A 57,671-nucleotide genomic window follows, 5' to 3' on the forward strand; every position below is an offset into this window, starting at 1 on the left:
AATAGCTGAGTGGGAGAGAAGACGATGACTTACCAATTATTGAAAGGGAGTGAACGCGGAAATATCGCTGACGCAGCGTACCGCGAGCGCTGTAATGTTAATGAAAGCGTTAGGGTAATGCTGGTACTGCGTTTTACTATGCCAGAGGATGAGTATTATACCGAACTGCACGATAGCATCGATCCGCAATTTGGCGGCATCAACGCTAACAAGCCGCTGTCGCGTGCCAGTTATGCCAGGAAATTTGGCGCGGATGATGCTGATATGGAGCACGTTCGCGCATTTTCTCGGCATTATCGGCTATCTATCGAGCGTGAACATCCTGCCAGCCGTACCGTCTTCTTAACGGGTACCGCAGTGCAAATGGAGCAGGCATGGTGGCTATTTATCATGGGAACCAGACGCTGGAAGTGTTCGGTCTGGCAGTGAATGTCCAGTGCCGCTCTATCCGGCCAGGTTTAGATAAAGGTGAAATGCCCTGGATCTTTCTGATTGATAAAAAGCGCATACGAGATGCACAACGGTTCCTGTCGCGTTTTCTCTACTAACTCGCGGTACAGCGGCATGACGATCTCAATGCTCTCAGGTTTGATAAAATCCTGTGCGATGACTTGAAGCATAAAATAGCTCTTCCTCTCTGTGAGTCCTGCTGATTAAACGGTTCCGGTTAGCCGCGCTGCTGTTTTTCACTCTGATCTGCGCCGTTTCCCTGTCGGTAGGCCAGCGATACCATCAGCGATTGCACCAAACACAGCGTGGCAGACTGTGAACGGAATGCATCAACCTGCGCTTCTTTCACCACAAAACAAACGTCGCTGAGCGTTGCCAGCGGACTGATTTGGCTGTCGGTAATCACAATTTGTCGCGCACCCGCTTTCGCCGCCATCTCGCTGACCATCACGGTTTCCTGTGAATAGGGTGAGAAGCTGATGGAGACCACCACATCGCGTGAGTTAACGCGGCTGAGCTGTTCGCGAAACATGCCTCCCAGTCCGTTGACCAGAATTGCACTGCTTTCCAGATGGCTGAGCGCATAGGTGAGGTAGGTGGCGACGCTAAATGAGCGCCGCAGCCCCACGATATAGATCGTGTCCGCCTGAGCCAGAAGATCGACGGCTTTTTGCAGATCCTCTTGCGGGGTACGTGCCGCTAGCTGTTGCATCGCCTGCGCGTTTGAGCGGGCAAACTCATGCAGAATATCCAACGGCGTTTCTGGCACGGCATCAGCTTCCATCGCCCGAAACAGCCGCGCCCGATCGGTATAGCTGGCCGTTTCCTCCACCAGATTCATACGGAATAGCTGTTTCATTTCGTTGAAACCGCTGAAATCAAAGGCGTTGGCGAAGCGGATCAGGGTTGAAGGGGGAACATCCGCGCGTTCGGCGATCACCGCGACAGTATCAAACGCGATGCTGTTGGTATTATCCAGCACATAGTGTGCGACCTGCTGTAACCGCTTGCTGAGTGAATCATAACGCTCGCGGATCTGTTCCTGTAACTCTCTCAGGCTGGTTGCCATGGGCATATCGGGTCATCTCCCAAAGACGTGTAAGACTCACATATCACAATTCTGCCCGGTTCCCGTCACGCCTGTGATGGGTGTCTGAAACGGAACGGAAAATTCATTTCTGGATACGGCTGTTTTATCTGTACGACATTTCCGGCGATAAACCTTTTATCGATAAAGCTATTTTCAGAGTCTGTTCGCCTGTCTTTGTAGACAGCCGACTTCAAGTTTACATAAAAATTCGCAGCGGATCACAATAATCAATATTTATTTTATTTTTTCATTAAATGGAATATTCATTTCATATACTGTAATCCGGTGTCAGCCGTTTGTCTCCTCAAAACCCACAAAGGTGTAAACATGGAAACCGTATCTAACTTCATTCAGGGGGCAATTGCCTCCAGCAACAGCCAGCGCTACGCCGCGGTGTATAACCCGGCGACGGGCGAGCAGATCCGCCAGGTTGTGATGTCTGATAAGACAGAAGTAGAGCAGGCCATTGCCAGCGCGGCGGCGGCATTCCCGACGTGGTCGAAGCACTCTCCACTACGCCGTGCGCGCGTCCTGTTTCGCTTCAAGGCACTGCTGGAAGAACGAATGGATACGCTAGCTCGGCTGATTTCACAGGAGCATGGCAAGGTCTATTCCGATGCTGTGGGTGAGGTGACACGCGGGCTGGAAGTCGTTGAGTTTGCCTGTGGTATTCCGCATCTCCAAAAAGGTGAACACTCAGCGAATGTTGGCACTGGTGTGGATAGCCATTCTCTGATGCAGCCGCTCGGCGTGTGCGTTGGGATTACGCCGTTTAACTTCCCGGCGATGGTGCCCATGTGGATGTTCCCGATTGCACTGGCGACAGGTAATACCTTTGTGCTTAAGCCCTCGGAAAAGGATCCGTCGCTCTCGCTGCTGCTGGCACAACTGCTGAAGGAAGCAGGCCTGCCGGATGGCGTGTTTAATGTCGTTCAGGGCGACAAAGAAGCGGTGGACGTCCTGCTGACCGATCCGCGCGTGCAGGCGGTAAGCTTTGTGGGATCGACGCCGGTGGCGGAATACATTTATCAGACGGCATCGGCGCACGGCAAACGCTGTCAGGCGCTGGGTGGGGCGAAAAACCACTGTATCCTAATGCCGGATGCCGACATGGATATGGCTGCCAGCGCGATTATGGGCGCGGCGTTTGGTGCGGCGGGCGAGCGTTGCATGGCGTTGTCGGTGGTGGTCGCTGTTGGTGATGACACGGCGGAAGCACTGCATCAGCGTCTGAGCGCACAGATCAAAGCAATGCGCGTCGGGCCAGGTCTGGTCGACGGGCAGGAAAATGAAATGGGGCCGGTAATCAGCGCGCCACATCGAGCAAAAATTGCCGACTATATTCAAAGTGGCGTCGATCAAGGCGCGACGCTACGTATCGATGGCCGCACGCTGTCCGTACAAGGGCATCCGCAAGGCTATTTCATCGGGCCGACGCTGTTCGATAACGTCACGCCGGAGATGAAGATCTATCAGGAAGAAATTTTTGGTCCCGTTCTATCCGTGGTACGCGTGCCGGATTACCAGACGGCGGTGACGCTGATTAACAACCATGAATACGGCAACGGTACGGCTATTTTTACCCGCGATGGTGAAACGGCGCGTCAGTTCTGTGAAGAGGTGCTGGCCGGCATGGTTGGCGTGAACGTACCTATCCCAGTACCGATGGCGTTCCACAGCTTTGGCGGCTGGAAGCGCTCCATTTTTGGGCCGCTGAATGTCCACGGCAATGACGGCGTGCGCTTCTACACCCGCATGAAAACTGTCACCAGTCGCTGGCCCGCCAGCGTCCGTCTGGAACACCACACCAGCAGTTTCGTCATGCCCACGCTGGAGTGAGGATTTGACCTATAACGGGTGGTGAAAATAGTGCACCGGTTTTGTTCTGCTGGCGTCAAAAATTATGCTGAGGTAGGTGCGCCGCCGAAAGAGCGACAAGGATGTCGCGAAAGCCAGTGCCGCGGAGGGGCCGCGTCACTGGCGGTTCGGATGACGGTGACACATACCGAAGGGCCCGCGTAGCGGCATAATTTATCGCCATAAGCCTGGGTTCTCAGGGCGGCGGCGATTGAGCGCCCTGAGTCGGGCGCGTGCTACAACGTAGCATAAGAATGGCTAAATTTTCGCGCACGAAATGCTCGCTGAATATACATAGTTCATTATAGAAATCAGATCCTTATTTAAGGAGTAGATCAATGGATACGTGTCGCATCACCATGGCGCAGGCGCTGGTCAGGTTTCTCAACCAGCAATACATCAGCGTTGATGGTGAAGAATCCCCCTTTGTGCAGGGCGTCATGACCATTTTTGGTCACGGTAATGTACTGGGCATCGGCCAGGCGCTGGAGCAGGAGGCAAACCGTCTCACCGTGCATCAGGGGTGCAACGAGCAGGGAATGGCACACATCGCCGTCGGGTTTGCTAAACAGCACAAGCGGCGGAAAATCTATGCGGTGACTTCATCGGTGGGGCCGGGAGCGGCGAATATGGTGACCGCTGCGGCGACCGCTACCGCCAACCGCATCCCGGTACTGCTGCTGCCCGGCGATCTGTTTGCCTGTCGCCAGCCGGATCCGGTATTGCAGCAGGTAGAGCAATACCACGATCTGTCGATTAGTACCAATGACTGCTTCAAACCGGTTTCCCGTTACTGGGATCGTATTAATCGCCCTGAACAGCTGATGAGCGCGTTGATTAACGCCATGCGTGTACTAACCGATCCGGCAGACACCGGTGCGGTAACGCTATGTTTACCGCAGGATGTACAGGCAGAAGTCTGGGATTATCCGACATCATTTTTCCGCAAGCGTGTCCATCACCTCGAACGCCGCCCGCCGGATGCGGCTCGACTGGATGAAGCAGCAGCGCTGATTGCGAGAAAACGCCGTCCAATGCTGATTTGCGGTGGCGGCGTACGCTATTCCGGCGCACATGACGCGCTGGTGCAGTTTGCCGAGCAGTTTGCGATACCGTTTGGCGAAACGCAGGCGGGCAAAGGCGCGATCGTTTCATCACACCCGCTGAACTGCGGTGGTATTGGCGTGACGGGCGGGCTGGCGGCGAATCGACTGGCGCAAGAGGCGGATCTGATTATCGGCGTCGGAACGCGTTTAACCGATTTTACTACTGCTTCCAAGTCTCTGTTTCAAAACCCAGATGTTGAGTTTTTACTGCTCAACGTTGCCGAATTTGATGCGCTAAAACTAGACGCCTTACCCTTGATCGCCGATGCCCGTGTCGGGCTGGAAGCGCTGAGCAAACGGCTGGCGGCGGCGTCGTATCGTAGCGGTTGGCAGCAGGCTGTTGATCAGGCTCGTGCGGAATGGGAGCGTGAGCTACAACGTCTGTTTGCCGTGCAAGATAAAGGGGAACTGGTGCCGGAAGTGGTGGATGGGTTGGAAGACAAGCTGGACGAATACCGTCACACGTTGAATACCCATCTGACGCAAACGCGTGTGCTGGGCATACTGAATGAGGAGCTGGAAGACAACGCGGTTGTGGTGGGCGCTGCGGGCTCGTTGCCGGGCGATCTACAGCGTGTGTGGCAGGTGAAAACGCCAGACAGCTATCATCTGGAATATGGCTACTCGTGCATGGGATACGAGATTGCGGCGGCCATTGGTGCACGCCTTGCGGCACCGAAACAGCCTGTCTACGCGATGGTTGGCGATGGTTCCTATTTGATGCTCCATACCGAACTGCAAACGGCGGTACAAGAAGGCATCAAAATTACTGTGTTGCTGTTCGACAATGCGGGTTTTGGCTGTATCAACAACCTACAAATGAGTCAGGGGATGGGCAGTTTCTGTACAGAAAATCGCTATCGCGATGCAGAGTCAGGGCAACTGCGCGGTGCGCTTATTCCGGTAGATTTTGCCAAGAATGCGGAAAGCTATGGCTGCAAAGCGTGGCGGGTACATGATGAGGCCTCGCTCAGGCAGGCACTGACGGAATCACGCCAGCATACGAGGCCAGTGCTGCTTGATATCAAGGTGCTGCCGAAGACCATGACGCACGGCTATGAGTCCTGGTGGCGCACCGGCACGGCGCAGGTTGCTGACAACCCGGAGATTGAGTCTGCGGCCAATAGCGTGAAAGCCGCGCTCTCCCGCGCGCGTCAGTACTAGGTGAATTTCCCTTAGTGGCTGTTTCTGAGTAACAAATAACGTCGGGTCGCAAGTGGGATTAGTAGTTACCCGGCGTAAGAAATTATGCTGAGGAGATAGCAGGCTTAGGATGAGCGGCATGGATGCCGCGAAAGCTTGCGCCACGTCTGACAAAAACGTCAGAGACGTTTTTGAACAGCACTTGTGCTGGCCCGAAGGGCGAGTCCCATTTATGGGGCGAGTAAACGTGTCGCAAGCGGTCCGTTAAGCCTGATACCGACGAAGGTATCGCGCAGCGACATAATTTAGCCGGAAGCCAGGGTTCACAGGGCGACGGCGACTGAGCCGCCCTGTGTCGGGCGCGTGCTAAGAGGTAGCATGAAAATGGCGATATTGTGGCGCACGAAACCCTTTCCACATCTGCATAAAAATTTGACGACGAAACAGCCTCTGCAAATAACATTTACGATCTTTAATTCTGTCAGGTGCTTCCCATCCTTCGATGAATAAGAAATCAAACTGAAATATACATTTCATTTTTAAACCACGGTTTCATTTTCCCTCCTGCCGTAAGCCAGCACCTGACCGATCCCCTGATAGTCATGTATATCGCCATAAACGTTCTCATTCGATGTGTGATTGTGGTTGCAGAAAACAGCGAAGATGTCATGAAAATGTTAACTGACGCGCAAAAATATAATTTTCAATTTATACAAAACTGAAATAAATGTTTTATTTTAGCTATCGGGATTTGCGGTAAAAAATGAGTGATGGGGCTGGAGAGTATGCGACTAGCCGTTATCCCGTCACTTTATCAGTCTGGCGTTAAATACCACTCAGGTAGCAAGGGAGCATCTATGTTTAACATCGCTTTACTGGGCGCGGGCCGTATCGGTCAGGTCCATGCAGTGAACATCGCGGCACACAAAGAAACCAACCTGTACGCGGTGGTCGATCCCAACCCCGCCAATGCCACGGCGCTGGCAGAACGTTACCATAGCAAAGTACAAACGGTTGACGAGGTCATGAACGACCCTGCCGTGCATGCTGTCCTGATTGCCTCCGCGACCGACACGCACGCTGACTTGATTGAGCTGGCCGCTAAGCATGGCAAAGCCATCTTCTGTGAAAAACCGGTACATCTGGATATTGCCCGCGTTCGCGACTGCCTGACCGTCGTCAAACAGCAGAACGTGCCGCTGTTTGTCGGCTTCAACCGCCGCTACGACCCGCAATTTCGCCGCGTCAAAACGCTAGCGGGTGAAGGCAATATCGGCAAGCCAGAATCTCTCCTGATTATCTCCCGCGATCCGTCCCCACCGCCTGCTGAGTATGTTCGCGTTTCCGGCGGAATGTTCCGCGATATGACGATCCATGATTTCGATATGGCGCGTTTCATTATGGGCGAAGAACCCGTATCGGTCTTTGCACAAGGCAGCAATCTGGTCGATCCGGCGATTGGTGAGGCGGGCGATATTGATACCGCATTTATCGTGCTGAAATTTGCCTCTGGCGCGATGGCGACCATCGTTAACAGTCGCCGTTCCGGCTACGGCTACGATCAGCGCCTTGAATTGCACGGGGCGAAAGGCGTGCTCACTGCTGGCAATATCCGTGAAAACGTAGTCGAGCAGTGGACGGATGACGGTTGTCTGTCTGCGAAACCTGAATATTTCTTCCTGCAACGCTATCACGCGGCCTACGCGGCAGAGTGGCAGCACTTTGTCGATGTGCTGAATGGTCTTACTCAGCCTGAGTGCTCCGGACTGGACGGTGAACGTGCGTTGAATCTGGCGGATAAAGCGTTTGAATCCCTGGCTCAAGGTAAGGAGGTCGCCGTGTAACCGTATTGGCACTGCGCGTTTTACCTGCTTTCAACCCTACACCCATACCCATAACAGAAGCAGATGAAGAGAAAAGACATATGAAAAAGATCATCAGCGTTACCGCAATCGCCATCGCACTGGGTCTGTCTGGTCTTGCTCAGGCTCAAAATGAACAAATCGTTTTCAGTACGCCGAATCTCGCTATGCCATTTGAAGTTCACATGCAGCGTACCGCCGTTAAAGCCGCCAAAGAGCTGGGCGTGAATTTACAGGTGCTGGATGGACAGGGTAGCTCGCCGAAGCAGGCCGCCGACTTGGAGAATGCCATCACGCGTGGTGCACAGGGCTTTGTGGTGTCACCGAATGACGTTAACGCGGTTTCCAGTGCTGTAACCGAAATTCAGGATGCCAAGCTGCCGGTAGTCACACTGGATCGTTCGGTGAAAACGGAAAAAGCGGTGCCGCATTTTGGCGCCAATAACTACAAAGGCGGCCAGGCTATTGCCGACTATGTCAAAACCAAGTTCCCGGATGGGGCAGAGATCATTTTGCTGACCGGTCAGCCGGGTTCTTCTTCCAACATTGAACGGACGCAGGGGATTCGCGACAGCCTGAAAGCGGGCGGCAGCAAGTACCGTATTGTGGCTGACCAGACGGGGAACTGGATGCGTTCAGAAGGGATGCGCATTGTTGAAAGTGTTTTTCCTTCGCTGCCTAAACGTCCGCAGGTGATCCTCTCTGCGAATGACGACATGGCTTTGGGCGCGATTGAAGCGTTACAAGGGCAGGGGCTGAAGCCCGGCGACGTGCTGGTGACGGGATTTGATGCCGTGCCGGAGGCGCTGGCTCGCGTACGCGACGGCTGGCTGGCGGTGACCGCCGATCAGCGTCCAGGCTATGCCGTGACCACGGCGTTAACGCAGTTAACCAATAACATCCGCAGTAAAGCGCCTATCACCGGGGCAGACTACCAACCGACCATGATTACCAAAGATAATCTGAACGATGCCGAGCGCATTGGCGAAGCGGGAAAATAAATCGTTTTCCACGCCATTATTAAATCATAAAGGGTATTCAGCAGGCCGCGACCGCGCGGCCTCGCGGGAGGAAGGTACGCATGACGGAACCCCTACTGAACATCACCAATCTGGCAAAGAGCTTCTCTGGCGTCTGGGCGTTGAGCAATGTACAGCTGACCGTACAGCGGGGAGAAATTCATGCGCTATTGGGAGAAAACGGCGCGGGTAAATCGACGCTGTTAAAGGCGCTGGCAGGGGCGCAGCCGCAGACTAGCGGCGATATCTGGTTTGGCGGCCAGCAACTGTTACCGCTTGAATCGCCAGTTGAACGACAGAAGCAGGGAATTATCACTATTTATCAAGAGTTTAATCTTCTGCCGAACATGAGCGTCGCGGAAAATATGTTCCTGGGGCGTGAGCCACAGCGCAGTGGATTATTTGTAGACGCACTGGCGGTCAACCGCGAGGCGAAAGCGGTACTGGATTACCTGAAACTGAACATTGCGCCGACGACGCAGGTGGCGCGTTTGAGCGTGGCGCAGCAGCAGATGGTTGAAATCGCCAGAGCACTGACGCTGAACGCCAAACTGATTGTGATGGATGAGCCATCGGCGGCGCTGAGCGATAGCGAAGTCGACAGCTTGCACCGCGTAGTACGCGAGCTAAAAGGGCGCGGTGTGAGCGTGGTGTATGTGACGCATCGGCTGCATGAAGTCTTCCAGCTATGTGACCGATTTACCGTATTTCAGGATGGGCGCTACACCGGTTCTGGGGATGTCGCCAGCACCAACGTGCAGGAAATTATTCGTCTGATGGTGGGGCGTGACGTGGTGTTTAATCGGCGTCCACCTTCAGAAACGCACCATCAGGATAAGCCGGTACGTCTGGCGGTTAAGGGCTTAAGCCGGGAAAAACCGCCGCTGGATGCGCACGGTATCGCGCTAAAAGACATTAGCTTTCAGGTGCATGCGGGCGAAGTGCTCGGTATTGCCGGGCTGGTCGGCGCAGGGCGCACGGAAATCGCACGCTGCCTGTTTGGTGCCGATGGGTTCTCTACCGGTGAGTTTGTGCTGGATGACGCGCCTTATCATCCGTCCACGCCACTGCATGCGCTGTCGCAGGGCATCGCGCTGGTGCCGGAAGACCGAAAGAAAGAGGGCGCGGTGCTGGGGTTATCGATCAGGGAAAACATCTCACTTTCCAACCTCTCATCACTCATGCGCTGGCGCTGGTTTGTGAACACCCGTAAGGAAGACGATCTGATCGACGCCTACCAGCAGGCGCTGCATATCAAGATGGTGAACAGCGAACAGGAAGTGCGCAAGCTGTCGGGCGGTAACCAGCAAAAAGTGATTCTTGCCCGCTGTATGGCGCTGAATCCCAAGGTATTGATCGTGGATGAGCCCACGCGCGGCATTGATGTAGGAACCAAATCTGAAGTGCATCAGGTGCTGTTCGATATGGCTAAACGGGGCGTCGCCGTGATTGTGATTTCCTCCGATTTACCGGAAATCATGGCGATTTCTGACCGCATCATCACGCTCAGCGAAGGGCGAATCAGCGGGGAAATTCATGGCGATGATGCCACAGAAGAAAAACTGATGACGATGATGGCTATTTGCCACGACGCATTACACGCAGCATAACGGAGGTGACGCATGTCCCAGCAGCCGCTTTCTAAGACGATTACGCCGCCCAACACGCGTGGACGTTTTGACCCCATTGGCTTTTTTGAACGCTTTGGCGTGTTTATTTTCATGATTTTGCTGCTGATTTTCTTTCAGTCGCAGAACAGCAACTTTCTGTCCGAACGCAACATCACCAACATCCTTACCGAAGTGTCCATCTACGGCATCATGGCCGTAGGGATGACGTTCGTCATTTTGACTGCCGGGATCGACCTGTCCGTCGGCTCAATTCTGGCGGTATGTGCGATCACCGCCGCATCGGTGATTAAAGGCGACAACTTCACCACCGTCGATCCCGATGCCTGGTTCGGCCTGAGCTGGTTGGTCGCGTTGGGCGTCTGTCTGGCAATGGGCACCTTTATTGGTTTCTTGCATGGTTTAGGGGTGACCAAACTGCGTCTGCCGCCGTTCATCGTCACGCTGGGTGGGATGACCATCTGGCGCGGATTAACGCTGGTGATGAACGACGGTGCGCCGATTGCGGGCTTTGATCCAGGCTATCGCTGGTGGGGACGGGGAGAGATCCTCGGTATTTCGGTGCCGATCTGGATCTTCGCGCTAGTCGCCTTACTCGGCTATCTGGCGCTGCATAAAACCCGCTGGGGACGCTTTGTGTACGCCATTGGCGGCAACACCGAAGCGGCGCGACTGGCTGGTGTGAATGTGCAACGTGTACTGGTCAGTGTCTATGTGGTGATTGGCTGCCTGGCCGGGCTGGCGGGCTTTATTCTCAGCGCCCGTCTCGGCAGCGCAGAAGCGGTCGCGGGGATCACCTTCGAACTTCGCGTCATCGCCTCGGTGGTGATTGGCGGCACCTCGCTGATGGGCGGCTATGGCCGGATCAGCGGCACGATTATCGGCTCGATCATCATGGGCATTCTGATTAACGGACTGGTGTTGATGAACGTATCGGCCTACTACCAGCAGATTATCACCGGGTTGATTATCGTGCTGGCTGTGGCGTTCGACACCTATGCCAAGAGCCGTCGCGGCGCTATCTGATCCGCGCCTGTACCGAATCTTTTTTGCACTGAGGTGGATATGAAGGATGTACGTATTGGGTTAATCGGCACGGGCTATATCGGGCGTGCGCATGCCATCGCCTACGCGCAGGCACCGACGGTCTTCCCGCTGAAAGGGAATCTGGTGAAAGCCATGCTGGCGGAAGTGTCGCCGGAACTGGCGGCCAAACGGGCGCAGGAGTTCGGTTTTCAGCGCTCAACCGGGGATTGGCGTGAACTGGTGGCGGATCCCGACATTGATGTGGTGGATATCTGTGCGCCGAACTTTCTGCATAAGACGATGGCGATGGCAGCCATCCAGCACGGCAAGCATGTTTACTCAGAAAAACCGTTGGCGCTGAACGCGCGTGATGCCAGAGAAATGGTTGATGCTGCGCAGCGAGCAGGTGTGAAAACGCTGGTGGGCTTCAACTACATGAAGAACCCGACCTCACAGTTGGCCAAAGAGATCATCGCCAGCGGAGAAATTGGCGAGGTGGTGCATTTTTACGGTACGCACAATGAGGATTATCTGGCCGATCCGAACAAACCCGCAGACTGGCACTGCTTTAAAGAAACGGCAGGGCTGGGGGCATTAGGCGATCTGGCGGCGCACATCGTCAACATGGCGCAGTATTTGGTTGGCGATATCGCCAGCGTCTGCGGCGATCTGCAAACGGTAATTGCGCAGCGTCCGGCTGCATCGGGCAGTAGCGAATGGGTACAGGTGGAGAATGAAGATCAGGCGCATGCCCTGGTGCGGTTTGCCAGCGGCGCACGGGGTGTGATTGAAACCTCGCGTATCGCCTGCGGCCGAAAAATGGGTCTGACCTACGTGGTGACAGGCACCAAAGGCACGCTGAGTTTCACGCAGGAACGCATGGCTGAGCTGAAACTGTATCGGCATGACGAACCGGAAAATCGGCAGGGATTTAAAACGCTGCTGACCGGGCCACAACACCCTGATTATGCGGCCTTCTGTGCCAGCGCCGGACACGGTATTGGATTTAACGATCAGAAAACAGTGGAAGTGCGCGATCTGATCGACGGCATTGCGGCTGACGTACCCCTATGGCCGGATTTCGAAGAGGGCTGGAAAGTATCGCGAGTTCTGGATGCGATAGTGCAGTCACACGAAACGGCGCGCTGGGTGAACGTGGACGAGGTGGGCTGATTAAGGCTTTTTTACGCGACTTTTTTACAGGGTTTGCCGCTATGAGTAAGGAAAAGACGTTTGATGTGATTTGCATGGGGCGCGTTGCTGTCGATTTGTACGGGCAGCAAATCGGCGCGCGTCTGGAAGATATGGGCAGTTTTGCCAAGTATCTGGGTGGGTCGTCCGGCAACGTGGCTTACGGTACGGCGCGACAGGGGCTGCGTTCTTCCATGCTGGCGCGGGTGGGCGATGAGCATATGGGGCGTTTCCTGCGTGAAGAGCTGAATCAGGTCGGCTGTGACACCAGCCATTTGATTACCGATAAGGAACGCCTGACGGCGCTGGTGCTGTTGGGCATTAAAGATCGCGATACCTTTCCGCTGATTTTCTACCGCGAAAACTGCGCCGATATGGCGATTTCGTCGGAGGATTTCACCGAAGATTACATTGCATCGTCACGCTGTCTGGCGATTACCGGCACGCATCTCTCTCACCCCAACACGCGTGCAGCGGTGCTGACGGCGCTGCAATATGCACGACGCAACGGGGTGAAAACGGCGCTGGATATTGACTACCGTCCGGTACTGTGGGGGCTGACGTCGCTGGGCGATGGCGAAACCCGTTTTGTTGAAGCGCAGGCGGTCACGGCGCAGTTGCAGCAGGTGCTGTCGCTGTTCGACGTGATTGTCGGCACCGAGGAGGAATTCCACATTGCTGGCGGCAGCACGGATACCTTGCAAGCGCTGCGCACGGTACGGCAGCACACGCAGGCAGAGCTGGTGTGCAAACGTGGAGCGCTGGGCTGTTCGGTGTTTAGCGATGCCATTCCCGACCATTTGGATAAAGGCATTACGATCAAAGGCGTGCGCGTGGATGTTCTCAACGTGCTGGGCGCGGGCGATGCGTTCATGTCCGGCCTGCTACGAGGCTATCTTAACGGTGAAGGCTGGGAGAAAGCCTGTGCTTACGCCAATGCCTGTGGTGCGCTGGTGGTATCACGTCACGGCTGTGCGCCAGCGATGCCAAGCAAGATTGAACTGGATAACTATTTAGCGCGAGCGGCGAGCGTGCCACGTCCCGATCTGGACGAAGAGCTTAACCATCTACATCGCGTTACGACACGCCGTAAACAGTGGCATGAACTGTGCGTGATTGCGTTCGATCACCGCAGCCAACTGGAAGACATGGCGCTGAACTGCGGCACGGAAATCAGCCGTATTCCGGCGCTGAAGAAGCTGATTCTGCGTGCCAGCTATGATGCGGCGCAGCAGGCAGGGCTGGAGGGCAAAGCGGGTCTGCTGTGTGACGGCACGTTCGGACAGGATGCGCTGAATGATATTACCGGAAAAGGCTGGTGGATTGGCCGACCGATTGAGCTACCGGGGTCGCGCCCGTTAATCATGGAGCGCGGCAACATCGGTTCACAGTTGGTGAGCTGGCCGCTAGAGCACGTGGTGAAATGTCTGGTGTTCTTCCACCCGGAAGATGCCCACATGCTGCGGCGCGAGCAGGAAATGAAGGTGATGGAGGTCTATCAGGCCTGCCGTCAATCCGGCCATGAGCTGTTGCTCGAAGTCATTCTGCCCGCGGGGATGACGCACAGCGATGCGCTTTATCTGCGCGCTATTCAGCGCTTCTACAACCTTGGCGTGCGGCCAGATTGGTGGAAACTGCCACCGCTGTCCGCCGAAGGCTGGGAACAACTCACGCCGCTGCTGGCCGAGCGCGATCCTTACTGTCGCGGCGTGGTCATCCTTGGGCTGGATGCGCCGCTGGAAACGCTGCAACAAGGCTTTAGCGCTGCCGTCAATTTCCCGATCGTGAAAGGGTTTGCCGTCGGGCGCACCCTGTTTGCCCAGCCAGCGCAAAAGTGGCTGCGTAATGAGATCGATGACGCCGAATTGATTGAGCAAGTTAAACATAACTACCTGCAACTGATTGCCGTATGGCGTCAGCGCGGTTAACCCGTTTCTATGTGATCGAATAAAGGGAAAATAACATGACGGTTCAACTTGGTATAAATCCACTCACCTGGACAAATGACGATCTGCCTTCTCTGGGTGCGGACACGCCGCTGGAAACCTGTTTGAGCGAAGGGCGGCAGGCGGGATTCGTCGGTTTTGAATTAGGCAACAAGTTCCCACGTCAGGCCAGCGTGCTGGGGCCGATCCTACAAGCACACGATCTGCGTTTAGTCTCCGGCTGGTATTCCGGCGAGTTATTGACCCGCTCGGTTGAAGAAGAAATCGACGCGGTGCAGGGGCATCTGGCGCTGTTGCGCGATCTCGGCGCGGCAGTGCTGGTGTTTGCGGAAGTGACGGGCGCGATTCACGGCGATCAGCAGAAACCGGTTCATCTGCGTCCGCGTTTCCCCGAAGAGCGCTGGCCGGAATATGGCAAAAAACTGACCGAATTTGCGCGTTACACGCAAAGTCAAGGCGTGCAGATTGCTTACCACCACCATATGGGTACGGTGATTGAAAGCGCGCAGGACGTGGATAATTTGATGGAACACACCGGGCCGGAAGTGGGGCTGCTGCTGGATACGGGTCACCTGACGTTCGCGGGGGCCGATCCGGTAGCGGTGGCGAAACGCTGGATTAATCGCATCAACCACGTTCACTGCAAAGATATCCGCCCAGACGTGCTGAAAGACGTTAAAAACCGTAAAACCAGCTTTCTGGACGCGGTGCTAAGCGGCGTCTTTACCGTGCCGGGCGATGGCTGCGTTGATTATCCGGCGGTGTTTAACACCCTGAAAGCCAATAACTACAGCGGATGGCTGGTTGTCGAAGCGGAACAGGATCCGGCCGTCGCGCATCCGCTAACCTATGCGACGCTAGGCTACAATAACTTGCAACGCTTCGCCATGCAGGCGGAACTGATCTGATTTGTGGTGATATGGAGGTAACAAGATGTCCCGACTCTTATCACGTCATCGTGCGCCTGATGAACACGGGTGTACGCAACACATCACGCCGGAGACGGCGGGCTGGCGATATGTGGGGTTCGATGTTTACCAACTGGCACCGGAGCAGGTGCTATCGCTGCCTGCCAGTGATAATGAACGCTGTCTGGTGCTGGTCAGTGGCAAAGCGACGGTCACCACACTGAGCGAATCCTTCGAGAAGATTGGCGACAGAATGAGCCCGTTCGAGCGCAGAAAGCCCTATGCGGTTTATGTCACCGTTGGCGAAACGATTACGGTAACGGCACACACCGCGCTGGAGCTGGCGGTTTGCACCGCACCGGGGGTCGGCACGCATCCGACTCGGCTGATCGCTCCGCAGGATATTGACGCGGAGCAGCGTGGCGTCGGCAATAATAAGCGCTACGTGCATAACATTTTGCCGGAGGATAAAGCGGCGGATAGCCTATTGGTGGTTGAAGTGTACACCGATGAAGGTTGTACCAGCTCCTATCCCAGCCATAAGCATGACGTCGATAATCCGCCGCAGGAAACCTATCTGGAAGAAACCTACTATCATCGGTTGAATCCAGAGCGGGGGTTCTGCCTGCAACGTGTCTATACCGATGACCGTTCATTAGATGAATGCATGGCGGTATACGACAGGGATGTGGTGCAGGTGCCACGCGGCTACCATCCAGTCGCCACGATTGCGGGTTATGACAGCTATTATCTGAATGTGATGGCTGGCCCGACGCGCCAGTGGCGCTTCACGTGGGAAGCGGATCACCAGTGGGTCAACAGTCCCGAGTATGCGGATAAGCATAGGAAGGAATAGAAATAATTGTATTGCCGCAAGGTAATAGTGAAAGTATCTGGCATAGCGCCTCTCTGTTTTGCGGGGAGTATGCCAGTTTTACGTTTGGTCTGTGCATTTTCTCATTTAAGCCTACTGTTTCTATTGGGCTACTCGTTATATTGCCTCGCAAGCATCATAAGGAATGACGGGTAAGGGATTCATGGATGACATAAAAATTTCTGCATTGGCGGAGGCTGTTGCTGAGGCGATAAAGGATATTGTTTATAACGCGATAACTGCTGGCCTGATGAAATCGGTGACCCCTGCAGTATTTTTTACGGCAGGCTCTCCCGGTGCTGGCAAGTCTGAGTTGATTAACCAAAGGCTCCGCGTTTTTTCTAATATTTTGGTGATAGATGCTGATGAGTTTCGTCGGTTGCTGCCTTATTACGAAGAAACCAATGCGCCGCTCTTTCAGCGGGCGGCATCGAGCCTTGTTGAATATATCTACACGAAAGCAATCGCTGATGGCTTAGACATCATCATGGACTCAAATTTTGCAAGCTTTAAAAATGCCGAGTTTAATCTCTCTCTGGCTTTAGGTCGTGGTTATTTAACGGCTATCGATTATGTTTATTTGGATCCTCCGCTTGCTTGGGCATATGCTAAGCAGAGAAGGCGTAAGGTTCCGTTGAGTGTGCTAAAGAGTAACTTCATGAACTGTCGCTCAACGATCAAGAAAATATTGAAAGATAAACGATTTAGCGGAAAGGTTCAGGTGACGGTGTATTACCGTGAAAAAGACTTTACGCAATCAAATCAATTTAATGTTACTCGTATCAGAAACATTAAAACAGAAACCGAGTTTTTGAACTCACATCGTTGCCCTTATACAAAACTTGCTCACCTTAATGTCATCGCTGTATAATAAATATCCATATTTAAGGAGCGATTATGTCATCAAAATCCGAAACCATACGGGAGAGAAATGCGTTTTCTCTTGCCGATCTCTATGGTGAAGACATTTCCCCTGATGCCGCAGATGCTGACATGGTTGCTTTCGAGCGTTCTATGAATGATATGCTCCCTGCATTACTTTCCGCTAATGCAAAGAAAACGAGTCTCTCCATCGATCCGCTGAGAAAAAAACTTGTCGTTGCAGCTAAAACTGATGAGATTGCCTTAGTTGAACATATTGTTTTGGTGGAAAATTCAGGAATGCACAGGGATAGTGAAACAAGGCGTCGACGGAATAAACCGGTATTCGCTTCCAGATTCAAAAGTAAGTAATAAATCGGCTTCACATCAGAAGCCGATTTCAATTCATTGAACCGCATTACCATTTTCTTTATAGATTACTCTGCTGTTAGCGTCGTTCCCGCCATTGCAACGCGCCTTCTTTCAAATAGCCAATGTGGCTGGCCATCAGTTCTGCTTCTTGTTCGCTGTGCGTGACTAAAAGCGCGGTTTGTCCGGCGTCGCGTAAGATGTCGCGGACTTCCTGCCCGAGTCGTTTACGGCTGTCGGGGTCGAGGCTGGATAGCGGTTCATCGAGTAGTAGCACGGCGGGTTGAGGCGCTAATGCGCGTGCGAGCGCAATACGCTGCTGTTGACCGCCGGACATCTCATGTGGATAGCGCTGCCCTAATGCGGTGAGATCGACCAATTCAAGCATGGCTCGGACGCGCGATTGCTGAAGATCTTTCGGCTGTTTTCGCAGTCCAAAGGCAATGTTCTGCGCGGCAGTCAGATGGGGAAACAGTGCGTAGTCCTGAAACACCATCCCGACGTTGCGCTCTTCTGGCGGCAGATGCTTGTCTGGGCCCGCCACGCAGCGCCCGCCGACGTGAATGGTTCCCTGAGTCACGTGCTCGAAACCGGCAATGGCGCGCAACGCTGTGGTTTTGCCGCATCCGGATGCACCGAGCAAACAGGCCAACTCACCCGCGACAACCTGCATGGAAAAACCGTTCAGCACATGATGAAAATTATGCTTGTGCCCGTAGGCGACGTGGATATTATTCAGAACGAGTGTAGCCTCAGACACCTTGACTCTTCCTCATGATTTTCATTCTTTCTCAACCGATGTTTTTAACTGGCTGCGTGCCAGCAGCACAACGGGAAGCGTGCCAGCTATCACAATCAGTAGTGCGGCAATTGCGCCTTCTTCATAGGTGCCTCTGGCCGCTTCGGCATAGAGGACGGTCGCCAGCGTCTCAAAATTAACGGGGCGCAGCAGCAGTGTCGCAGGAAGTTCCTTCATCGCGTCGGCAAACACCAGCAGCGCACTGGTTACCAGCGCCGGGCGCAGCAGGGGAAGATGCACGCGGAAAAACGTGACCAGCTCGCTTTCACCCAGTAGACGCGACGCCTGTTCCATCACGGGCGGAATACGCGTCAGCCCGGCATCAAGCGCGCCTATCGCAATCGCCATAAAGCGAACAGCACAGCAGACTACCAGCAGGATACCGGCGGAAAGCAGCGGTAATCCCTTATAGCCGATTAGCTCGGCGAGAAAATTATCCGTTGCCATACCGGGCGTCAGCAGGCCGATGGCGAGTACCGTACCAGGAACGGCGTAACCTAATGAGGCGATTCTTAGTATGGCGCGGCGTCGCTCTGGCGTTCGGTCGGTAATGGCTGAATGACGGGCATACCACGCAATAATCAGGCTGACGACGGTAACCACCAGCGTGACACCAACGGCCAGCAGCAGCGAGTTTTGTAACGACTGTATCAGGCCTGCGGAGATCGTCACGCTATCACCCAGCCGTTTGGCGCTTTCCCATGCGAGAAAGAGGGCAGGGGCGATGAAGCCGAGCAGTATCGGTAGCGTGGTTATGCAGGTCGCCAGGCAGGCGCGCACGCCTTTTAACGGCGTGGGCATGATGCCACGCATTTGTCGGCTAGTGCCGTAGCGCTGGTTTTTCCGGCCATAATATTCCAGCGTTAACAGCAGGATGACTACCGTTAGCATCGTGCAGGCAATCTGTGCCGCAGCGGGTAAATCCGAACGAGTGACCCAGGTGGTGTAGACCGTCACGGTCAGCGTATTCACCCCTAGAAATTCGGACGCGCCAATATCATTCAGCGTTTCCAGCAAGGCCAGACTGGTGCCGACGGCTAGCGCAGGGCGCGCCATCGGCAGGGCAACGTGCAGAAAGGTGCCTGTCGCACTCAAACCCAACGTGCGAGCGGCTTCCAGCAGGTGTGCGGGTTGGCTGATAAACATGGCTCGCATGGTCAGATAAACGTACGGATAGAGCACCAGCCCGAGCAGCAGAATGGCACCTGTCATGGAGCGCAGATCCGGCAGGCGGAACTGACGCGGGCTGTCGTAGCCAAGAATACTGCGGATCGCTTCCTGAATCGGGCCGATAGGGTGCAGCAGATCGAGCCAGGCAAACGCGACAATATAAGTTGGCATCGCCAGCGGTAGCAGCAGCGCCCAGCTAACGAGCTGTCTGCCGGGGAAATCAAATGCGGTCACTAGCCAAGCGCAGCCCGCACCAATCACCATGACTAATGTGCCGACGCCGACCAGCAGAATCAGCGTGTTTAGCGCAGCATCGGGCAGCACGTAGCGCATCAGGTGATCCCAATGGCCGACGCCCGCGCCAGCCGCTAGCCAAAGCAGGGAAATCAGCGGAGCCAGTACGCCAAGCGCAATGATGACGGCGGCGATGCGAAGAGGAGAAAAAAAGAGGCGCGGCCGCCCGAAGGCGCCGCGCAGGGTTGACGAACCGGTCTTATTGATCGAATCCAACTTTATCTACCAACTGACTAGCTTGTTTACGGAATTTAACGATGTCAGTCAGCGGAATGCTATCCACATTCACTTCACCAATCGCATTGCCAATGGTGGAATCCAGCGTAACGCCTTTGCGAACTGGATATTCATAGTTCGCCTGTGCGTAGAGCTGCTGAGCGGGGGCAGAAACCAGATATTCCATCAGCTTCACGGCTTGATCTTTATGTGGAGCATGGCGTGCAACGGCTGCACCGGTGATATTGACGTGCGTGCCGCCGTTTTCAAAGGTAGGCTGAACCACCTTGATGGCATCGCCCCATTTACGGGCATCGGTACCTTCTTTGGCGTTCTTCATGTGGCCGACGTAATAAGAGTTCGCCAGACCCACATCACAGATACCGCCGAGGATATCGCGTGCGACGTCACGGTCACCGCCAGTGGCTTTACGTGCCAGATTATCTTTCACTCCACGCAGCCAGGTTTCGGTTTTAGCTTCGCCGTGGTGTGCGATCATCGCGGCAACCAGCGCGGTATTGTAAGGGTGTTGACCCGCACGGATACATACTTTGCCTTTCCATTTCGGATCAGCCAGATTTTCGTAAGTAATACCGGTCAGCGGCAGTGATTTTTCCGCATAGAGCACGCGGGAACGCATCGACAGGCCAAACCACTGATTGTCTTTATCGCGCAGCGCGGCTGGGATGACATCGGTTAACGTGCTGGACTGAACGGGCTGGGTGACACCCGCTTCTACGAGATCGATCAGGTTACCGGCATCAACGGTCATCAACAGATCGGCCGGTGAGTTTTGGCCTTCTGCCTTCACTCGCTCCAGCATGCCATCCTTGATGAACACGGTGTTCACTTTGACAGACGTCTCTTTGGTGAATGCATCAAGCAGCGGCTGAATTAGCCCTGGCTCGCGCGTGGTGTAAAGAGTCAGAGAATCATCTGCGGCGACTGCTGGCAATGCATAGGCCACCATCAGCGATGATGCCAGCGTGAGCAGGCGCGCTTTTTTGCGCAGAACAGACAGCGTTTTTGACATGTTATTATCTTCTCCAGAGTGAATATGATGCGTAAATTAATAAAAAAGGAGACATTTTCGGCAGGTGACTAAAACAATATATGATAATCACTCTTGTTTGCAATCTCATTAATGCAGTTTGTTCACTATCGTGATGAGGGTCAACCTACACGTGCATCAGGAGAAATCAGTGTTTTACTTGTGGGCATATTGATAAAAACAGTGATGATTTGCTGTCTTGAGTAAAGCGATGACTACGGGGTCTGGCTCGCGGCCAGCCTGCTGATATGAATCGTCAGCCAGGTGAGCTCGTCTTTCGGTAAGGCCATTTGGTATTTTTCCTGAACGTAATCTCGGATGGCCCTGGAAATGGCCATCGCCTCAGGATAGTGTTTCAGCAATTCCTGATAGAAATCGTCTGTATGCCCCGGCGTGATTTTTCGCGCAATCACTCGCTCGGAGAAATAACGCAGATAGGTGACAAAACGAAGATAATCGACGGCGTTGACATCGATATTCTTGTTTATTATATCTATCAGGTCATGATGACTCTGTGTCGTTTACCAGCCGCAGACGTTAGTTTCTTCATCCGCATCGTATCCACGTACGATATTAACCAGTTCTTTCACCGATTCAGCGGAAATCGACTTGTCTTTTAATTCTATAAGCGCGGAGAAATTCTTATCAACGGATACGCCATTGTTATTATTGGTTACCGTAAGCAAAAAACCGCTGTTATTATCGCAGGCTAAAGACAGATTGTTGACTAATTCATCAACCGCGCCAGCAGCGAAATCGGGTACATAAAAAGCCATCGGTTTAAGATAAACTTTCTCTGCTTTTTCATTATTGTCGCAGTTCAACAGGGTTAATGAATATCCTTTATTTTCAGTGGTCATTTTTTACCTCAACCTTCTATCAGAATTTTTGGATCGACATAAAAATCTACGTTGAATAATGTATCATCGGATAGCGCTTCAATTCTGTGCCATTTCTCTGGCGGGAATACGCCAAACTGTCCGGCTTCAATGGTCAGTGTTTCGACGGGCTCAGGACTTGCCTCATCGGTATAGCCATAATAACGAATCGTTCCTTGCATCACGCACAAACGCGGATAAACACCTTGTCGCGTTCCTGCGTCCAAATGGCGTCGCCAGATAGACGCTGGTGCAGTCTCCTTTGTCCAAAACGGTGTGGTACGAGTGTGAACATAATTCGCTGGTATGACAATTCGTTCCATGTTTAAACCTCATGTTTTACCCAACCACATTACGGGTCGGAAAGGGAAAAACCATATGATGCATATCATATACCTCTTTCTGTGCTTGTGAATTATTTTTTGCCAGTTAATTTTTACAATACCGAAATTCTTCGTGAAAAGGTTGTATTACTGAGGAGCAATGTTCCTTATTTCGATTGATGCTTTCATCATGTGAGTTGATGAAAAAACTAACATTAAGGAATAATTACATTAAGTTATTTATTAAGGGTCTACTTATTGGGGAGCGTAGTTGGAAAAGTAACGTCACCGGTACTCAATTGTGGTTATTGTTAAGTGGAAATAAAAAGAGTAAAAATGGGAATATATAACGCTAATCTATTATGAGGCCTTAACTCAAATAAAAAAGAATGTAAAACTCAGTTCTTTTTATTATGGATTCCCTGTTTTTCTTGTTACCACGACGGATAGTAGTAACGGGGGGTATTAATGTTGCATCTATATCATCATCAATATTCCTGATTACAAACTTTGGGAGAAGGTTGAGGAACTCGGTAAATTGACCGGAAGCGATACGTTATCTGAAGGGCAGGTAAAATGGGGCGTTCAGGTATGCCACGATAAACTCTCCAAAGTGGGTCTTCATACTGAAGCCTCTACAGATATTACGCCGCCTCGGATTATTGAATGTCCCATCCCGGCAGAATGTAAGACTGTTAGCGTCACAGACAAAGGTCGCTTTATTCTTGTCGAACTAGATATTGCCAATGTCTGGGTGGACAGCGAACTATTAGGATAAAATGATGTTATCGATTCGTCAAAATGGAAGCCTTTGATATACAACTTCCGCGAATACGATACGACGGGTGATGCCTTAGGATTTAATTTTAAATACGGTTATTAATATCTTTAGCCGGAGATTCGGATCACTGGCGATTCTCAAAAAAGCAGACTGAAATATAGGTTGCTTATCTTAATTACTGGCCTGTGTAGGCTGGTCTGGATTAAATGGGAAACATCCCGTATTCCTACACTGGCCAGCCTTTAGCAGGTTAAATTTTTTCCTGCTCTCATTTTGTCGTGCAGAGTTACCTATTTCATCGATGAACAACGGTTGCCTCAAGTGCTGCTACTGTATGTCCTTCCATCGTTATAAGGCGTTATTCACTTTGTTTCGGCATGGAGTGGTAAAGCATATCGGCTATTTTATTGCTTAGCTCCGTGAATATTGCGGCTTCACCTTTTGACAAGCAAGACTCTACCAGCATAGCCATATTATGCCGGCTGGCTTCAGCATAGGTTAAAAATTTTTCCCCCTTTGTACTCAATCGGGTGATCATTTCACGCTTATCGCTTAGGCCTGAGACTTGCTCAATAAGTCCTGCATCTTTCAGAGAACGCAATATTTTTGACATTTTGGGGCGTGCGAAACCCAGTTTTTCGCCAAGTATGCTGGGTGTCAGATTCTTCTGCTGGCGCAGAAGATCGAGTGTGTCGTACTGCGGCCAGGTTATCCCATCGGGATTCATAACGGCACGGCGTGCAACCAGCACGCACTGTAACTTGCTTAGCGCCATTTCGAGAGGGGAGACAAGAGAAGTGTCTTCAGCTCGGTTTTCCTTCATTTCACCGCTGTCCCGGCCATTTTCTGGCTTCGTCGTCATTATCATTTCTCTCATATTGATCTTGCGACAGTATAAGGCAGCAAGGTAAGCCATCCTATGCCGTTTTGGAGGCAGGGGAGTCAGTATACGATCACATTCGACGACCAGAACCATAAAGTGGGTTTCTACAACAGCTTTTCAGCAATACATGAGAGTTCTGAGTGGTATACGGAGCATTACCAAAGACACATTGAGCTTGAACGTTTGAACACGAATGGAGTGATCGCACTGTATGGCGAGGGCGTGTCATCGATTCAGTTTCATAATGAATCATTTCTGACGCAAAATGCATTTCCGATTTACGAGTGGCTGTTTCATCATTGCATGGAAGGCCTCAAGCGGGAAATACCCGATGTTGTGCACGTGCAATAGCCATAAGGAATGACGACTCGGCGAGTCGAAATATTTAGCCGGCTCGCCAGACAACCTCTACCGGAGCAATACACAGTATAATGGCTGGATATGCATGCGGTCATTGCCAGTAGGTCACTGGCTGCTCCGACCATCATTTTTCCCAATATAATGGCGCAAGCACGTTGCGGTTAGGGATTCACGGGAAGATAACAGGGAAGGCAGCGGCCCAGAAAAGAGCACGTTTCCTCCTTCTTTGCCTGCGCCGGGACCAATGTCAATAACCCAATCGGCCTGGCTTATTAACGCGATATTATGTTCGATGATAATAACGGAATTACCTTCGTCTACAAGTCGTTCAAAGAAAGCTGTCAGCACCATAACATCGGAGGGGTGTAAACCTGTCGTTGGCTCATCAAAAATATACACGTCACCTCGTTGTCCCAAATACGTCCCCAGTTTAAGCCTCTGTTGTTCTCCACCGGATAAGTGAGTTAAGGGTTCGCCTAGTCGCAAATAGCCCAGCCCGACATCGTGAAGGCGCTTAAAGATAGGTGCCAGTTGTGTATCGTGATGAAATGAATGCAATGCTTCATCCACAGACATGGCAAGCGTCTCGGCAATGTTCTTGCCATGAAGTAAATAGCGCAGAGCGTGGGGGTTATAGCGTAACCCCTGATAGGCCTCGCAGGGTAGGCTGAGGGTATCCATGAAGGCCAGATCGGTTTTAATTTCACCTAGCCCTTTGCATTCAGGACATGCACCCTTGGCGTTCGCACTGAACCAGGACGTACTTACCCCGTTTTTTTGCGCAAATCGCTCACGAATAATATCGAAAGCACCCGACCACGAGGCTATATGTGAACGTGAAGACGTATGTATGGGTTTCTGGTCAATGATCACCGCATTGGGGCAACGCGGCGCCATGACACCCATGATGAGCGAACTTTTACCCGAACCAGCAACACCAGTCACTACCGCCATGACGCCCAAAGGAATATCGACTGAAATATGCTGTAAGTTATGCAAGGAGGCATCATGAATACGGATATAGTCAGAAGGGCAGCGTGGATTATTTTTGGATGCTTGTGTTTGTTCCAGATATTTTCCGGTTGGCGTGGTGGATAAACGTAATCCTTGTAGATCGCCTTGATAAATGATTTGGCCGCCTTGTTCACTCGCTTCCGGGCCAAGTTCGACAATATGATCGGCGATTTCAATCATGTCTGAATCGTGTTCTACCAGCAGAATAGTATTTCCTTTATTACACAGTTGGACGATCAGCGTATTTAAACGTGATACATCTGCTGGATGTAAGCCAGTACTGGGTTCATCAATGATATAGGTCATACCGTTTAAACTGCTGCCAAGATGTCTAACCATTTTTAAACGCTGAGACTCTCCGCCTGACAGTGTTGTTGTGGTGCGATTCAAATCCAAATACCCCAATCCGATTGAGCACATGGCTGCGAGCCGTTGCTTTATTTTATCAAGCACTGGCGCTACGGTTGGAATGGTTAGCTGTTCGATAAAAATATTTAAATCGGAAATGGGTATGGAAACACAATCACCAATGGAGTAATTGGCGATTTTACATGACAGTATGGTCTTATTGAGCCTTATACCCTGGCAAGCAGGACATTGCTGTAAAGTAACTATCCCCTTCAACTCGTCCTCCCGTTCGCCATTGCGCTCTTTATTCAGATAACTTCGGGTAAAACGCGGAATCACGCCTTCAAATTTTGCTGTCTTTGGCCATCCGGAAAAGGGTTTTTCCGGCGTAATGTTTTCGCCATACAGAAGTAATGTTTTTTCTTCTGCACTGAAGTCGGCAATTTTTTTATCATTATCGAACAGACCGGAGCAGACGTAGCGTTTCCAACGCCATGTTCCTGGCATAAAGGTTGAATAACGAATGGCGCCTTCATTTAGCGAGCGCGACTCATCAATTAATTTATTAATGTCGATGTGGTTTGCGAGCCCAATGCCTTCACACCGTGGACACATGCCCGATGGATGATTAAACGAAAATATATTTGAATACCCGACAAAGGGCGTACCGGCGCGAGAAAACAACAAACGTAGCAATGTATAAATATCGGAAGCCGTACCGACCGTTGAGCGGGCATTACCGCCGATGGGTTTTTGATTGATGATAATAGCAGGAGAGAGGTTGTATATTTCATCGACATCCGGCTGGCCATAATGTGGCAGGCGATGGCGAATAAATGCTGGAAACGTATCGTTTAACTGTCGTTGTGATTCGGCAGCGATAGTGCCGAAAACCAACGAGCTTTTTCCTGATCCAGACACTCCTGTAAAGACGGTTATTGCGTTTTTCGGAATAGACAGACTGATATTTTTGAGATTATTTTGTCGGGCACCGATTATTTCCATCATGTCCGTATTTTTTGTCGACATTACAACCTCCTTTTAGTATTCATGGCGATGAGGGATAACAGGCTGGCAACGTTGTACCCGGCGATTATCGTGGCCATTGGCAACAGTGAAAAAGCATCGCCCGCGCTAGAGAGTGGTGCGGCGCCAGCGCCTTGAAAAAATCGCGCACTAATGAAAATCTCAATGCTGGGAGATAACGCACAAACGATGGATGCCAAGGTTAACAAAGCCATACCACCGATTAATAACGATCGTCTGCCAATATTGTCCGACCAGGGTCCGATAAGTAACTGCCCTATAGATATCCCTGCCATGAACGCGGTTAGACTTAGCTGCACACCCGTTTGTGTGGTTTGCAATGCGTTGGTCATTACGGGAAATAAGGGGAGATACATATCGGTAGAAAGCGCTGCGATTGCGCTCAACATACCCAATATGATAATTAGCCTTGGCGTTAATCTCTCTTTATATTTTTGACATGAGGATGATAAAGCGGGGGCGAGGTCCAGTAATTTATTCGAAGATTCTGTCATGATAATTTTTGATATTTTTCAACATGATTTGACTATATCACTTGTATGAATTGATTTCCAATTGGAAATCAATTGTGCTTTTTATTGCTGTTTCTAGCGAGGGGATTTGAAAAAGTAATTTATTTTTTGAAATTAGTAGCCTGTAAATGTATAGCGCAACATATCCTTCTCGGTTGGTATCCAGACGAAAAACCCCGTAGTGATTGAGAGTTTCAAACCGTATTGACCTGCCTCTGAATTAAAATTAGTGTAATAAAATCAACATAACTTTTACATCATGGCTTGTGGGTAAGGATGACTATGCGCTTTCGAACGGTTGTTTTATTGGCAGGGATTCTTAATTTAACCGGTTGTGTGGTGGCGGATATGGATTCGTCTAATTATCGCTATGTTCCCTGGATACAGGTCTTTCAAAAAATTGATTCGACGGGGCAGACGAACATCCGTGAACGAAAGGAGGCTCTCTACAGTTGTGGTGTTGATAGGAGAGATAACCTTGACGATAAACACTGGGGGTTAAATGTACATCGAGGAAATGAAACATTTAAAGAAAGTGCTGACAGAAATGACAGGATTATCGCCTGCATGAAAAGTAAAGGTTATAAGGTTTATGGCTTTGATCAATGTGGGCCATTAAAAAAGCCCAGTGGTTTATGCCCTAACTAATGCTACTCCTGATCATAGCAGACCTTAAAGCCTTCCAGGCTGACACGCTTCGTGTGAGAAGCGGTCGTTTATGATGCCTATTCGTATTTTCTGTCATGCAATGATAATTCACCCCTCCACAAAAGGCAGGCGTCTGCGCGTCCGGATCGCCGGGCGTATAAATGCTTTCGCCATGGCTGCACCAATTTCGGCGCAGGCGGTCAACCCCTGAATAAAGGGTTGGTCATGCATCAGATAGGGCAGTGCACCAAAAGCGATCCGTCCGCGCGCCTCAGCAGGATCTCGTAAAGTGTAGTCATCCCCCACGTCTGGAATATCATCACCAGCAGCTTCAAGTAGTTTCCGGAGTGTCGGAAACGGGAGATCTTTCGTTTTAAGCGCCGTCTGCCCACGGGCATCGATGAAAACGTCGAAATTATTGACTTCATTGTCGACGATGACTGATGTGAGGTTGCCTTTCATCTCTGTTCTGTAATCGGAGCCCAGAGCCATGATACTGACCAGACCAGCTTCACGCAAAGCCAGCAGGCGGCGTATAGACTGCGACGGAATTGCCGCATAGTTGTCTACAAAAACTTTGACAAGAGTGTCACCGAACCTGACTCGATCCTGCTCGGTAAGGTGCTGAACGATTTCCTGTACTGGCTCGTGCAGACGTAAAATGGTATAGCGCCAGGGTATCGTGCGGCGATCGCGCTTGTTACGTTCGACTTCCTGAAGATTAGCTTCTGCCCAACGGAATGGATCGTTAGCGTGCCGACCGGCAAACCATGCCTTGCTGAAATCTTCCACATTCATAGTACGTAGACTTATCTGCGCGCTCCATACTGGATCTGCAAGGGTAATTTCTTTCGAAATCAGACTAAAAACACGATCAAGTAGTCCGTCAGAACCAGCATTAATTTCGTATTCGATCGCAACATCCGTCGCCACACGCAAGGGTTCATAAGGTATCGGGCAGAAAAAATCTGCCTCTGGCAATATTCCGGATCGGGACATCAGTGTGACGTGAAGTGTTTCGCTGTTGGGGAATAGCCGGAACTGAAGAGGCTGGTTTTCCTTTTCAATAAATTCGCCATGTTGCGCCACGACGGCCATAGTGGCATCGATACCGCTCAGGGAAGTACCGAGGACGCCGAGGCGACACGGCGGTATTTTTGCCTCCATCAGGCCAGTCCATGGACTGGGAAAATAAGTGCGTGTAGCAGCATTTTCATCCGGCCACACGTGTCCGGTAGCGATAACCGCCAGGTCGAAGTATTCCGGGAGTAGTCTTCCGCCGATTTGCAGCAGAACCCCTTCCGGCATGGGGTTGATATCGGTGACCTTACAGGATTCATGTACCTCCACCTTAAAACCGCATCTGCGCGCTTCGGTCACCAGTTGCAGAAACTGATCGCGGAAATACTCTCCCAGCAGAATGCGGGGCAGAAATTGCCGGATATGCAGTGAATCGATGTCCACGCCATAGCGCGAAAGGTGGGTTTTGCTCTGACGGCGGAGCCAGTCAATATAGGTGTCGAACAACGGTGGGATTTCGATACTTGCAATGTTTGCGAGCATCATTGTTGAGTTGTTGTCACTGCAATAAGGCATGCCGACGCCGGCTTCACTTCCCTGTTCAAAGACGGTTATGGCTGCCAGCGTCCTGTTTTTCAGAAGGGAGAAAAAGGTGTAGACCCCTGTTGGTCCTGAGCCAATGATGGCTATTTTCTTCATTAACTTCACCCGACACTTATTATAAATGACTGTTTCGTTAAAATATGTCTGAGCTAACTAAAGGCTCAAAACCGGTGACCTACGATGAGGAAGCTACGGTAGGTTGATAGGGTGTACTGTAAAGAAACTTTAGTTCATCACCGGCGGGTCGGCTATCACGAAGACGAACACATTGTGACCTGAAGAGTGATGCCAAGGGCATTTCAAAGAAATATCTCAGTTGGGAAAATTTGTCGTACGCGGGTATCTGGCATCCGATACTCGATCGTACGAAACTCAAATTTAAGTGACAAAGGGAGGTCATGGAAACGTCCATCTTTAGGCTGTTTTTGAGCTGGCTGAGGTTAACAAGCAGAAGCGGGCGTTACTAACCCTGGGGTGGCTGAAGACGCCTCACTAAGCTATACGGAGCTTGGACGTCAACTGCACCTTTCTGCACCGGCGGTACAGAACGGGTCAAACGGCTTAAGAATGAAGGGGTAATTACGGGGGCAGTGGCCAGGCTGGACAGCAACAAAATCGGACGCCCGTTGCTGGCTTTCATCCATGTCGATACGTCGAGTTGGGCTGTTACACGCTCAATACTCTCTTTAAAGTCGCTTCCCGATGTAGAGGAAATTCACACCGTAGCAGGTGATAGCGCCATGCTGCTAAAAGTCAGAACCCAGAATACTCAGTCGCTTGAAGCCCTGCTGGAGGTAATTCATTCAATTGACGGTTTTACTGGAACGCGCAGTTATATTGTCTTGACTCCCCATCTTGAAAGGGGGCCTGTCTCTTTACTCTCGAATTAGAGCTGAAATCGTCAACTAAAACTGGCGACAGGTCCAGGCCTCTGCTCAATGATCCATTGCTTGTCTTGAACATCTCAGGCCCCGTGCCAGGGGGGCTGAGATTGCTACTTAACAATATTGCGAGCCAATATTCAGTTCCCCCAGTACAAACCTTTAGGTGCGTTTGAGAAGCCAATGACCTTCAAAGCCGGAGCCAGTTTGCTCATGCGGACCGGCACACCGTTGACCAGCTCGAGTGTGAACCGATTACGTTTGTCGCGCGAAAGTGCAGTGGACAGCGCTGTCAGTGCTGCGGCAATGACCTCCGTTTGTGCTGCGTCATCCGGGTCGATATAGGTGAACAACTGGCGGCCACCTTGCGGCAGGTAGAGCACGAGATGGCCGCCATCGATAACGACTAAGGCACCTGCTCTTCGGGCCGGTCGCATCAGAGAGGCATGAGAAGGCCAGGGAAGAATAGTTCCGAAAGGATTACCTGGATCCACAGCACTGAGAGCGACAGGAGTGGGTACCGAAGGCGTTTGTTCGGCCAGTTCGCGCAGGCGGTCTACGGTTGTGCGCTCGGCGAACTGGGCTGCCCCAAGTCCGAGAACAAAACGACCGCGAATCACTCGCCCGGTGTCCTCCATGCCTCTGAATACGGGCTGCAATGCCGAAAACCCGCCAGGGACGTTTTCATACACGGTGACATTGCGCGTCACCACGGCATAACGCTCAAGGAGACCTTCGGTCCATGCGAGAGCCTGCACTGTATCGGGAAGGGGGTCTGTGCGTATCAGCGACCACCGGCCCGCCAGAGTCGCCGCATTGAGTGCCGTGAGCCCCGAATGAAACTCGCTAGAAACCCCAACCGACGGGAACCCGCGCAGACTCCGCCTTCTGCGCGAAGATAATGCCCGGGACCGGGAGGGCTGGGCTACCTGGGCAAGTGCGCGTAACGGCGTCCATGTGTCATTCGTGATACAACCCGCCCAGACGAGATCCCACAGTGCAGCGTGTAAATTATCGGACAACATGTCGGGGAAGTCGTGCCGATCGGGATACTCCCGGGCCAACTTGATCTGTACCTGCGCAACCAACTGGCGTACAAAGTATGCGCCCCCGTCGGCGAGCAATTCGAGGATCGCATGCTGTAGAGGCGACATATCTGGTGCGTCAGAGGCGTGTGCCGCCATGGACAGGGTTTCAGGGGCAAACTCCTGAAGGTGTAAAGCCACCAAACCGTCGTCGTTGCCGAGACTGCCGTGGCCTGACCATACTACCGTACCGCTGGAGAGGAGTCTGTCGAGCATGTCAGGTGTGTAGTCGCGTACGCGTGCGGGCAGGATCTGCCGTTCCCAGACCGACGCAGGCAACGGCAGCCCCGCCAGTTGCTCGATGATTTGCAGCACGCCTTCCTGGCCTTCCAGCGCACCACGTGCCGGGTTCCAGCCCTTCACCACTGCACTTTGTGATGCATCAGTCACTAACCCTTGCCGTTCGAGAAGAAGGCGGGTGTAGGCTTGGCGGGGTACCGGCCGGGTGGCCTCGCGTGCGGCCTGTAATGACCGGATACGCAAACGCCGGAATACCTCGTCGCTCACCCATTCATGCTGCGCGAGCGGTCTGGCATCCCTGCTGACCAGAGAGGGGGATTTCGCGCTGTGGTTTATTCCGAAGTGGCCGGACAGCAGTTTACCCTGTTCGACAATCTGCTGCAGCGCAGCCTCGGCCACCGATGTTCCCAGGCCGAAGGCCGAGGCCGCGTCACCCGTGGTAAAGGGCCCGCGAGTGCGGGCGAATCGTGCGAGCAGGCCGCGCAGGGGCTCGACCGTTGTCTCCAGAAATGCCGCCGGTAGCCCGTCAGGAAGGGCCACGCCCAGCGCATCATGCAACCGTCCGGCATCCTCGATACTGGCCCAGTGCTCCCGTTCACCAATCCTGATACGGATGACACGTCGTTCTGCCTCAAGGCTGCTGAGGAAAGTTGCTGCGTCGTCGGCCTCATTGTCCAGGCGCGCGGCAACCTCCTGCGTGCAAAGCGGCCCGAGTTCGCGCAGCAGATCGGCTACGCCCTCCTTGTCTTTCGCTCTGTAGCCAGCCGCAAGCCGCTGTAACTCCTGATCAAGCTGATCCATCACCAAGGGATCGAGCAACTCACTCAGTTCGACCTGCCCCAGAAGTTCTCCCAGCAAGGCACTGTCAAGGGCAAGCATCGATGCACGTCGTTCGGCCATCGGTACGTCCGTCTCGTACATGAACTGTGCGACATAGCCAAACAACAGGTCAGTGGCGAAAGGAGAGGGTACCTCTGTGGTGACTTCAACCAGCTTTACCGTACCAGCATTCAGTCGCCCCATGACTTTATCAAGTGCATCAAGGTCGTATACGTCTTGCAGGCACTCGCGCGCGGTTTCGATCAGTATCGGGAATTCAGGATAACCCTGGGCGATCTCCAGTAACTGACCGGCACGAAGCCGCTGCTGCCATAGCGGAGAGCGCCTGCCGGGTGTTCTGCGTGAAAGCAGCAGCGCACGCGCGGCACACTCACGAAAGCGGGCGGCAAACAGTGCTGAGCCCCCGACCGCAACGTTGACAGTGCGTCGCAGCTTGTCTGGATCGAAGAGGAACAGCTCCGCACCGGGCACCCGGCCCGTATCCGGGAGGCGCGCCACGATGCCATCGTCACTGGACACGACGGCCGGATCAATTTTCCAGCGCTCGCGGATGCGCTGGGCAATGGCCAGCGCCCAGGGTTCATGAACCCGACGCCCGTAAGGCGAATGCAGGATCAGGCGCCAGTCACCGAGTTCGTCATGGCATCGCTCGATGATTAGCGTGCGATCGGTGGGCAGCACGCCCGTGGCGGCACGCTGCTCGGACACGAGTGCCAGCATGTTGCCGATGGCGTTCCCATCCAGGCCGATGGTCTCCAGTTGGGTTTGCGTGCCCGGCTCGGGAAGGGGAGTGCCATCGGCTCCGGAGGTGTCCAGTTCGAGCTGGCGGAGGAAAGCACCGATGGCCTCTCCCAACTCGGCAGGACGGCCGATGCCGTCTCCACGCCAGAATGGCAGGCGGGCGGAACGACCCGGAGCCGGGATGACGACCACCTGGTCACGGGTGATTTCCTGGATGCGCCAGGAGGTCGCCCCCAGCGTGATCACATCGTTGACGCGCGACTCGTAGACCATTTCTTCGTCGAGCTCACCTACGCGGCGTGAGCCAGCACGTTCTTCACCTTCGGGGAGAACGACGCTGAACATGCCGCGGTCGGGGATGGTACCACCGCTGGTGACCGCCAACTGTTGTGCGCCCGGACGTGCCGACAGCTGACTGGTTTCCCGGTCCCAGACCAGCCGTGGCCGAAACCCGGAAAAATCATCGGAGGGATAGCGTCCCGCCAGCATATCCAGCGTGGCATCGAACGCCGTACGGGGTAATGTGAGATAGGGCGCGGCGCGGCGCACGGTAGCATACCAGGCGTCGACATCAAGCGGCTCCATCGCAACGGCGGCGACCGTCTGCTGTGCTAACACATCCAGTGGATTGCGCGGTGGGGCGATGGCCTCGATACGGCCGCTCAGCATCGCGTCGACGATAACGGCAGAGTCGATCACCTCGCGTCGCGTACGAGGATAGACGAGTCCGGTTGAAATGCCCCCAACCTGGTGTCCGGCGCGCCCAACACGTTGCAGAGCGCTGGCGACAGACGGGGGTGCAGATACCTGAATTACCAGGTCGACCAGGCCCATGTCAATGCCCAGTTCCAGGCTTGAGGTGGCGACCACACAGCGTAACTCACCGGATTTGAGTGCCTGTTCGATCTCAGCACGATGCTCCTTGGACACCGAGCCGTGGTGTGATCGGGCGATTACAGCGGCAACGCCATCGGCGCGCGCCTGGGTGCTGCCTGCCGACGATTCGTACTGTGTGGGTGGGCGATCCTCCCCGGTGGATGCAGTCTGCCCGGTGCCTGCCAGTCTTGCTGCATAGGTCTCATTGAGGCGCGCGGTCAGCCGCTCTGCCACGCCACGGGAATTGGCGAAAACGATAGTGGAGCGGCGTGAAAGTACCTGGTCCAGAATACTGGCCTCCACGTGCGGCCAGATAGAGCCGGGTCGGCCATTGCCCGCATTTTCGCCGGGTTCTTGTTCCGGGATGTTCGACATGTCTTCAACCGGGAGCACGATGCGCACGTCAAGGTGGCGCATTGATGGCGGCGCCACGACGGTGACAGGGCGCTCGCCTCCCAGGAACTCAGCTACCCGTTCGACGGGGCGCACGGTGGCGGATAACCCGATGCGCTGCGCAGGTGTTTCCAGCAGTGCGTCCAGTCGCTCGAGGCTCAGCGCCAGATGCGATCCGCGTTTGGTTCCCGCTACGGCGTGAATTTCGTCGATAATGATAGTACTGACGTCGCGCAGCGCTTCCCTTGCCCGTGAGGTCAACATCAGGAAGAGAGACTCCGGCGTCGTGATGAGAATGTCGGGAGGCTTGCGCACGAGACGGGCACGCTCAGCTGTCGTCGTGTCCCCGGTACGCAGGCCTACCGTTAGCCCCACGTTGGTATCGCCCCGTCGCTGACGCTCCTGCATGATCCCCTGAAGCGGTAAAGACAGGTTACGCTGCACATCCGCCCCCAGAGCCTTAACAGGCGAGATGTAGAGGACTCGGGTTTTCGTTGCACGTGGCCGCGCGTTCTTCGTATCTGGAGTGAACGCCTTGGCCTGCTCACTGAACAGCCGATCGATGGCATGCATAAACGCGGCCAGCGTCTTGCCCGAACCGGTGGGGGCGATGACCAGTGAATGATGCCCTCCACCGATTGCCGTCCACGCAGCATTCTGCACAGCCGTGGGCGTACCGAACGTGGAGACAAACCAGTCCCGGGTGGCTGCTGTGAACTGTCCGCCCGACAGAAATTCGTTTGATTGGGAGTTCGTTGTCACGAGATAATCAGCCCTTAGCCGTTTTGAGAGCGGCGCTCCATGCCTGCTGTGCCCATATCGTCAGTATTTCATTGTCTTCAAGCACATCCACAGGCACTTCCCAGTACGATTTTAGCGCATGGTCGTTGCCCTCGGAGACATAGCCCAGCGCGTGTGAGCCTGCCGCCTCATAGTCGGACCGGCTTGCATTATCCACCTTGAAATACAGCGATCCTTTCCAGACCATCGCGAATACGAGCCCGTCACGATAGAGTGCGACAGCGCCAAACAGGGGCCGTGTTGTGATGGGAGCCCAGCCTGAGAGTTCCCCGGCGTAGTGCTCGGCCAGCGCTTTGCCTTGTCCGGTAAGTGTGGTCATGTGTTACTCCTGTTAAAGTGAAAATGGCCTTCGACGGCACTAAGCAGGTCCCGGCCACAGGGGGACGTATCCGGCTTGCCGGACGGCTTTACATCGGGGGCTTTAAACGTTGAGGCACGGCTTTGAGCGCCAGCCGGTAGGACTGTTTGATCAGGTCTTCTACCAGTTCCCGGGTCACGCCTTTGCCACCTTCAACTGACACCCAGTGGTGTTTATCGAGATATCTCCCGGGCGTCACGTTTTCATACTGCTCACACAGGGTGTCGATCTGGTCCGGCTCTGTCTTAACCGTGATGATTGGCTCATCAGGATCATCGGTGATGATGAGGAAGACTTTGTTGACGACCTTGTAGACGTCAAGTTTTTCGACAAACGGGCGGCCGTGAGTGACGCCAGGCAGTTCAGTCACCAGGCGGCGTGCAAGCGGCTGCAACTGGCGTCTGGAGATGCCTTTATGTGCCGGCTGTCCGACATTGCGGATGCGCTTTTGCGGCAGACTCGCCTGGACCAGCAGGTAAGACTCCTTGATTTCCCGATGCAGCAACGCTTCCGTGATGGACTTGCCTGCAACGATAGACAGCCAGTGGCGCTTGTTCATGCGATGAGCCGGTGAGATTTCCTCAAATTGCCCACGCAGGATCGCGGCCCGAATGGGATCGGCTTTCACGATAACGGTGGACTTACCATCCACCTCGCCGATCAGCATAAACACTTTGCCGTGCAGCTTGTAGGTCGCCCAGCCGATCCCCATTGAGTGGTCGGGCGCGACGCCCGTGAGCGATTGTGCATAGTCATCGGCGACGTGAACGAGGTTCTGTTTGTTCATGGGGGTTCCTGACACTGTCTGTGTTACTCAGCGGATGCGGGAATGGATATACGCATCGCTATTCTGAGCCGCTTTTGCCGCTTCGGGGACGCTGTTAATGAAGAACGGCCAGCTCAGTATCATCCTGTCCCCGCTTGCTGGGCGATGCCGCTCTTTCGTGCCCATATATCCGTGGATAGAGGCCTCAGTAACGATATTGGTGATTGCCATTATGGGTCATAAATGGCATGATTTGTACCGTTATATGGTTTTTAAATTGTAAATAACGGACATTCTGTGGGTGAATTGCGATGGTAAAAGAGGTATTCGATGAGTGCGATGTCGCGGCCTACCGTTGAGCGGCTGACGTATAGCCCGGCCAACCCCTATCCCTTTGATCTTGAAGTGTTCCGTTTGTCGGATCTCAAGCGTCGCTCGACGGTACAGGCCATGCGCAGGACGTACTGTTACGAGTTCTATATGTTGATTTGTGTGACCGAAGGGCAATGTACGCACTTTGTCGATTTCGAGCCGGTGGAGTGCAGCGCGGGAACATTGCTCACGTTGCGGCCTGGCCAGGCCCATAATTTCGGCAGCGAGGAGGACTGGGATGGATGGATGGTGCTGCTTCGTCCGGAATTTCTGCTGTCGGCAGAAGCTCAAATAGCCCCTGTTCTGGAGCGCTTGCCTGAAAGCATCTGCCTTGATCCGGCAGAACTTAAACGAGCCATGCAGGATATTCAGTGCATCCGCGACGATGCCCGTTTGGGGTTGCCAAAGAGGTCTGAGGAGCAATCTGGCGCTGAGCTGGCCGATGTTTCGGCAAGTTGCCTGAGCATCGAGGTGCATGCGTTGTTGCGTTACCGTTTCTACGCGCTGCTGACCTGGCTGACGGTCCTGCATGGGCAACGTCAGGAACCTGCATCGCAGCAATCGGGGATGCTGCTAAGGTTCCGGCAGTTCCAGGAACTGGTGGACGAGCGTTTTTCGCAATGGAGCCAGGTTGGCGACTATGCAAACTACCTTGGCTGTACTGAGAAGAGCCTGACGCGCGCAACACTGGCGGCTCAGGGGATCAGTGCCAAAGCATACCTCTCAAAACGGATCGTGCTGGAGGCTAAACGGTTACTCATACACACCGATTTGCCCATCGGAGCGCTGTCCGGACGCCTTGGGTTCGGTGAGATAGATAGATTCTGCAAGTTCTTCAAGCGGGAAACCAGTTTTACGCCGAAGGACTTCCGCAAACGCGCGACGACTCCCTGACCCTATGAGGGTCGGCCCGCGTGATAGCACAATATATGCGCAATGCCCCGGCAGGAACCTGTTGCGAGCTGGTATTGAGTTCAATATCCGGCGGGGAGCGATGTTTGCTTTCCTTGCCATCAGTTGTATCGAATACAAAAGGAGAAATGTATGTCAAACGCGCTACCCGTTTACGAGCAAAGCTACAGTGATGAAGAACGTACGCTTGCAGACCATCTTATCGGTCTGGAAAAGTCAGCACTGGATAAGTGGTTCAAGGGCGACACATCCGGTTATGAATCGCTCTGGTCAGAACGCAGCTTTACTTACTTTGATGCTGTCGTGACCGAAAGGGTCGATGACTATGAAACGATTAAAGCGTTTCTGAAATCCATTGACGGCAAGCTGTTTGCTGACAGCTATGATTTCCGCCATCCGCGGATACAGGCGGTAAACGATATGGCCGTGCTGACTTATCAGCTGTACTCGCAAACGAACTTAATTGATATGGAATACAACGTCATCGAGGTCTTTCAGAAGGAAGACGATAACTGGAAAGTTATCCACTCCACCTGGTCATTTATCCGTCCAATGGACAAAAAGTTCCCTGAGAGAGCTACTGTCGTCTGATATGGCGATATGCTCTGAGAAGGTGCAAACGATAAAAGGTTAAAATTCTGTCCCGCCTGTCTTTCCCGAATGTCGGGTTATGAGCAGAATGGCGAATGTAAAGTTCAGGGTCGGGTCAGAACAGATATAAGTGACTATACGGGAGTGATGATGAAAAGAGAGACATTATTCAGGCACGCGCGGGAGCATTATAAATCGGAGCCGGAATATCTCTGGAGTAACCTGCCGGATTATGCAGTGCTTCGTCATCATAATAATGATAAATGGTTTGGTATCGTGATGAGAGTACCCGGTACAAAGCTGGGGCTGAAAACGGAAGATGAAGTCGACATACTCGATGTTAAGGTCCGGCCGGAGCACATCGGCTCTTTACGTCAGAAAGAGGGTATTTTGCCTGCTTATCATATGAACAAAGAGCACTGGGTCAGTGTGATCCTTTCCGGACCGCTATCAGTGAAGGAAATACACGAGCTGCTTGCCGACAGTCATGAATTGACATCCTGATAATTTTTTCAAAAAAATGGGAGACGTATGCAAGGTGATTTAACCATGGCACTTCTCCCTAAATGTTCGTTAAGGCAGTTAAATATCTTATTTATTTAACATGCTGTTTTATAAATAACGCAGCACGGTCAAGAGCATTATCTGCTTCTTCCAGAGCTCCATTAAAGATCTGAAATACATGAGGCAAATTGGCTGTGACATCAAGGATAACATCGACTTCTGCATTGCGTGCACGCTCTGCCAGCCGCGTTGAGTCATCCAGTAAAAGTTCATTCGTTCCTACCTGTAATAGAATCGGTGGAAACCCAGTGAAATCAGAACATATAGCAGGTGACAGCAGTTCCTGATGGGGATCGGCGTCCCCCAGATAAAGACGTCCTGAAGAAAGAAAACTCTCACGGGTAAAATAAGGGTCAACTCCACTCTTGGAGTCCATACTTGTGCCTGACCGCGTCGCGTCAAGACTTGCTGAAAAGGTCACAATTCCGCCCGGTAATGGCAGCCCTTCTCCACGAGCTTTGATGCACGCTGATATACATAAACCCCCGCCAGCTGAATCACCGGCAAAGACTATAGAATTGGGTTGCATTCCCTGTTCGAGAAGATCCCGATATGCGTTAGTGCAGTCTTCTATCGCAGTCGGATATGGAAATTCAGGCGCAAGCCTGTAATCGAGGGAAAATGCTTTTATCCCCGTTTTTTTTACCAAACTGGCTGTCAGTGACATCCCCGTTTCTGGTGACCCCATAAGATATGAGCCACCATGAAAATACATAATTGCCCCTGATCGCACATTCTCTTCAGCTTCAATAACCAGGGTTCTCTGTCCACCCAGTGTGCTGGTAGTGATTCGAGTGCCTGAAGGAATATTCATCGTCTTCATGAAAGCCGCAAAATCAGCCCGGATTTGATTTATAGTTTTTTCCTTAGAGTCAGAAAGGGCTGGTTTTCCCAGTTTCTTATTAAGCTGTTCGCGTTGCGCACGACTCATCTTATTTAGCCTCCGATTTATTTAGTGTCATGTATTATTTAATCGTATTCTTTCTGGATTTACAATGTCAACACTTTGATTTATATGGTATTAATGTTCTATCGGTAATATATTCACATTCAAGCTATTCCTACGCTTATTGCCATTAAACATTTCAATGTAATCAAAATACCATTACAGATCTCTCCCCAGTGCTCCTTAGATCTTTTTGCTGATCCATTCGCGCTTTAGAAGCTAATGAATTTTCAGCAACCACATTGTCCTGTCTGCTACCTTGACGACGAATGTTACCTTCCATAGCTTGCAATTTCAGGAACGACTGCCACTCATTGTTTATGTATTGGCTGAACAGATCTGGTTAATCAGTCACTGCGAGTTAGGTGAGCCATTCGATTCAGGATAATAGTTATTTTTCTGAAAGAATAAGATAGCACTCAGGTCACGCCTGTCCGGCGTCTAGTCCATGGCAGGCAGGTGGATAGCGCGATTAGGCTGAGGACCAGCACCGAGCCACAAAGCACACCCAGGCCGGTGCCGAAGGCCGCACTGACACCCATTGCCACCAGCGCGGCACTGCCGATCTGACAGAACCCGACCAGTCCCGATGCGGTGGCAGCTTGTCCGTGTTCGCTGGCAATTGCTCCGGATACTGCCAGCGACAGCGACGAGCCATTGGCGAGACTGACCAGGCACATCGGCAACACCACGGCGGCCGAGCCATGTAGCCCCATTGCCACTACAGCCAGGAATCCTACGCCGCCAAGCACGAAGCACATTATACCTGCCGCGAGGATGCGGTCATACCGTCACGCTGCTGACGAGCGTCGGCCAGAGATACATCAGGATAAGCACCTAAGCCGAGGCGTGATTCTTTTCTATTGATGCGATATTTGAGATACCAGAGACGTGAACCGGCTGGATTAACTAAAAGGTACAGATCGTGAGAATCGGAAACTTTGAAGCGTTTGCTGATGGTTTTAAGTTGCGGATTTTTGAGTCGTTAAGAGACATTTGGGGGTCACTCCGTCATCGAACCAACTTGACCCCAAATCTGACCACCAAATTCTCCCGATGCGGAGGGAAAACTGAAAATGCATCGGGAAGACTTTTCACGCTAACTTATTGAATCTGAATCAGATAAGGATTCGCAAAGAGGCATGAAAACAAGAATTTGGCTCCTCTGACTGGACTCGAACCAGTGACATACGGATTAACAGTCCGCCGTTCTACCGACTGAACTACAGAGGAATCGTGTGAACGGGGCGCATGATAACGGCGGGCGCTGACCATGTCAAAGGCGTAAACCACAAAATTGCACTGTTCGGTGAGAGAATGTGCAATATGCCGATATTTTTGGCAAATACTGACAGTTTATCGTGTTCCTTCATCGCTAGCGTGGATGCGCTGACGATTTTTATTTGTCGCACAACACCTATAGCCGCCCTGATCCTGACTGAGTGAATCGGGATATTGCCGTAAAAGATAAACCGTGTTCACCTGAAAATCAGGTCAGTAACGTGAGGGTGCTAATATCGAATGAATAGCATGACCGGAATGGTGGTCGTTGTAAAACCGGGAGCAAGTGCTCCCGGTTTGGGGGATGGTTAATCGATATTTACCGGTCGGACAGGACAAACATGCCGTAAGGGTGAATTTGCAGATAGTAACTGTCGCCCGGATTCGGCTGAAGCTGAGTGGCGTTAACCTGCAACAGCATCGACTGCCCATGCCAGTCCACCTGCACTTCATACTGCGGCCCCATATAAGCGACCTGCGTAATCGTGCAGCGCTGGCTTTCCTCGCCTTGATGGCTGAGCGTAATGGCTTCAGGGCGAATACCGACGGTCGATTCACTTAATCCGGCTGCAAACCCCTGCGGACGCGGAATGAGGTAGCCATAGATATTTACGCTGTCTGCCGTGAAGGTAGCAGGGAAGATATTGGCATCACCCATAAAGCTGGCCATGAAGCGCGAAGCCGGTTGGCGATAGAGTTCCTGCGGTGCACCCAACTGCATGATTTTGCCTTTGTTCATCACCAGAACCATGTCGGACACCGCAAAGGCTTCGCTCTGATCGTGCGTAACATACAGCGAGGTGATGTTGAACTGCTGCTGAAGCTCACGGATTTTCTCACGCATACTGCGGCGCAGGTTGGCGTCAAGGTTACTCAGTGGCTCATCGAATAGCAGGACTTTCGGTTTGAGGATCAGCGCACGCGCCAGAGCGACACGCTGTTGCTGCCCACCGGAAATTTGGTCGACGTAGCGATCTTCAAACCCTTCCAGATCGACCAGCGCCAGCGCTTCTTTCACGCGTTGATTGATTTCAGCCTTCGGTCGGCCGAGCATTTTCAGCCCGTAGCCGATGTTTTCGCCCAGCGACATATGCGGGAAGAGGGCGTAAGACTGGAACACCATACAGATATCACGCTGTTGAATCGAACGCTCGGTGACGTCTTCGCCGTCGATGAAAATCTGACCTTCTGTCGGTTTTTCCAATCCAGCAACCGCTCTGAGTACCGTGGTTTTACCGCAGCCTGATGGGCCTAGCAGCGTGACCATTTTTCCCTGTGGGATCGCCAGATTCAAATCATCAATGACGGTGTTGTTGCCGAAACGTTTAGTGATGTGCTTCAGTTCGACAAAGCTTTTTTCAGTATTCAAGGTAATCACTCCGCTTAGGCATTATTCTTGGCTTTCGTGCGGGAAACCCGCGCTTCACCGACCAGATAATCGAACAGGAAAATAATGGCCAGCATGACCACAATCAGGATGGAACCGTAGGCAATCGCCATACCGTATTCACCGTCTTCCACGCGGTTAAGAATGTAAGACGTGGCGACGCGAGTATCCGGTGTAACCAGGAAGATAATGGCGCTGACGGTGGTAATCGCACGTACGAAGCTGTAAATCAGTGCGGACAGAATGGCCGGACGCAGCAGCGGTAGCAGAATATAAAACACCGTGCGCATCGAACCTGCTCTCAGGCTGAGCGACGCTTCGTCCAGTGATTTATCCAACTGCCCCAGCCCGGCGATACCGGCGCGAATACCGACCGGTACGTTACGCATGACCATCGACATAATGACGATCACCGCGGTTCCCGTTAAGTAAACTGGCGCGCTGTTAAAGGCCAGAATGTAAGACACACCGGCAACGGTGCCCGGCACCGCAAAGCACAGCATGGTGGTGAACTCGATAGCCTTCTTGCCGTAGAACTGCTGGCGCACCACGATGTAGGCGATAAGTAGCCCAAACAGTGCCGTAATCGGTGCGGCGATACCCGCGAACAGTAGTGTATCCAGCAGAGAAGGCCAGGCGCCGTCGCTAAAGCCTTGCCCGAACAGCTTGCTGAAGTTTGCCAGCGTCAAGGTGTAATCCACGCCCCAGTTAACGGTAAAACTGCCGTAGAAAATGCTGCCGTACAGCAGGACGTTAAAGGCAATCCAGACATAAAGCAGGATGCTGACGATCCACACCAGCGAAACGGGTAGCGGCTGCACATCACCCCGAGAGGATTTGCCGGAAATCGTCACGTAGGAGCGTTTACCGATCCACAAATATTGCACGCAGAATACGGCCAGTGAGAACAGCAGCAGGACAACGCCGAGCGTACTGGCAGACTGATAATCCAACTGTGCGCCAGTGATATAGAAGTAAATCTGGGTAGCGAGTACGTCGAAATTACCGCCCAGTACCAGTGGGTTACTGAAATCGGCCAGCGACTGGACAATTACAATCAGGAACGAGTTAGCCAGCGCCGGTTTCAGCAGGGGCAAGAAAACCCGTTGAAAGGTTTGATAGCGGTTAGCACGTAGCGTGTAAGACGCTTCTTCCAGCGACGGATGAATCGTCTTCATCGCGCCTTCGAGAATCATAAACGACATCGGCGTGAAGGCGAGCACCTGCGCCAGCCAGATGCCGGTAAAGCCATACAGCCAGTTGGTGTTCGTCAGGCCGAACCACGTCGCCATCAACTCGGTGATATAACCGGAGCGGCCCATCATCAGCGTTACGCCTAACCCAACGACAAACGGCGGTGTAACGATAGGCAGAATGGAGAAAATACGGCCGATAATCGCGGAGCGGCGGGCAATACGTGAGGTGTAAATCGCCAGCACCATACCGAAGAAGGTACAGCCGATACCGACAGCAACCGACAGCAGAAATGAATTCCAGATCACCCGCAAAATGTGTGCCTGACTTAGAATCTGCATGAATGCCAGCGGCGCAAACTCACCGCTGTCGTTGGTGAACATCGGGATGAAGATGGCGATACTTGGGTAAAGAATAAAGACGCTTATCAGCGCAATGATACTGATGAGTGAGCCGATGACGAAGCGATCGCCACCCAGCCAGTCAAGCCGCGAAAGCGCCAGCGTAATAATTGCACTCAGAGCAACAAACAGCGCAATGGTGCCATAGCCCATTCCACGGCCTTCAATGGTCGCACTGATGACCACGAAGAGGGCACAGAACAACGCATAAGCCGCATCAAAACGATGGCGACCACGCTGTTCCCGGCTGGGCGTATGCAATGGACGTGCCAGTAATCCTAACGGGAGCAAGAACCAAAGCAGGCTGATATTCAGGTTAGACCAGCTGTAGGCCGCCAGCAGTTCATCGCGTGAGGCATCGAGCAGGCCATAATCCAGGCTCCACGCTGGCAGCAGCAAAAATGTCGCTGCAATCAGCGCCAGCCACAGGAAAACAGGATCCCGTTTAGGCGTCGGTGAGAGAGTTAGTGTGTGTGACATAAGGTTCCCTGGTGCTTTATAGCGTTGTTTTATAAGATTGAATCGTCACAGGTATTGGTTGGTTAATAATATTGAGTAATGGTTAATTAGCGATGCTGAGAACACTGCGTTAAGCGAAATGCGAGCAAGCTTTGCCGCCGTGTTCCCATTATTTTTGCAATCAATAAAGGTCAATGAATCAAGGGCAATTAATCGAGATTATTTGCCCATTTTGACTTCGTTAACCCACTTGGAAATCAGCTCTTTACGCACGTCGGATGCGCCGTATTTGTCCATGTCGTAGTTGATCAGTTTCAGGTCCTGCAACTTCAGCGACAGCGGGGAGGCTTCTGCGGTGGTGTTAGTCAGAATCTGGTAGGACTGGCCTTTTTTCCAGGAGAGTTCCTGTGCGTCTTTTGACAGCGCCCAGTCAACGAACAGCTTGGCGTTATCCATATTACGCGCGCCTTTCAGGATGCTGACGCCGCCAATTTCATAGCCAGTCCCTTCACATGGGGAGATCAGCGTCAGCGGAGCGCCTTTCTCTTTTTCCAGCGAGTAGTCATGCAGGAAGCCGATGCCAATAGCGGTTTCGCCACGTGCGGCGTTGCGTGCCGGGGCAATACCTGACTTGGTGTATTGCGATACATTGGTGTTCAATTTCTTCAGATAATCAAAGGCCTGATCCTGACCCCAAAGCTGGGAAAACGTTGCCAGCGCGGTATACGCTGTACCGGAACTCTGTGGATCAGCAATCTGGATCTCACCTTTGTAGACTGGGTTAGTCAGATCTTTCCAGCACTGTGGCACTGGCAGGTTCTTCTCTTTCAGGCGATCGGTGTTAACGCCGAAGCCGAGGATGCCGACGTAAACGGCTGATGAGTAGTTGCCTTTACGTTTAGCTGGATCGCGGAACTGCGGCATGATCTGGTCAAGATTTTTAGACTGATAGGGTTCCAGCAGATCCATTTCGCCTGCTTGAGATTGCGGATCCAGCGTGCCGCCGTACCAGACGTCAGCCTGTGGGTTTTTCTTCTCAGCATCGACTTTCGCCAGCGTGCTGCCGGAGCCGTTGCGGATAAAGGAGGTTTTAACGTTGTGTTTTTCACCGAAGGCCTTGGCTTCCTCCTCGCAGAAGGCGTTGGTGGCGCTACAATAAATGACCAGGCGACCTTCAGCTCGAGCGGTAGTGGTGGTAACGGCAGCAACAGTCAGTCCAGCGGCGATGAGGGTAGTTAAGGTACTCAGTTTCATGATGTTTTCCTTTGTATATACCCGTCATACTTCAAGTTGCATGTGCGTTGGCTGCGTTTAAATACTCGGCCCGTCGTGGGCCTCGCCCTAGCTGGCCAACGCTTGGCGTTGTTCAAAACGCTAACGTTTTGTCCTGAAACTCGAATTATTTAGGGTATAGTTATTGATATTTTGATGTCATTAAACGTTCCCGGCGGCTCACACCTGCCATCAGCAGCGGCATCAATAACAGTCCGATGCAGGCTGAGGCCAACGCCAGCAGAGTAAAAAATCCCGACCATCCGTAGTGTTGCAGCACCTGTGCCAGCGGCCAGCCCGCCAGCGCCGCCCCCAGATAGGCAAATAACGCCAGAAAACCTGTCACCGTGCCTGCGGCATCCTTATGGCTGTATTCCGTCGCAGCCAGACCGATCAACATCTGTGGTCCAAAAACAAAAAAACCGATACTGAAGAAACAGGCTGCGAGCAGTGAATAGTGGTGAATCGGTGCCAGCCACAGCGCGGTCATGGTTAAAAATAGTCCGAGTGCAAACAGCAAAATCATCGGTGCGCGTTGACCACGAAACAGCAGATCCGAGCCCCAACCGGCAAATAGCGCACCCAGCAATCCACCCAGTTCAAACAGCGACAGCGTGGCATTTGCGCTGAGCAGGTTGAAACCGTGGCTCTCCGATAGCCAGATGTTTCCCCAGTCATTCAGTGCGATACGAATCAGGTACACCAGAATGTAGGAAAACCCGAGCAGCCAGATGGTACGGTTACGCAGAATCGCATCGCGTAGAATCTGACGCATCGGCATCGGCGGGCTCTGCTGCTCCTGACGAAGCTCTAGCGCATCGCGTCGCCACTGACCGACACTTGGCAGCCCTTGCTGCTGTGGTTTGTCGCACAACTGCCAGCACAGCCACAGCCCGATCACAATCCCGATAATGCCCGGTACCAGCAGCGCCGCTTGCCATCCCCATTCGGAGGCCAGATAGCCCGCGAGTAAGGGAACCGCCGCACCGCCAATGTTGATCGACGTATTCCAACATCCCCACCAGAGGCCGCGCTCATTGCGCGAATACCAACTGCTCAGCAGTCTGGCGCAAGGGGGCCAACCCCAGCCCTGAAAGAACCCGTTCAGCGCCCAGACAATCAGCAGACCGGTGAGCGACTGGCTGTACATGAACAGAATGTTCAGCACGCCGGTAATCATTAGCCCGACACCCATAAACCAGCGCACCTGAGTGCGATCGCAGACGATGCCGGAAATAAACTTGGATGCGCCATAACAGAGGTAAAACAGCGTCCCCAGCAACCCGATATCGCCTTTGCTTAACCCTAATTCCAACTGCATCACCGGCATGACGAAGTTGATGCTTTTACGCGTCAGGTAAAACGTGGCGTACCCGATGACCATGGAAATCAACAACCGCGGTCGCCAGTAGCGATAGCGCTGACTGATTTGTGTTGGTGAAAGCTGTCCCTTTGGAAACATGGGTGCTTGCATGGGGTTCTCCGTCGCGTTGAGAGAAGAGTAGGGGGATGCGAATTAAAAAGGATGAGACAAGGTTTTAGATGGCTAGGAATAATTCCTAGCTAGTCGTCTTTTTGTTTAAATTTTGTGGGCAGGTTAACAATTATGTGCGTGCCACGCGGCGTAGCGGGTTCACCGCTGACGGCGGCTTTCACCAACCAATTTCCGCCCAGTGCCTGCACGCGTTCTTCAATGCCCCGCAGGCCGAAGCCGCCGCCTGCCGAGTGTGTACTGCCTTTTTGTGCGATGCCTACACCGTTATCGATGACGTCTAGCGTAATCAGGTCATCCTGCTGTCTGAGACGGACGGTAATCTGTGTGGCGCTGGCGTGTTTGTTGATGTTGTTGAGCAGTTCCTGCACCAGCCGATAAAGCGTGAAAATCACCACATCATCATGAGGGGGCGTGGGGAGCTGATAATCCAGCTGAAACTGGATGCCACGAGCCGTAAAGGCGAACTCATCTGCCAGATGATGCAGCGCTTTATCCAGCACCATTTCATCCAGCACTGGCGGGCGCAGCTGACGCAACAGCTGACGTGTGGTGTGGTGGATTCGCCGCGACAGCTCGCTGATTTGTCCGGCGGCATGTTGGGCCGCATCCGCAGGCGCACTGTGTTTCACCAGCATGGCCTGAATTTGAATCGCAGTGATGTTTTGGCCGATATCATCGTGTAGCTCGCGCGCGATATCTTTGCGCACGGCCTCTTCGGTATGGATGATGCGTTCCATCAGCCGCCGCCGGGTTTTTAGCTCCTGTTCCAACTGCTGACGATAGCGCTGGAGCCGCTGTGCCAGCTGTTGCTGACGGCTGATGGCGATCCCCAACCCAATGCCGAGCAGCGCCTGCGTAGAGAGAAACAGCTCCAGCTCGCGCAGGTCATCAAAGGCTCCGCTCACTTGACGCGTGACGGCAATCATCAGGCTGCCGAGTACGGCGGAGAGCACGCCGCCTTGCCAGCCGAATTTATACGCCATCACCACATTGGGCAGAAAAACGAAGATCAGCAGCAGGCGTTCCATCTCGGGTGTGAACGCCATTTGCAGGCAAACGCCGATAGAAAAAAACAGCGAGCACCAAATCAGCAGCGAAGTACGCAGCGGCGGATCGGGGATCTCCTGTGCCAGCAACGTCTGCAAGTGCTGCTGCTTGATGTATTCGTACAATAAATAGATGAACGGAATCAGCAGGACGCCGCCGGTAAACGTGGCCAGCAGCGTTTGTGTCAGCGGCGAATGTAACCATGGGCCGATGGCGATGCCGTGAAGAATAGTGTTAAGCGTCAGTGCCGCCAGCAACAGCAGGAGCCGTTGCCAATAAAGCGTATAGCGATGCCAGATTTTATGCGTGATGACCGCCGGAATCAGGCTCAGAAAGGGGGAAAGCAGTAATAACGAGCGCGTCATTAGCTGCTCGCTGATAAGCCAGCTCTGGATAGCGATTTCCGAAAGTAGCAGGGTCGGCCAGTATTTGCGCGGCAGCAAGATCATCAGCGCCAGCCGCAGTCCTTGCGGTAACAGCAGTGCTGCCTGATGGCCGTTGTTGCTCAAATAGAAACTGATGGTCCACAGCGCCAGCCAAATCAGGCTATAGAAAAAGGCCAGAAACAGCGTCATGCCGATGACGTGCAGGCGACGCATGATTTACTTCCCAGCCAGCAGTTGGTGTTGCAGTGCAAAGTGCACCAGTTCTACCGTGGATTCACACTGTAATTTACTGAGAATATTGGCACGGTGAACGTGAACGGTCTTATGGCTGAGTTCGAGCTGTTCAGCGATGCTTTTTACACTAATTCCGTTGATCAACAGGCTGAATATTTCCCGCTCGCGCGGGGTTAGCGTCAGCAATTCCTTCGGTGGCTGCTGCTGATGGCGAATGGCGTGCAGCGCATCGGCGCAGAGGTAAAGGCCGCCGCTGCTGACCACACGAACGGCCTGCACTAACTCTTCCGGGCCACAGCGCTTCGTTAAGTAGCCGCCCGCGCCCGCATCCAACGCACTTTGTACAAACGCAGTGGTGTCATAGATGCTTAGAATAATGGCGCGAAAATTGGGACGCTGTTGACGTAGGCGGGTTAATAACGACAGGCCGCTTTCATCCGGCATGGCGATGTCAATCACGGCAACGTCAATCGGCTGTTTGAGCAAATGGGGCCACGCCTGCGCCGCCGAGGCATATTGGCCAACGACCTGAATGTCATTCTCTAATGTCAGAAGCTGTGCAAAGCCAGACCGTACAACGATGTGATCGTCAACCAAAGCCACATTAATCATGGTTTCGCCGTGTGAATTCAAGATCATCAAAACGTCATAATGCGGGGGAATCAAAAGGTGAGCAATAGCAGATAAGTAAAATGGAATCGGCTTAACAGATATCACCACACTGATTTGAGCGAATGATGAAAGGCATATTGATAGAACGCGGAGTTATTTGACTCATTGAATCGAGGGACATACTGTTTTTCTCTTTAAATCCGTGTAGTTAGAAATCGATGTATTTAAGATATCAGGGAAACAGAATGATGAATAAATGGCGTATAACGCTGGTGGCGGGAATGGTCACTGCGGCAATAGCGTTGACCGCATGTGATAACGCAGGTAACTCTGCCAATCATATTAAAGTCGGTGTGATTAACGGCGCAGAACAGGATGTCGCCGACGTCGCGAAGAAAGTAGCAAAAGAAAAATATAATCTGGATGTCGAGCTGGTTGGGTTTAGCGGTTCGCTATTGCCGAATGAAGCAACAGACAAAAGCGATCTGGACGCAAACGTCTTTCAACATCGTCCTTTCCTGGAACAGCAAAACCGCGAACACGGTTATAAACTGGTGGCGGTAGGGAATACCTTCGTTTTCCCGATGGCAGGCTATTCTAAGAAGATTAAAAGCATCAACGATCTGAAAGACGGCGACACCATCGCGATTCCTTTCGATCCCACCAATCTGGGGCGAGCGCTACTATTACTGGAGAAAACCGGATTAATTACCCTGAAGCCGGATACGGGGTTATTACCGACGGTGCTGGATATCACGACTAATCCGCACAACCTGCGTATTATGGAGGTGGAAGGTGCGCAGTTGCCACGTTTGTTAGACGATCCGCAAGTGACGGTGGCGATAATCAGTACGACATATATTCAGCAAACGGGCTTAACACCAACCAAAGACGGTATTTTCATTGAAGGTAAAGAATCACCTTATGTGAATATCATCGTAACGCGTGAAGATAATAAAACGGCGGAGAACATCAGCAAGTTTATTAAAGCCTACCAGTCTGATGAGGTTGAGCAGGCTGCTGACCGTATTTTTAACGGTGGTGCAGTGAAAGGGTGGTAATACACATTTTGGTGCTGCCATTTTCACTAAAAAGATGGCAGCGTATTAATTAATATTTGAATTATTCTCAAGATTGTCTTTTTTATTAAACTCGATTAATAAGCTTAATGAAATCCCTTATATACACTCTTTAATTGTCAGCGGTGTGTTATTTATTATCGATTAAATAATGCATCGAAAGACACTACTATTCACTAATTGTAAAGAGGGATATTTATGGCTTACCCAACAACAAATCTTACTGGGATTATTGGTTTTGCAAAAGCAGCGAATGTTACCGGAGGGTCGGGCGGTAAAGTTGTTACTGTAAATTCTCTGGCCGATTTTAAGTCTGCCGTGAGCGGTTCCACAAAAACCATCGTGGTGCTGGGAGCATCACTAAAAGCATCTGCCTTGACCAAGGTCGTATTTGGCAGCAATAAAACCATTGTCGGTTCTTTCGGCGGGGCTAATGTACTGACTAATATTCACCTCCGTGCTGAGAGCAATTCAGCTAACGTTATTTTTCAGAATCTGGTCTTTAAACATGATGTCTCAATCAAGGATAATGACGATATCCAACTGTATCTGAACTACGGTAAGGGATATTGGGTGGACCACTGTTCATGGCCGGGGCATACGTGGAGTGATAGCGACGGCAGTCTCGATAAACTGATTTATATCGGTGAGAAAGCGGATTACATCACGATCAGTAATAGCTTGTTCTCAAACCATAAATATGGCTGTATTTTCGGTCATCCGGCAGATGACAACAATAGTGCATACAATGGCTACCCGCGTTTGACCATCTGCCACAACTATTATGAGAATATTCAGGTTCGTGCGCCAGGCCTGATGCGTTATGGTTATTTCCACGTATTCAACAACTACGTCAATAAATTCAACCTGGCCTTTACGGTTGCGCAGAATGCCAATGTGCTTTCTGAACGCAACGTATTTGGCACTGGCGCTGAAAAGAAAGGCATGGTTGATGATAAAGGCAATGGTTCAACCTTTACGGATAATGGCAGTTCACCGGCAGCTGTGGCGAGCAAATCACCGGCGGCTAAATGGACGGCATCATCTAACTATTCATACAGTTTGATGACAACCGCGGCGGCTAAATCCTGGGTTATTTCTAATTCTGGGGCGCAAAGCAGTGCGCTGAAATTTCCGTCATAATCATTAACCGTTTTTATTACGATCTTGTCTGCTTAGTATTTTATTAGGAATTGAAACTCTTTAAATATTGAGTATGTCGCAATATGCCACTCGGCGAAAATGTTAATGTCGAGTGGCATATTTATTTGAATGGATTAATGTAAAGGTTAAGAGTAATTAAGCAGCAATATTATTTTTCTGGTTGTGGGTAAAATACCACTCAACCGTTTTCTTGATTAACTCTTCTGTGGCATCGACATAGTGCTGTGGCGAGATCCTGGCTTCCTGTTCCAGAATCAGTGGAAGCTCGGTGCAACCCAAAATGATTTTCTCGACGCCAGCCTGCAATAGGCGATCTTTTACCGGCGACAGCATGCTGTAGGCCCCGGCAATATCCCCCGATTTATAGGCATAGATACTTTCCATTACCTGGTGTTGGTCAGCATCATCTGGCGTGTAGCACTCAATATTATCGTTTGTCAGGTTGTCCTGATAAATTCTCGCTTTCACTGTCGCTGTCGTTGCTAATAAGCCGACGCGTGTTGTATTGGCGTTCTTAATAGCCTGACAGGTTACATCAATAATGCTGATCATTTCCGCACGGCACTGTTGTTTTAATTCATTGAACCAATAATGTGCGGTATTACACGGGATAATGATGCACTCAGCGCCTGCGTTTTCGAGAATTTTCATATATTGCAGCATCTTACCCAGCGGTGACGCGCTGTGCTGAAGAATGCACTGTGTTCTGTCAGGGATATCAGGAATAGAAACCGCAATCATTGGAATGTGGTCTTGATCCCGATACGCTGGCGTGTTTCTGATCAGTTTTTGCATCGCATCGACGGTGGCGCCCGGCCCCATACCACCCAGAATTCCCACGAGACTGTTCATGCTGTTAACCCTGTAGCATTATGAAATTAAAAGGATAATCGCATACTGCTGGGCAATGTGAATTGCTAAATTCCCATCTGCTATGTATGATTTGCATAACTATTGTAATCTCTATGCTTTTACTGGGTTTAACGGCGCGCGGTGGGAAGCATCTTTGTTGGCGATGTAAAACACGGGTATAGGAAAAAACATGACGCTGAGCGTTTTGAGTGAGGGTTAATGCTAAACAATATCGAAACCAAGTGGCTCTATGACTTTATCATGTTGGAAGAGCACCGTAGTTTTACGCTGGCTGCCGAGAAGCGGAATATCTCTCAATCCTCATTTAGTCGACGCATTCAGGCGCTGGAAGCGGCGGTCGGGTTTGATATTTTCGACCGTAGCGCGCAGCCGCTGCAATTAACCGAACAGGGTCGCGTGTTCCACGCCTATATCCGCAATACGTTGGATGACTTGGAGTATCAGCTCAATAAGCTGCACGGTGGGGATAATTACAAGAATAAGATCACCATTGCCGCAGCGCATTCGCTGTCGGTATTTATCATGCCGGAGTTGTTAAAAGACGTGCCGGACCCGCAGGAAAAAATCTTCTATGTCGAATCGATCGATGTGGATGAAGCGGTGCTGAATCTTAAAGAAGGGCGTAGCGACTTCATTTTCTCGTTTTACAATGAAGATCTGATGGGTGAGCCCTTTATGCACGAGAAGATACTGGAATCCCGACTTTATCCGGTCTGCGCGTGCGACAGTACAGGAAAGCCGCTGTTTGATGTAAGCGCCTCATCGGTGCCGTTGCTCAACTATACCGAGACGAGCTATATGGGGCGTCAGGTCAGCCGTTACTTATCCAGTGTCGACAGCGATAAGTTCACCGTCAATTTTGTTTCTTCCATGAGCGATTTGCTCAAGCGTATGACCAAGAAAGGGTATGGCATTGCCTGGCTGCCGGACTATTCCATTCAGGAAGAGCTGAAAAACAAAGAGCTGACAATCCTGAGCATGGAGAATGCCGTGATCCGCATGGGCGTTTATCTGTACCGCCTTGATGCGCGGCTGAATGTGGCTTCCGAGAAATTCTGGCGCTATATGAAAGGGCTATCATCGGCGTCTGAGCTATAAACGTCGCGACTGTGCTACAAGAGATAAAAATAGCGGCCCGAAGGCCGCTATGATGAAACACTCATTCAGTATTAGCTATTTTGCGTGGCCTGCTGAGGTTCCTGATAGGCGACGACTTCGTCGATAGCTTCTTCCTCATCATCATGGACGTCTTTTTCCAGACTGGCCACAACGGCGGTAGAGATACTGTTACCAATGACGTTAGTTGCAGTACGGCCCATATCCAGGAACTGGTCGATACCGATGATCAGCAGAATACCGGCTTCCGGCAGGCTGAACATTGGCAGCGTTGCGGCGACCACGACGATAGAGGCGCGCGCTACGCCTGCCATCCCTTTACTGGTGATCATCAGCGTCAGCAGGATCAGGATTTGCTGGGTGAGGCTTAGGTCGATGTTGTAAGCCTGTGCGATAAACAGAATCGCAAAGGACTGGTACATCATGGAGCCATCAAGGTTGAACGAGTAACCCAGTGGCAGCACAAAACTGGTGACTTTTTTCGGTACGCCGAATTTGGTCAGTGCTTCCATGGTTTTCGGGTAAGCGGACTCACTACTCGCGGTAGCAAAGGCCAGCATGGTCGGTTCACGAATCAGTTTCGCCAGAGTCATAATGGCTTTGCCCAGGAACAGGTAGCCAACCAGGAACAGAACGCCCCACAGAACGGTCAGACCGAGATAGAACTCACCGATCAGTTTACCGAAGTCGTAAAGCAGCCCCAGACCTTGTGTGGTAATCGCGGAAGCGATTGCGGCAAACACAGCAATCGGTGCCAGCGCCATCACGTAGTCGGTCACGCGGAACATCACTTTGGTCAGCTCTTCGATCATGGAAATGATCGTGGTCGCGTGTTTGTTTTTGCCTTTTACATAGGCAAGCGCGGAGCCGAAGAACAGAGAGAAAACCAGAATTTGCAGGATTTCATTGTTCGCCATCGCTTCTACGATACTTTTCGGGAAGATATGGCTGATGAAGCTCTTAAGCGTAAATCCGTCTGTATTCAGGCCAGTCGCAACCTGTTGTACCGGGATTTCGAGATTCATGCCTGAACCAGGCTGGAACAGGTTCGCAAAGAGCATGCCGATAAGCAGAGAAATAAATGATGCGCTGACAAACCAGATCATGGCTTTCATACCGATACGGCCAACGGCAGAGGAGTTTCCTCCCATGCTTGCCAGTCCAGAAACCAGCGTAGCGAAGACCAGTGGTGCGATGATCATTTTAATCAGACGCAGGAAAATATCGGTAACCATGTTGAAATAAGATGCAACTTCTTTTGCTCGACTGCCATCAAGATACTGATGGCAGGCCCATCCGATTAATATCCCCAGGACGATAGCCAAGACTATCTGTACAAGTAACTTCTGCCTTTGCATATAAACCTCATGTTGATGAATTGATTCAGACAACACAATATTATTGCCGCGTGATGCTTGGTGCTTTCCCTGAATACACCAAGCCCTCACCCGAACCTGTTATTGGGGTGTTGTGTCTGCCCGCCGATATTACAACGATTCTTGTTTTTTACATTTTTTTTCTGCGGATTGTTATGTAATTGTGATCTTTGTCATGCGAAAAATGCATATCCGCAGCGCTTATAATGATAAATAGGGATGTAGTGCGCAGATCGCGTAAAGCGTGAGTTCCTTATTAATTCATTATTAAACAACATCTTAGTTTGTTTTTTTTGCGGTGAAGGAAGATGGGCTAAGGTGTTGAAGTAGTGTTGCTAATGATATGTGGCTATACATCAATAAAACAGATGGTGAATTACTTAAAGATTAAGTAAAAATAAAAGAACAATTAACGAAAACTTTATATACATGTCATTTTATGAATAAAATAATTTTTTAATTATTTAAATCGTGACTTTGTTTTTTGTGTCATGTGTTTTATTTTTTTCTGTTGATGTGAAGTTTAATTATTGTTCTATTTGTTTCTGTTTGTAACCGCTTGGGCGTTTAAGGTGTTTAAAATGGTGTTTTTTATTTTTTAAACATATGTTACTGATGATTGGAGACCTCGCTGTTGGTTATTTCACCGGAAAAGATCGATACTCACTTTATCGTGGCACGCCTTTTCCAGATGTTTTTTCATCCTATCTGCCGCCGTTTCGGCCTCTCCACGTTGCAGGCAATCAAGAATGACCAGATGTTCAGCAATCTGTTCCAATCTCTTGGGGTTGAAGGCGGGACTGCCTTGCCGATATTCCACCAGACGCCGTAATTGATTGATTCGCTGTAGACTATGGTGGGCGAAACGGTTGCCGCTACAGGCGATCAGCGTTTCATGAAAGTGCGTATTAGCATCGAACATTTCATGGGGCGTAAGCGTCAGATACCCGCCATTGAGGATGTCTTCCTGCTGCTTACGGCAGGCGTTGAGCGTGTGCGGATCGATATGAAACTGCGGTGACAGCAGGCTGACTGGCTCAACCAGCAGGCGGAAGGTGAAACTTTCTTCATAAGCTGCGACGGAATCAATAATCGGCGTGGTTCGCCAGCCTTGACCGGAGCGAAACTCCAGCCAGCCTTCCTGTTGAATACGAGTCAGAACGTTACGTAGTACGGAGCGGGATACTTGACACTCTCGCATGAGATCCACTTCTGAAAATTGCTCGGGTAACCGCCGAGCGAGACGCATATCGACAATCTTCTGGTAGAGCGGGTCTTCACTGCTGGCGGCTAATTCTGCGACCAGTCGACCTAGTTCATGGGCATGGCGGTCGAGATAAAATCCTCGGTTGCGGTGGTAATGCAGCATGCCTTTTTCTGTCAGATACAGCAGTGCAGCCTTGACCGGTGTGCGAGAGGCGTTCAGCACCTGCGCCAGCGATGATTCGATCAGGTGAGCGCCGAGTGGCAGTTGCTCACGGCGAATATAGGCGACAATCTGCCTGACAATCCTTGTCTGTAGGGGAGTTAAAGCCATCGCTATCCTGCTATGTCGTTTAGGGTGTTACGGAGATACCGCTGTGCTCTTGCCAGCAAGGAGCGCTTGCCAGAAGAGTGTGCTCCGGCTGTGCCGGAGCAATCCTGACTTACTGGTGATAGAACGGAAATGCGCCGAAGACAATACCACCGACCAGCAGCGACAGGCTGACAAAAATCGCCCATTTGATCGCAAAGCGTTGGTGATCGCCGATGTCCACTTTTGCCAGACTGACCAACAGGTAGAGTGACGGCACCAGCGGGCTAAGCAAATGAAACGGCTGGCCGACAATCGAGGCTCGGGCGATCTCCTCTGGGGTAATACCATAGCTGGCTGCCGTCTGGGCGATAACCGGTAAGATTCCGAAATAGAATGCGTCGTTGGACATCAAAAAAGTAAACGGCAGGCTAATCAGCGCTGTGAATACCGCAAGATACGGACCGAAACTCTCAGGTATCACTTGTAACAGGCTCTTCGCCATCGCATCGACCATTCCCGTACCGGATAAAATCCCGGTGAAAATCCCAGCGGCGAAAATAAGCGATGTCACCGCTAACACGTTAGCCGCGTGTGAACCGATTCGCGCTTTTTGTTCTTCCAGCTTGGGATAGTTGAGCATAACGGCGATGGCGAAGCCGGTCATAAACAACACCTGAATCGGCAGAAGACCGATCACCAGAAACACCAGGAGCAGGGTGGTCAGAATAAAGTTGGGCCAGAACATTTTAGGGCGGCGATTAGCGTCGCTTTCTTCGTCACTGCCGTTGCCCAGATTGATCGAAATATTCTGGAAGTTGCTGATATCAATGATCCCCAAGCGTTTACGCTCTTGTAGACCCAGAAAAACGGCGACGCCGACCAGCGTCAGGCTGGCTAAAATAATCGCGGGCAGCATAGGAAGGAATACGTCCAGCGCATCAACGCGCAATGCGGCGGCGGCACGTGCCGTCGGTCCGCCCCAAGGTGAGAGGTTCATTACCCCGCTGGCAATGTTAACCAGACAGGTTAATCCCAGCACGCTCATGCCCAGCCGCTGATAGAGTGGCAGAAAGGCGGCAATCGCGATCATGTAGGTGGTGGTACTGTCACCGTCCAGCGCGACCATCAACGTTAAT

49 protein-coding genes, 1 tRNA gene and 3 pseudogenes (2 of these 53 running past the window's edge) are annotated in these 57,671 nt (G+C 52.0%); 23 read left to right on the plus strand and 30 right to left on the minus strand.

All coding sequences use genetic code 11. The features are described from left to right. Together KP22_RS01555 and KP22_RS21390 are read left to right on the plus strand one after the other, a co-directional pair. Positions 1–5 carry the end of a chorismate mutase gene (locus tag KP22_RS01555; RefSeq protein ID WP_039302305.1) on the plus strand. Its footprint begins 553 nt before the window's first position, so only the last 5 of its 558 coding nucleotides appear in the window; the start codon falls outside the window, past its left edge; its stop codon occupies positions 3–5. A 19-nt stretch (positions 6–24) separates the two neighbouring features. Continuing rightward, positions 25–378: pseudogene (locus KP22_RS21390) on the plus strand (protease pro-enzyme activation domain-containing protein); the annotation flags it as partial. On the opposite strand, the pseudogene KP22_RS01565 reads toward KP22_RS21390, so the two are convergent. Together KP22_RS01565 and KP22_RS01570 are read right to left on the minus strand one after the other, a co-directional pair. Further along, a pseudogene (locus tag KP22_RS01565) lies at positions 294–620 on the minus strand (putative quinol monooxygenase). The pseudogenes KP22_RS21390 and KP22_RS01565 sit on opposite strands and share 85 nt — an antisense overlap. 47 nt (positions 621–667) lie before the next feature. Further along, positions 668–1,525, minus strand: a complete 858-nt coding sequence (locus tag KP22_RS01570; protein ID WP_039302311.1) for a MurR/RpiR family transcriptional regulator — start codon at positions 1,523–1,525, stop codon at positions 668–670. 342 nt (positions 1,526–1,867) lie between these two features. Here KP22_RS01570 and KP22_RS01575 point away from each other — a divergent pair, with 342 nt between their 5' ends. The 12 genes from KP22_RS01575 to KP22_RS01630 all read left to right on the plus strand — a co-directional run bounded on the left by KP22_RS01575 (position 1,868) and on the right by KP22_RS01630 (position 17,333). Next, entirely contained in the window at positions 1,868–3,379 is a 1,512-nt protein-coding gene (locus tag KP22_RS01575; RefSeq protein ID WP_039321982.1) for a CoA-acylating methylmalonate-semialdehyde dehydrogenase, read from the plus strand. Between the two features lie 356 nt (positions 3,380–3,735). After that, the gene (gene iolD / locus KP22_RS01580) at positions 3,736–5,667 is read left to right on the plus strand and encodes a 3D-(3,5/4)-trihydroxycyclohexane-1,2-dione acylhydrolase (decyclizing) (RefSeq protein ID WP_039321986.1); all 1,932 of its coding nucleotides are present in this window, start codon (positions 3,736–3,738) and stop codon (positions 5,665–5,667) included. A gap of 836 nt (positions 5,668–6,503) precedes the next feature. Continuing rightward, complete coding sequence (iolG, locus tag KP22_RS01585; protein ID WP_039302319.1) at positions 6,504–7,490, plus strand: inositol 2-dehydrogenase; 987 nt, start codon at positions 6,504–6,506, stop codon at positions 7,488–7,490. An 80-nt stretch (positions 7,491–7,570) separates the two neighbouring features. Beyond that, positions 7,571–8,509: a substrate-binding domain-containing protein gene (locus tag KP22_RS01590; protein WP_039302322.1), complete on the plus strand. Its 939-nt coding sequence runs from the start codon at positions 7,571–7,573 to the stop codon at positions 8,507–8,509. Positions 8,510–8,589: 80 nt separating this feature from the next. Then, positions 8,590–10,137 carry a sugar ABC transporter ATP-binding protein gene (locus KP22_RS01595; RefSeq protein ID WP_039321990.1) on the plus strand — a complete coding sequence of 516 codons (1,548 nt, stop codon included), beginning with the start codon at positions 8,590–8,592 and terminating at the stop codon, positions 10,135–10,137. Positions 10,138–10,149: 12 nt separating this feature from the next. Further along, entirely contained in the window at positions 10,150–11,181 is a 1,032-nt protein-coding gene (locus tag KP22_RS01600) for an ABC transporter permease (RefSeq protein ID WP_039302326.1), read from the plus strand. Positions 11,182–11,220: 39 nt separating this feature from the next. Further along, the gene (locus KP22_RS01605) at positions 11,221–12,354 is read left to right on the plus strand and encodes a Gfo/Idh/MocA family protein (protein ID WP_039321993.1); all 1,134 of its coding nucleotides are present in this window, start codon (positions 11,221–11,223) and stop codon (positions 12,352–12,354) included. Positions 12,355–12,395: 41 nt separating this feature from the next. Further along, positions 12,396–14,300 carry a bifunctional 5-dehydro-2-deoxygluconokinase/5-dehydro-2-deoxyphosphogluconate aldolase gene (locus tag KP22_RS01610; protein ID WP_039321994.1) on the plus strand — a complete coding sequence of 635 codons (1,905 nt, stop codon included), beginning with the start codon at positions 12,396–12,398 and terminating at the stop codon, positions 14,298–14,300. 35 nt (positions 14,301–14,335) lie between these two features. After that, positions 14,336–15,226 (plus strand): myo-inosose-2 dehydratase, encoded by an 891-nt coding sequence (gene iolE / locus KP22_RS01615; protein WP_039321997.1) that lies wholly within the window; start codon positions 14,336–14,338, stop codon positions 15,224–15,226. Positions 15,227–15,251: 25 nt separating this feature from the next. After that, complete coding sequence (iolB, locus tag KP22_RS01620; RefSeq protein ID WP_039322001.1) at positions 15,252–16,082, plus strand: 5-deoxy-glucuronate isomerase; 831 nt, start codon at positions 15,252–15,254, stop codon at positions 16,080–16,082. A gap of 181 nt (positions 16,083–16,263) precedes the next feature. Continuing rightward, positions 16,264–16,971, plus strand: a complete 708-nt coding sequence (locus KP22_RS01625; protein WP_052012450.1) for a zeta toxin family protein — start codon at positions 16,264–16,266, stop codon at positions 16,969–16,971. Positions 16,972–16,997: 26 nt separating this feature from the next. Continuing rightward, positions 16,998–17,333, plus strand: a complete 336-nt coding sequence (locus KP22_RS01630) for a hypothetical protein (RefSeq protein WP_039302338.1) — start codon at positions 16,998–17,000, stop codon at positions 17,331–17,333. 76 nt (positions 17,334–17,409) lie between these two features. On the opposite strand, the gene KP22_RS01635 is transcribed toward KP22_RS01630, so the two are convergent. The 6 genes from KP22_RS01635 to KP22_RS01660 form a co-directional block, all read right to left on the minus strand. Then, complete coding sequence (locus KP22_RS01635) at positions 17,410–18,090, minus strand: ABC transporter ATP-binding protein (protein WP_039322004.1); 681 nt, start codon at positions 18,088–18,090, stop codon at positions 17,410–17,412. Between the two features lie 21 nt (positions 18,091–18,111). Next, complete coding sequence (locus KP22_RS01640) at positions 18,112–19,809, minus strand: ABC transporter permease (protein ID WP_039322007.1); 1,698 nt, start codon at positions 19,807–19,809, stop codon at positions 18,112–18,114. Beyond that, positions 19,793–20,842: a Fe(3+) ABC transporter substrate-binding protein gene (locus KP22_RS01645; protein WP_039302347.1), complete on the minus strand. Its 1,050-nt coding sequence runs from the start codon at positions 20,840–20,842 to the stop codon at positions 19,793–19,795. The genes KP22_RS01640 and KP22_RS01645 overlap by 17 nt, the downstream gene beginning before the upstream one ends. Before the next feature lie 233 nt (positions 20,843–21,075). Beyond that, the gene (locus KP22_RS01650; protein ID WP_342342025.1) at positions 21,076–21,360 is read right to left on the minus strand and encodes a PRD domain-containing protein; all 285 of its coding nucleotides are present in this window, start codon (positions 21,358–21,360) and stop codon (positions 21,076–21,078) included. Between the two features lie 21 nt (positions 21,361–21,381). Further along, entirely contained in the window at positions 21,382–21,720 is a 339-nt protein-coding gene (locus KP22_RS01655) for a DUF1869 domain-containing protein (protein ID WP_039302353.1), read from the minus strand. An 8-nt stretch (positions 21,721–21,728) separates the two neighbouring features. Then, on the minus strand, positions 21,729–22,061 hold the full coding sequence (locus tag KP22_RS01660) for a TehB family protein (protein WP_039302356.1): 333 nt from the start codon (positions 22,059–22,061) through the stop codon (positions 21,729–21,731). A gap of 493 nt (positions 22,062–22,554) precedes the next feature. On the opposite strand from KP22_RS01660, the gene KP22_RS22980 reads away from it, so the two are divergent. Then, positions 22,555–22,839: a flavin reductase gene (locus KP22_RS22980; RefSeq protein WP_414625927.1), complete on the plus strand. Its 285-nt coding sequence runs from the start codon at positions 22,555–22,557 to the stop codon at positions 22,837–22,839. Positions 22,840–23,200: 361 nt separating this feature from the next. On the opposite strand, the gene KP22_RS01665 is transcribed toward KP22_RS22980, so the two are convergent. From KP22_RS01665 to KP22_RS01680, 3 genes are all read right to left on the minus strand, one after another. Further along, a complete protein-coding gene (locus tag KP22_RS01665) occupies positions 23,201–23,704 on the minus strand; it encodes a MarR family winged helix-turn-helix transcriptional regulator (RefSeq protein ID WP_244879995.1) in 504 nt (167 codons plus the stop codon). A 486-nt stretch (positions 23,705–24,190) separates the two neighbouring features. Beyond that, positions 24,191–26,476 carry an ATP-binding cassette domain-containing protein gene (locus KP22_RS01675; protein WP_039322017.1) on the minus strand — a complete coding sequence of 762 codons (2,286 nt, stop codon included), beginning with the start codon at positions 26,474–26,476 and terminating at the stop codon, positions 24,191–24,193. Continuing rightward, entirely contained in the window at positions 26,476–26,988 is a 513-nt protein-coding gene (locus tag KP22_RS01680) for an MFS transporter (protein WP_081923378.1), read from the minus strand. Before KP22_RS01680 ends, KP22_RS01675 begins: the two co-directional genes overlap by 1 nt. 300 nt (positions 26,989–27,288) lie before the next feature. Here KP22_RS01680 and KP22_RS01685 point away from each other — a divergent pair, with 300 nt between their 5' ends. After that, a complete protein-coding gene (locus tag KP22_RS01685; RefSeq protein WP_039302369.1) occupies positions 27,289–27,654 on the plus strand; it encodes a hypothetical protein in 366 nt (121 codons plus the stop codon). A 108-nt stretch (positions 27,655–27,762) separates the two neighbouring features. Here KP22_RS01685 and KP22_RS01690 read toward each other — a convergent pair whose 3' ends face one another. Further along, the gene (locus KP22_RS01690) at positions 27,763–29,373 is read right to left on the minus strand and encodes an FAD-NAD(P)-binding protein (RefSeq protein ID WP_039302371.1); all 1,611 of its coding nucleotides are present in this window, start codon (positions 29,371–29,373) and stop codon (positions 27,763–27,765) included. Positions 29,374–29,867: 494 nt separating this feature from the next. Here KP22_RS01690 and KP22_RS22985 point away from each other — a divergent pair, with 494 nt between their 5' ends. Further along, positions 29,868–30,167, plus strand: coding sequence for an Lrp/AsnC family transcriptional regulator (locus KP22_RS22985; protein WP_197061552.1), 300 nt, complete (start codon positions 29,868–29,870; stop codon positions 30,165–30,167). Between the two features lie 131 nt (positions 30,168–30,298). On the opposite strand, the gene KP22_RS01695 is transcribed toward KP22_RS22985, so the two are convergent. The 4 genes from KP22_RS01695 to KP22_RS22300 all read right to left on the minus strand — a co-directional run bounded on the left by KP22_RS01695 (position 30,299) and on the right by KP22_RS22300 (position 36,489). Further along, positions 30,299–35,095, minus strand: coding sequence for an ATP-dependent helicase (locus tag KP22_RS01695; protein WP_052012451.1), 4,797 nt, complete (start codon positions 35,093–35,095; stop codon positions 30,299–30,301). A 7-nt stretch (positions 35,096–35,102) separates the two neighbouring features. Next, positions 35,103–35,453 carry a TfoX/Sxy family protein gene (locus KP22_RS01700; RefSeq protein ID WP_039302374.1) on the minus strand — a complete coding sequence of 117 codons (351 nt, stop codon included), beginning with the start codon at positions 35,451–35,453 and terminating at the stop codon, positions 35,103–35,105. 88 nt (positions 35,454–35,541) lie between these two features. Then, entirely contained in the window at positions 35,542–36,279 is a 738-nt protein-coding gene (locus KP22_RS01705) for an MmcQ/YjbR family DNA-binding protein (RefSeq protein ID WP_039302377.1), read from the minus strand. A gap of 27 nt (positions 36,280–36,306) precedes the next feature. Beyond that, positions 36,307–36,489, minus strand: coding sequence for a hypothetical protein (locus KP22_RS22300; RefSeq protein ID WP_156103724.1), 183 nt, complete (start codon positions 36,487–36,489; stop codon positions 36,307–36,309). Between the two features lie 99 nt (positions 36,490–36,588). Between KP22_RS22300 and KP22_RS01710 the strand changes: the two genes are divergently transcribed. From KP22_RS01710 to KP22_RS01720, 3 genes are all read left to right on the plus strand, one after another. Continuing rightward, on the plus strand, positions 36,589–37,524 hold the full coding sequence (locus tag KP22_RS01710) for an AraC family transcriptional regulator (protein WP_039302380.1): 936 nt from the start codon (positions 36,589–36,591) through the stop codon (positions 37,522–37,524). Positions 37,525–37,674: 150 nt separating this feature from the next. Further along, on the plus strand, positions 37,675–38,133 hold the full coding sequence (locus tag KP22_RS01715; RefSeq protein WP_039302382.1) for a nuclear transport factor 2 family protein: 459 nt from the start codon (positions 37,675–37,677) through the stop codon (positions 38,131–38,133). A 150-nt stretch (positions 38,134–38,283) separates the two neighbouring features. Continuing rightward, entirely contained in the window at positions 38,284–38,637 is a 354-nt protein-coding gene (locus KP22_RS01720) for an MmcQ/YjbR family DNA-binding protein (RefSeq protein ID WP_039302890.1), read from the plus strand. Positions 38,638–38,728: 91 nt separating this feature from the next. Here KP22_RS01720 and KP22_RS01725 read toward each other — a convergent pair whose 3' ends face one another. The 10 genes and pseudogenes from KP22_RS01725 to KP22_RS01770 form a co-directional block, all read right to left on the minus strand. Continuing rightward, on the minus strand, positions 38,729–39,628 hold the full coding sequence (locus KP22_RS01725) for an alpha/beta hydrolase (protein WP_039302386.1): 900 nt from the start codon (positions 39,626–39,628) through the stop codon (positions 38,729–38,731). A 434-nt stretch (positions 39,629–40,062) separates the two neighbouring features. Then, entirely contained in the window at positions 40,063–40,365 is a 303-nt protein-coding gene (locus tag KP22_RS01730; RefSeq protein WP_197061553.1) for an MFS transporter, read from the minus strand. Between the two features lie 62 nt (positions 40,366–40,427). Then, positions 40,428–40,639 (minus strand): annotated as a pseudogene (locus KP22_RS21405) (Arm DNA-binding domain-containing protein); the annotation flags it as partial. 161 nt (positions 40,640–40,800) lie between these two features. After that, positions 40,801–40,876, minus strand: a tRNA-Asn gene (locus KP22_RS01735). Between the two features lie 367 nt (positions 40,877–41,243). Beyond that, positions 41,244–42,302 carry a ferric ABC transporter ATP-binding protein gene (fbpC, locus tag KP22_RS01745; RefSeq protein ID WP_039307420.1) on the minus strand — a complete coding sequence of 353 codons (1,059 nt, stop codon included), beginning with the start codon at positions 42,300–42,302 and terminating at the stop codon, positions 41,244–41,246. A 5-nt stretch (positions 42,303–42,307) separates the two neighbouring features. Then, a complete protein-coding gene (locus KP22_RS01750) occupies positions 42,308–44,386 on the minus strand; it encodes an ABC transporter permease (RefSeq protein WP_039322022.1) in 2,079 nt (692 codons plus the stop codon). Positions 44,387–44,584: 198 nt separating this feature from the next. Beyond that, positions 44,585–45,619 (minus strand): ABC transporter substrate-binding protein, encoded by a 1,035-nt coding sequence (locus KP22_RS01755; RefSeq protein WP_039307427.1) that lies wholly within the window; start codon positions 45,617–45,619, stop codon positions 44,585–44,587. 160 nt (positions 45,620–45,779) lie between these two features. Next, the gene (uhpC, locus tag KP22_RS01760; RefSeq protein ID WP_039307430.1) at positions 45,780–47,111 is read right to left on the minus strand and encodes an MFS transporter family glucose-6-phosphate receptor UhpC; all 1,332 of its coding nucleotides are present in this window, start codon (positions 47,109–47,111) and stop codon (positions 45,780–45,782) included. Positions 47,112–47,200: 89 nt separating this feature from the next. After that, entirely contained in the window at positions 47,201–48,778 is a 1,578-nt protein-coding gene (locus tag KP22_RS01765) for an MASE1 domain-containing sensor histidine kinase (RefSeq protein WP_039322025.1), read from the minus strand. Positions 48,779–48,781: 3 nt separating this feature from the next. Next, on the minus strand, positions 48,782–49,411 hold the full coding sequence (locus KP22_RS01770) for a response regulator transcription factor (RefSeq protein ID WP_039307552.1): 630 nt from the start codon (positions 49,409–49,411) through the stop codon (positions 48,782–48,784). A 245-nt stretch (positions 49,412–49,656) separates the two neighbouring features. On the opposite strand from KP22_RS01770, the gene KP22_RS01775 reads away from it, so the two are divergent. Together KP22_RS01775 and KP22_RS01780 are read left to right on the plus strand one after the other, a co-directional pair. Continuing rightward, positions 49,657–50,472 (plus strand): MetQ/NlpA family lipoprotein, encoded by an 816-nt coding sequence (locus KP22_RS01775; RefSeq protein WP_039307433.1) that lies wholly within the window; start codon positions 49,657–49,659, stop codon positions 50,470–50,472. Between the two features lie 216 nt (positions 50,473–50,688). Beyond that, positions 50,689–51,633: a pectate lyase family protein gene (locus KP22_RS01780; protein ID WP_039307435.1), complete on the plus strand. Its 945-nt coding sequence runs from the start codon at positions 50,689–50,691 to the stop codon at positions 51,631–51,633. 156 nt (positions 51,634–51,789) lie between these two features. On the opposite strand, the gene cuyB is transcribed toward KP22_RS01780, so the two are convergent. After that, a complete protein-coding gene (cuyB, locus tag KP22_RS01785; RefSeq protein ID WP_039322028.1) occupies positions 51,790–52,506 on the minus strand; it encodes a cysteate racemase in 717 nt (238 codons plus the stop codon). A 219-nt stretch (positions 52,507–52,725) separates the two neighbouring features. Here cuyB and hypT point away from each other — a divergent pair, with 219 nt between their 5' ends. Then, positions 52,726–53,625, plus strand: a complete 900-nt coding sequence (gene hypT, locus KP22_RS01790) for a hypochlorite stress DNA-binding transcriptional regulator HypT (RefSeq protein WP_039307441.1) — start codon at positions 52,726–52,728, stop codon at positions 53,623–53,625. Positions 53,626–53,696: 71 nt separating this feature from the next. On the opposite strand, the gene KP22_RS01795 is transcribed toward hypT, so the two are convergent. The 3 genes from KP22_RS01795 to KP22_RS01805 all read right to left on the minus strand — a co-directional run. Then, positions 53,697–55,001 carry a dicarboxylate/amino acid:cation symporter gene (locus KP22_RS01795; RefSeq protein ID WP_039307443.1) on the minus strand — a complete coding sequence of 435 codons (1,305 nt, stop codon included), beginning with the start codon at positions 54,999–55,001 and terminating at the stop codon, positions 53,697–53,699. Positions 55,002–55,662: 661 nt separating this feature from the next. Next, on the minus strand, positions 55,663–56,556 hold the full coding sequence (locus tag KP22_RS01800; protein ID WP_039322032.1) for a GntR family transcriptional regulator: 894 nt from the start codon (positions 56,554–56,556) through the stop codon (positions 55,663–55,665). A 109-nt stretch (positions 56,557–56,665) separates the two neighbouring features. Next, on the minus strand, positions 56,666–57,671 hold the 3' portion of the coding sequence (locus KP22_RS01805; RefSeq protein ID WP_039322036.1) for a CitMHS family transporter. The gene runs 308 nt beyond the window's last position; the window shows 1,006 of its 1,314 coding nt (coding positions 309–1,314); its start codon lies beyond the right edge, outside the window; it ends in the stop codon at positions 56,666–56,668.

Source organism: Pectobacterium betavasculorum, assembly GCF_000749845.1.
Taxonomy (GTDB): Bacteria; Pseudomonadota; Gammaproteobacteria; order Enterobacterales; family Enterobacteriaceae; genus Pectobacterium; species Pectobacterium betavasculorum.

Coding starts and splice junctions, on each gene's coding strand:
- KP22_RS01570 (WP_039302311.1), bottom strand. CDS start 1,525: ATGCCCATGGCAACCAGCCTGAGAGAGTTACAGGAACAGATCCGCGAG.
- KP22_RS01575 (WP_039321982.1), top strand. CDS start 1,868: ATGGAAACCGTATCTAACTTCATTCAGGGGGCAATTGCCTCCAGCAAC.
- iolD (WP_039321986.1), top strand. CDS start 3,736: ATGGATACGTGTCGCATCACCATGGCGCAGGCGCTGGTCAGGTTTCTC.
- iolG (WP_039302319.1), top strand. CDS start 6,504: ATGTTTAACATCGCTTTACTGGGCGCGGGCCGTATCGGTCAGGTCCAT.
- KP22_RS01590 (WP_039302322.1), top strand. CDS start 7,571: ATGAAAAAGATCATCAGCGTTACCGCAATCGCCATCGCACTGGGTCTG.
- KP22_RS01595 (WP_039321990.1), top strand. CDS start 8,590: ATGACGGAACCCCTACTGAACATCACCAATCTGGCAAAGAGCTTCTCT.
- KP22_RS01600 (WP_039302326.1), top strand. CDS start 10,150: ATGTCCCAGCAGCCGCTTTCTAAGACGATTACGCCGCCCAACACGCGT.
- KP22_RS01605 (WP_039321993.1), top strand. CDS start 11,221: ATGAAGGATGTACGTATTGGGTTAATCGGCACGGGCTATATCGGGCGT.
- KP22_RS01610 (WP_039321994.1), top strand. CDS start 12,396: ATGAGTAAGGAAAAGACGTTTGATGTGATTTGCATGGGGCGCGTTGCT.
- iolE (WP_039321997.1), top strand. CDS start 14,336: ATGACGGTTCAACTTGGTATAAATCCACTCACCTGGACAAATGACGAT.
- iolB (WP_039322001.1), top strand. CDS start 15,252: ATGTCCCGACTCTTATCACGTCATCGTGCGCCTGATGAACACGGGTGT.
- KP22_RS01625 (WP_052012450.1), top strand. CDS start 16,264: ATGGATGACATAAAAATTTCTGCATTGGCGGAGGCTGTTGCTGAGGCG.
- KP22_RS01630 (WP_039302338.1), top strand. CDS start 16,998: ATGTCATCAAAATCCGAAACCATACGGGAGAGAAATGCGTTTTCTCTT.
- KP22_RS01645 (WP_039302347.1), bottom strand. CDS start 20,842: ATGTCAAAAACGCTGTCTGTTCTGCGCAAAAAAGCGCGCCTGCTCACG.
- KP22_RS01655 (WP_039302353.1), bottom strand. CDS start 21,720: ATGACCACTGAAAATAAAGGATATTCATTAACCCTGTTGAACTGCGAC.
- KP22_RS01660 (WP_039302356.1), bottom strand. CDS start 22,061: ATGGAACGAATTGTCATACCAGCGAATTATGTTCACACTCGTACCACA.
- KP22_RS01665 (WP_244879995.1), bottom strand. CDS start 23,704: ATGACGACGAAGCCAGAAAATGGCCGGGACAGCGGTGAAATGAAGGAA.
- KP22_RS01675 (WP_039322017.1), bottom strand. CDS start 26,476: ATGTCGACAAAAAATACGGACATGATGGAAATAATCGGTGCCCGACAA.
- KP22_RS01680 (WP_081923378.1), bottom strand. CDS start 26,988: ATGACAGAATCTTCGAATAAATTACTGGACCTCGCCCCCGCTTTATCA.
- KP22_RS01685 (WP_039302369.1), top strand. CDS start 27,289: ATGCGCTTTCGAACGGTTGTTTTATTGGCAGGGATTCTTAATTTAACC.
- KP22_RS01690 (WP_039302371.1), bottom strand. CDS start 29,373: ATGAAGAAAATAGCCATCATTGGCTCAGGACCAACAGGGGTCTACACC.
- KP22_RS01700 (WP_039302374.1), bottom strand. CDS start 35,453: ATGACCACACTTACCGGACAAGGCAAAGCGCTGGCCGAGCACTACGCC.
- KP22_RS01705 (WP_039302377.1), bottom strand. CDS start 36,279: ATGAACAAACAGAACCTCGTTCACGTCGCCGATGACTATGCACAATCG.
- KP22_RS22300 (WP_156103724.1), bottom strand. CDS start 36,489: ATGGCAATCACCAATATCGTTACTGAGGCCTCTATCCACGGATATATG.
- KP22_RS01710 (WP_039302380.1), top strand. CDS start 36,589: ATGAGTGCGATGTCGCGGCCTACCGTTGAGCGGCTGACGTATAGCCCG.
- KP22_RS01715 (WP_039302382.1), top strand. CDS start 37,675: ATGTCAAACGCGCTACCCGTTTACGAGCAAAGCTACAGTGATGAAGAA.
- KP22_RS01720 (WP_039302890.1), top strand. CDS start 38,284: ATGAAAAGAGAGACATTATTCAGGCACGCGCGGGAGCATTATAAATCG.
- KP22_RS01725 (WP_039302386.1), bottom strand. CDS start 39,628: ATGAGTCGTGCGCAACGCGAACAGCTTAATAAGAAACTGGGAAAACCA.
- KP22_RS01750 (WP_039322022.1), bottom strand. CDS start 44,386: ATGTCACACACACTAACTCTCTCACCGACGCCTAAACGGGATCCTGTT.
- KP22_RS01755 (WP_039307427.1), bottom strand. CDS start 45,619: ATGAAACTGAGTACCTTAACTACCCTCATCGCCGCTGGACTGACTGTT.
- uhpC (WP_039307430.1), bottom strand. CDS start 47,111: ATGCAAGCACCCATGTTTCCAAAGGGACAGCTTTCACCAACACAAATC.
- KP22_RS01765 (WP_039322025.1), bottom strand. CDS start 48,778: ATGCGTCGCCTGCACGTCATCGGCATGACGCTGTTTCTGGCCTTTTTC.
- KP22_RS01770 (WP_039307552.1), bottom strand. CDS start 49,411: ATGATTAATGTGGCTTTGGTTGACGATCACATCGTTGTACGGTCTGGC.
- KP22_RS01775 (WP_039307433.1), top strand. CDS start 49,657: ATGATGAATAAATGGCGTATAACGCTGGTGGCGGGAATGGTCACTGCG.
- KP22_RS01780 (WP_039307435.1), top strand. CDS start 50,689: ATGGCTTACCCAACAACAAATCTTACTGGGATTATTGGTTTTGCAAAA.
- cuyB (WP_039322028.1), bottom strand. CDS start 52,506: ATGAACAGTCTCGTGGGAATTCTGGGTGGTATGGGGCCGGGCGCCACC.
- hypT (WP_039307441.1), top strand. CDS start 52,726: ATGCTAAACAATATCGAAACCAAGTGGCTCTATGACTTTATCATGTTG.
- KP22_RS01795 (WP_039307443.1), bottom strand. CDS start 55,001: ATGCAAAGGCAGAAGTTACTTGTACAGATAGTCTTGGCTATCGTCCTG.
- KP22_RS01800 (WP_039322032.1), bottom strand. CDS start 56,556: ATGGCTTTAACTCCCCTACAGACAAGGATTGTCAGGCAGATTGTCGCC.